Origin of the sequence: Hymenobacter artigasi (genome assembly GCF_012275535.1) — a bacterium.
GTDB classification, from domain to species: domain Bacteria; phylum Bacteroidota; class Bacteroidia; order Cytophagales; family Hymenobacteraceae; genus Hymenobacter; species Hymenobacter artigasi.
The window spans coordinates 1-57,671 of sequence record NZ_JAAVTK010000003.1 but is presented as its reverse complement, the minus strand read 5'-3'; the positions used below and the strand labels follow the sequence as shown (position 1 = coordinate 57,671).

At 62.4% G+C, this 57,671-nt stretch carries 46 protein-coding genes and 2 riboswitches (1 of these 48 running past the window's edge); of the genes, 20 read left to right on the top strand and 26 right to left on the bottom strand.

Translation table 11 applies throughout. The features are described from left to right. From metH to HBN54_RS06475, 3 genes are all read right to left on the bottom strand, one after another. Nucleotides 1–3,313, bottom strand: partial view of a methionine synthase gene (gene metH / locus HBN54_RS06485; RefSeq protein ID WP_168672348.1) — the 5' portion only. 479 nt of this gene lie to the left of the window's left edge; 3,313 of the gene's 3,792 nt are visible here — the first part of the coding sequence; it begins with the start codon at nucleotides 3,311–3,313; its stop codon lies beyond the left edge, outside the window. A gap of 71 nt (nucleotides 3,314–3,384) precedes the next feature. After that, nucleotides 3,385–3,493, bottom strand: a riboswitch (SAM riboswitch). A 96-nt stretch (nucleotides 3,494–3,589) separates the two neighbouring features. After that, nucleotides 3,590–4,816, bottom strand: coding sequence for a molybdopterin molybdotransferase MoeA (locus HBN54_RS06480; protein WP_168672347.1), 1,227 nt, complete (start codon nucleotides 4,814–4,816; stop codon nucleotides 3,590–3,592). A 158-nt stretch (nucleotides 4,817–4,974) separates the two neighbouring features. Beyond that, on the bottom strand, nucleotides 4,975–6,042 hold the full coding sequence (locus HBN54_RS06475; protein WP_168672346.1) for an SDR family oxidoreductase: 1,068 nt from the start codon (nucleotides 6,040–6,042) through the stop codon (nucleotides 4,975–4,977). Nucleotides 6,043–6,394: 352 nt separating this feature from the next. Between HBN54_RS06475 and HBN54_RS06470 the strand changes: the two genes are divergently transcribed. Then, nucleotides 6,395–7,690, top strand: coding sequence for a cation:dicarboxylate symporter family transporter (locus tag HBN54_RS06470; RefSeq protein WP_168672345.1), 1,296 nt, complete (start codon nucleotides 6,395–6,397; stop codon nucleotides 7,688–7,690). Between the two features lie 93 nt (nucleotides 7,691–7,783). Then, on the top strand, nucleotides 7,784–8,956 hold the full coding sequence (locus HBN54_RS06465) for a putative sulfate/molybdate transporter (RefSeq protein ID WP_168672344.1): 1,173 nt from the start codon (nucleotides 7,784–7,786) through the stop codon (nucleotides 8,954–8,956). An 81-nt stretch (nucleotides 8,957–9,037) separates the two neighbouring features. Here HBN54_RS06465 and HBN54_RS06460 read toward each other — a convergent pair whose 3' ends face one another. The 7 genes from HBN54_RS06460 to moaA form a co-directional block, all read right to left on the bottom strand. Then, the gene (locus tag HBN54_RS06460) at nucleotides 9,038–9,427 is read right to left on the bottom strand and encodes an acyl-CoA thioesterase (protein WP_168672343.1); all 390 of its coding nucleotides are present in this window, start codon (nucleotides 9,425–9,427) and stop codon (nucleotides 9,038–9,040) included. A gap of 145 nt (nucleotides 9,428–9,572) precedes the next feature. After that, nucleotides 9,573–9,799, bottom strand: a riboswitch (cobalamin riboswitch). A 133-nt stretch (nucleotides 9,800–9,932) separates the two neighbouring features. After that, nucleotides 9,933–11,498 (bottom strand): MDR family MFS transporter, encoded by a 1,566-nt coding sequence (locus HBN54_RS06455; protein ID WP_317170180.1) that lies wholly within the window; start codon nucleotides 11,496–11,498, stop codon nucleotides 9,933–9,935. A 150-nt stretch (nucleotides 11,499–11,648) separates the two neighbouring features. Further along, nucleotides 11,649–12,440: an SDR family oxidoreductase gene (locus HBN54_RS06450; RefSeq protein WP_168672342.1), complete on the bottom strand. Its 792-nt coding sequence runs from the start codon at nucleotides 12,438–12,440 to the stop codon at nucleotides 11,649–11,651. A 7-nt stretch (nucleotides 12,441–12,447) separates the two neighbouring features. Further along, nucleotides 12,448–12,825, bottom strand: coding sequence for a cupin domain-containing protein (locus tag HBN54_RS06445; RefSeq protein WP_168672341.1), 378 nt, complete (start codon nucleotides 12,823–12,825; stop codon nucleotides 12,448–12,450). 169 nt (nucleotides 12,826–12,994) lie between these two features. Continuing rightward, nucleotides 12,995–14,161, bottom strand: coding sequence for an MFS transporter (locus HBN54_RS06440; protein ID WP_235955412.1), 1,167 nt, complete (start codon nucleotides 14,159–14,161; stop codon nucleotides 12,995–12,997). Nucleotides 14,162–14,371: 210 nt separating this feature from the next. Beyond that, nucleotides 14,372–15,169, bottom strand: a complete 798-nt coding sequence (locus tag HBN54_RS06435; protein WP_168672340.1) for an alpha/beta hydrolase — start codon at nucleotides 15,167–15,169, stop codon at nucleotides 14,372–14,374. 72 nt (nucleotides 15,170–15,241) lie between these two features. Continuing rightward, nucleotides 15,242–16,279, bottom strand: a complete 1,038-nt coding sequence (moaA, locus tag HBN54_RS06430; RefSeq protein ID WP_317170179.1) for a GTP 3',8-cyclase MoaA — start codon at nucleotides 16,277–16,279, stop codon at nucleotides 15,242–15,244. Nucleotides 16,280–16,415: 136 nt separating this feature from the next. Here moaA and HBN54_RS06425 point away from each other — a divergent pair, with 136 nt between their 5' ends. Both HBN54_RS06425 and HBN54_RS06420 read left to right on the top strand, forming a co-directional pair. Further along, nucleotides 16,416–16,658, top strand: coding sequence for a MoaD/ThiS family protein (locus tag HBN54_RS06425; RefSeq protein WP_168672339.1), 243 nt, complete (start codon nucleotides 16,416–16,418; stop codon nucleotides 16,656–16,658). Between the two features lie 108 nt (nucleotides 16,659–16,766). Then, complete coding sequence (locus tag HBN54_RS06420; protein WP_168672338.1) at nucleotides 16,767–17,189, top strand: molybdenum cofactor biosynthesis protein MoaE; 423 nt, start codon at nucleotides 16,767–16,769, stop codon at nucleotides 17,187–17,189. 174 nt (nucleotides 17,190–17,363) lie between these two features. Here the strand turns inward: HBN54_RS06420 and HBN54_RS06415 are convergent, their stop codons facing one another. The 3 genes from HBN54_RS06415 to moaC form a co-directional block, all read right to left on the bottom strand. Continuing rightward, nucleotides 17,364–18,056, bottom strand: coding sequence for a porin family protein (locus tag HBN54_RS06415; protein WP_168672337.1), 693 nt, complete (start codon nucleotides 18,054–18,056; stop codon nucleotides 17,364–17,366). A 173-nt stretch (nucleotides 18,057–18,229) separates the two neighbouring features. Next, nucleotides 18,230–19,414: an NTP transferase domain-containing protein gene (locus HBN54_RS23405; protein WP_235955411.1), complete on the bottom strand. Its 1,185-nt coding sequence runs from the start codon at nucleotides 19,412–19,414 to the stop codon at nucleotides 18,230–18,232. Between the two features lie 8 nt (nucleotides 19,415–19,422). Further along, nucleotides 19,423–19,914: a cyclic pyranopterin monophosphate synthase MoaC gene (moaC, locus tag HBN54_RS06405; protein ID WP_168672336.1), complete on the bottom strand. Its 492-nt coding sequence runs from the start codon at nucleotides 19,912–19,914 to the stop codon at nucleotides 19,423–19,425. Nucleotides 19,915–20,180: 266 nt separating this feature from the next. On the opposite strand from moaC, the gene fdhD reads away from it, so the two are divergent. The 3 genes from fdhD (at nucleotide 20,181) to HBN54_RS06390 (ending at nucleotide 24,162) form a co-directional block, all read left to right on the top strand. Next, entirely contained in the window at nucleotides 20,181–21,059 is an 879-nt protein-coding gene (gene fdhD, locus HBN54_RS06400; RefSeq protein WP_168672335.1) for a formate dehydrogenase accessory sulfurtransferase FdhD, read from the top strand. An 86-nt stretch (nucleotides 21,060–21,145) separates the two neighbouring features. Then, the gene (locus tag HBN54_RS06395) at nucleotides 21,146–21,493 is read left to right on the top strand and encodes a DUF7009 family protein (RefSeq protein ID WP_168672334.1); all 348 of its coding nucleotides are present in this window, start codon (nucleotides 21,146–21,148) and stop codon (nucleotides 21,491–21,493) included. Between the two features lie 122 nt (nucleotides 21,494–21,615). Further along, nucleotides 21,616–24,162: an FdhF/YdeP family oxidoreductase gene (locus HBN54_RS06390; protein ID WP_168672333.1), complete on the top strand. Its 2,547-nt coding sequence runs from the start codon at nucleotides 21,616–21,618 to the stop codon at nucleotides 24,160–24,162. Nucleotides 24,163–24,930: 768 nt separating this feature from the next. On the opposite strand, the gene hemA is transcribed toward HBN54_RS06390, so the two are convergent. Continuing rightward, nucleotides 24,931–26,205: a glutamyl-tRNA reductase gene (gene hemA / locus HBN54_RS06385; protein WP_168672332.1), complete on the bottom strand. Its 1,275-nt coding sequence runs from the start codon at nucleotides 26,203–26,205 to the stop codon at nucleotides 24,931–24,933. Nucleotides 26,206–26,492: 287 nt separating this feature from the next. Here hemA and HBN54_RS06380 point away from each other — a divergent pair, with 287 nt between their 5' ends. Beyond that, on the top strand, nucleotides 26,493–27,500 hold the full coding sequence (locus HBN54_RS06380; RefSeq protein ID WP_235955410.1) for a DMT family transporter: 1,008 nt from the start codon (nucleotides 26,493–26,495) through the stop codon (nucleotides 27,498–27,500). Between the two features lie 201 nt (nucleotides 27,501–27,701). On the opposite strand, the gene HBN54_RS06375 is transcribed toward HBN54_RS06380, so the two are convergent. The 4 genes from HBN54_RS06375 to HBN54_RS06360 form a co-directional block, all read right to left on the bottom strand. Then, entirely contained in the window at nucleotides 27,702–28,679 is a 978-nt protein-coding gene (locus tag HBN54_RS06375) for a lipid A deacylase LpxR family protein (protein WP_168672331.1), read from the bottom strand. A gap of 166 nt (nucleotides 28,680–28,845) precedes the next feature. Further along, complete coding sequence (locus HBN54_RS06370) at nucleotides 28,846–29,394, bottom strand: transposase (protein WP_168672330.1); 549 nt, start codon at nucleotides 29,392–29,394, stop codon at nucleotides 28,846–28,848. Nucleotides 29,395–29,483: 89 nt separating this feature from the next. Further along, nucleotides 29,484–31,280 carry an amino acid permease gene (locus HBN54_RS06365; RefSeq protein WP_168672329.1) on the bottom strand — a complete coding sequence of 599 codons (1,797 nt, stop codon included), beginning with the start codon at nucleotides 31,278–31,280 and terminating at the stop codon, nucleotides 29,484–29,486. Between the two features lie 80 nt (nucleotides 31,281–31,360). Then, a complete protein-coding gene (locus tag HBN54_RS06360) occupies nucleotides 31,361–31,864 on the bottom strand; it encodes a hypothetical protein (protein ID WP_168672328.1) in 504 nt (167 codons plus the stop codon). 115 nt (nucleotides 31,865–31,979) lie between these two features. Between HBN54_RS06360 and HBN54_RS06355 the strand changes: the two genes are divergently transcribed. From HBN54_RS06355 to HBN54_RS06340, 4 genes are all read left to right on the top strand, one after another. Beyond that, nucleotides 31,980–32,888: a carboxypeptidase-like regulatory domain-containing protein gene (locus HBN54_RS06355; RefSeq protein WP_168672327.1), complete on the top strand. Its 909-nt coding sequence runs from the start codon at nucleotides 31,980–31,982 to the stop codon at nucleotides 32,886–32,888. Nucleotides 32,889–32,939: 51 nt separating this feature from the next. Continuing rightward, nucleotides 32,940–33,644, top strand: coding sequence for a carboxypeptidase-like regulatory domain-containing protein (locus tag HBN54_RS06350; RefSeq protein WP_168672326.1), 705 nt, complete (start codon nucleotides 32,940–32,942; stop codon nucleotides 33,642–33,644). 175 nt (nucleotides 33,645–33,819) lie between these two features. Then, entirely contained in the window at nucleotides 33,820–34,482 is a 663-nt protein-coding gene (locus tag HBN54_RS06345; protein ID WP_168672325.1) for a hypothetical protein, read from the top strand. A gap of 38 nt (nucleotides 34,483–34,520) precedes the next feature. Continuing rightward, entirely contained in the window at nucleotides 34,521–35,585 is a 1,065-nt protein-coding gene (locus HBN54_RS06340; RefSeq protein ID WP_168672324.1) for a lipocalin family protein, read from the top strand. Nucleotides 35,586–35,690: 105 nt separating this feature from the next. Here HBN54_RS06340 and HBN54_RS06335 read toward each other — a convergent pair whose 3' ends face one another. Continuing rightward, entirely contained in the window at nucleotides 35,691–36,896 is a 1,206-nt protein-coding gene (locus HBN54_RS06335) for an ATP-binding protein (RefSeq protein ID WP_168672323.1), read from the bottom strand. A gap of 164 nt (nucleotides 36,897–37,060) precedes the next feature. Further along, complete coding sequence (gene dusB / locus HBN54_RS06330; RefSeq protein ID WP_168672322.1) at nucleotides 37,061–38,050, bottom strand: tRNA dihydrouridine synthase DusB; 990 nt, start codon at nucleotides 38,048–38,050, stop codon at nucleotides 37,061–37,063. A gap of 199 nt (nucleotides 38,051–38,249) precedes the next feature. Between dusB and HBN54_RS06325 the strand changes: the two genes are divergently transcribed. From HBN54_RS06325 to HBN54_RS06310, 4 genes are all read left to right on the top strand, one after another. Next, nucleotides 38,250–39,230: a CPBP family intramembrane glutamic endopeptidase gene (locus tag HBN54_RS06325; RefSeq protein WP_168672321.1), complete on the top strand. Its 981-nt coding sequence runs from the start codon at nucleotides 38,250–38,252 to the stop codon at nucleotides 39,228–39,230. A 117-nt stretch (nucleotides 39,231–39,347) separates the two neighbouring features. Beyond that, nucleotides 39,348–40,298, top strand: coding sequence for a phosphatidate cytidylyltransferase (locus tag HBN54_RS06320; RefSeq protein ID WP_168672320.1), 951 nt, complete (start codon nucleotides 39,348–39,350; stop codon nucleotides 40,296–40,298). 161 nt (nucleotides 40,299–40,459) lie between these two features. Further along, a complete protein-coding gene (locus HBN54_RS06315) occupies nucleotides 40,460–41,749 on the top strand; it encodes a Glu/Leu/Phe/Val family dehydrogenase (RefSeq protein WP_168672319.1) in 1,290 nt (429 codons plus the stop codon). 192 nt (nucleotides 41,750–41,941) lie between these two features. After that, nucleotides 41,942–42,604 (top strand): phosphatidylserine decarboxylase family protein, encoded by a 663-nt coding sequence (locus HBN54_RS06310; protein ID WP_168672318.1) that lies wholly within the window; start codon nucleotides 41,942–41,944, stop codon nucleotides 42,602–42,604. 182 nt (nucleotides 42,605–42,786) lie between these two features. On the opposite strand, the gene HBN54_RS06305 is transcribed toward HBN54_RS06310, so the two are convergent. Beyond that, nucleotides 42,787–43,269, bottom strand: coding sequence for a GAF domain-containing protein (locus HBN54_RS06305; protein WP_168672317.1), 483 nt, complete (start codon nucleotides 43,267–43,269; stop codon nucleotides 42,787–42,789). Nucleotides 43,270–43,355: 86 nt separating this feature from the next. Next, entirely contained in the window at nucleotides 43,356–44,393 is a 1,038-nt protein-coding gene (gene ribD / locus HBN54_RS06300) for a bifunctional diaminohydroxyphosphoribosylaminopyrimidine deaminase/5-amino-6-(5-phosphoribosylamino)uracil reductase RibD (RefSeq protein WP_168672316.1), read from the bottom strand. Between the two features lie 55 nt (nucleotides 44,394–44,448). On the opposite strand from ribD, the gene prmC reads away from it, so the two are divergent. Further along, on the top strand, nucleotides 44,449–45,306 hold the full coding sequence (gene prmC, locus HBN54_RS06295; protein WP_168672315.1) for a peptide chain release factor N(5)-glutamine methyltransferase: 858 nt from the start codon (nucleotides 44,449–44,451) through the stop codon (nucleotides 45,304–45,306). A 56-nt stretch (nucleotides 45,307–45,362) separates the two neighbouring features. Here the strand turns inward: prmC and HBN54_RS06290 are convergent, their stop codons facing one another. Beyond that, complete coding sequence (locus tag HBN54_RS06290; RefSeq protein ID WP_168672314.1) at nucleotides 45,363–46,316, bottom strand: alpha/beta fold hydrolase; 954 nt, start codon at nucleotides 46,314–46,316, stop codon at nucleotides 45,363–45,365. Nucleotides 46,317–46,769: 453 nt separating this feature from the next. Between HBN54_RS06290 and HBN54_RS06285 the strand changes: the two genes are divergently transcribed. Continuing rightward, nucleotides 46,770–49,139, top strand: coding sequence for a T9SS type A sorting domain-containing protein (locus HBN54_RS06285; RefSeq protein ID WP_168672313.1), 2,370 nt, complete (start codon nucleotides 46,770–46,772; stop codon nucleotides 49,137–49,139). A gap of 86 nt (nucleotides 49,140–49,225) precedes the next feature. On the opposite strand, the gene HBN54_RS06280 is transcribed toward HBN54_RS06285, so the two are convergent. Next, nucleotides 49,226–51,460 carry a S9 family peptidase gene (locus HBN54_RS06280; RefSeq protein ID WP_168672312.1) on the bottom strand — a complete coding sequence of 745 codons (2,235 nt, stop codon included), beginning with the start codon at nucleotides 51,458–51,460 and terminating at the stop codon, nucleotides 49,226–49,228. Between the two features lie 102 nt (nucleotides 51,461–51,562). Here HBN54_RS06280 and HBN54_RS06275 point away from each other — a divergent pair, with 102 nt between their 5' ends. After that, complete coding sequence (locus HBN54_RS06275; RefSeq protein ID WP_168672311.1) at nucleotides 51,563–52,585, top strand: hypothetical protein; 1,023 nt, start codon at nucleotides 51,563–51,565, stop codon at nucleotides 52,583–52,585. A gap of 72 nt (nucleotides 52,586–52,657) precedes the next feature. Here the strand turns inward: HBN54_RS06275 and HBN54_RS06270 are convergent, their stop codons facing one another. Together HBN54_RS06270 and HBN54_RS06265 are read right to left on the bottom strand one after the other, a co-directional pair. Then, the gene (locus HBN54_RS06270; protein WP_168672310.1) at nucleotides 52,658–54,268 is read right to left on the bottom strand and encodes an OmpP1/FadL family transporter; all 1,611 of its coding nucleotides are present in this window, start codon (nucleotides 54,266–54,268) and stop codon (nucleotides 52,658–52,660) included. A 75-nt stretch (nucleotides 54,269–54,343) separates the two neighbouring features. Beyond that, entirely contained in the window at nucleotides 54,344–55,810 is a 1,467-nt protein-coding gene (locus HBN54_RS06265; protein ID WP_168672309.1) for a hypothetical protein, read from the bottom strand. Nucleotides 55,811–56,074: 264 nt separating this feature from the next. On the opposite strand from HBN54_RS06265, the gene proS reads away from it, so the two are divergent. Next, nucleotides 56,075–57,550 carry a proline--tRNA ligase gene (gene proS, locus HBN54_RS06260; protein ID WP_168672308.1) on the top strand — a complete coding sequence of 492 codons (1,476 nt, stop codon included), beginning with the start codon at nucleotides 56,075–56,077 and terminating at the stop codon, nucleotides 57,548–57,550. Nucleotides 57,551–57,671: the final 121 nt, after the last annotated feature.

Here is a 57,671-nt window from a genome sequence, read left to right as displayed (position 1 = left end):
TGCCGATACCGGCCGTCACGGCGAAACCGCCCATGTAGTCGGCGCGGCCCGATTCTTTCGGAGCCAGGAAATCGGAGAAGGCGATATTGGGAATTTTTGGCCCTTTCTCGCCCTGCTGGCGCAGGGTGAAAAACTCGGTGGCTACTGCCTCGCGCGAGTCGTCGGCGTAGATTTCGATGGTGTCGTAGTTCTTCGTGTTCGCCGGCCAGAAGCCCAGCACCGCGCGGGCTGTGAGCAGCTTGCCATCGATGATTTTGGTAAGCATGGCCTGCGCATCTTCGAACAGCTTGGTGGCTGCTTCGCCCAGGTTTTCATCGGTGAGGATGCGCGGGTAGCGCCCTTTCAGCTCCCAGGTGTGGAAAAAGGGCGTCCAGTCGATGTACTGGGCCAGCTCGGCGAGGTCGTAATCCTCGAGCACTTTGGTGCCGAGGAAGCTGGGCTTGGTGATGGGCACCGCGTTCCAGTCCGACTTCACGCCGTTGGCGCGGGCGGCTTCGATACTCAGGTAGCTTTTGTCGCGCTGGCGGCTGGCGTAGTCGGCGCGCAGGGTGGCATAGTCGTCGGCCACGGTCTGGGCGTAGGCGCGTTCGCCTGAGCCCAGCAGGCCGGCCGCCACGCCCACCGAGCGCGACGCGTCGTTCACATGCACCACCGGCCCGCTGTAGGCCGGCGCGATTTTCACGGCCGTGTGCAGGCGCGAAGTGGTGGCCCCGCCGATGAGCAGCGGGATTTTCAGGCCACGCTTTTCCATGGCCTGGGCCACGTACACCATCTCATCGAGGCTGGGGGTGATGAGGCCGGAGAGGCCAATTACGTCCACGTTTTGCTTTTGGGCTTCGTCGAGAATCTTCTCCAGCGGCACCATCACGCCGAGGTCGATGATGTCGAAGTTGTTGCAGGCCAGCACCACGCCCACGATGTTTTTGCCGATGTCGTGCACGTCGCCCTTCACGGTGGCCATCAGGATTTTGCCGGCCGTCTGGCGGTCGCCGCCCTGCTTGTCGGCCAGCAGGTAGGGCTCCAGATAGGCCACGGCCTTCTTCATCACGCGGGCCGACTTCACCACCTGCGGCAGGAACATTTTACCGGCCCCGAACAGGTCACCCACCACGTTCATGCCGGCCATCAGCGGGCCTTCAATCACGTTCAGGGGGCGGGCCAGCTCCAGGCGGGCGGCCTCGGTGTCCTCATCAATAAACTCGGTGATGCCCTTTACCAGCGCGTGCGCCAGGCGCTCCTGCACCGGCAGGCTGCGCCAGGCGTCGGCCACCACTTCCACCTTGCCCTTTTGCTTCACCGTATCGGCAAAATCGAGCAGGCGCTCGGTGGCGTCGGCACGGCGGTTCAGCAGCACGTCTTCGGCCAGCACCAGCAGGGTGGGCTCAATCTCGTCGTATACCCCGAGCTGGCCGGGGTTCACAATGCCCATGTCGAGCCCGGCTCGGATGGCGTGGTACAGGAAGGCCGTGTGCATGGCTTCGCGCACCACGTCGTTGCCGCGAAACGAGAACGAGATGTTGCTCACGCCGCCGCTGGTGAGGGCGCCGGGCAGCGTGGCCTTAATCCAGCGCACCGACTCGATGAAGTCGATGGCGTAGTTGCGGTGCTCCTCCATGCCGGTGCCGACAATGAGGATGTTGGGGTCGAAAATGATGTCGGTGGGCGGGAAATCGATGCCCATCAGCAGGTCGTAGCTGCGCTGGCAGATTTCCATGCGGCGCTCCAGCGAATCGGCCTGGCCGTCTTCGTCGAAGGCCATTACCACCATGGCGGCGCCGTACTGGCGCACGGTGCGGGCCCGCTGCAGGAACAATTCCTCGCCTTCTTTCAGCGAAATGGAGTTCACGATGCTCTTGCCCTGCACGCATTTCAGGCCGGCTTCGAGCACGCTCCACTTCGAGGAGTCAATCATGACGGGCACCCGCGCAATGTCGGGCTCGGAGGCGATGAGGTGCAGGAAGGTGGTCATGGCCTGCTCCGAATCGAGCATGCCTTCGTCCATGTTCACGTCGAGCACCTGGGCACCTTCCTCCACCTGCACGCGGGCCACGGCTAGCGCTTCTTCATACGCGCCGGTGCGGATTAGGCGGGCAAAGGCCCGTGAGCCGGTCACGTTGCAGCGCTCGCCCACGTTCACGAAAAGGCTGTCGGCGGTGATGTTGAAGGGTTCGAGGCCGGCGAGGCGGGTCACCTCACGAGACCCCTTTGGGGCCCGGCCCCCCTCTCCCGCGGAGAGGGGGGAGCCTGACGATTCTTTATCTGCATCGTCTGGCTCCCCTCTCCGCGGGAGAGGGGCTGGGGGTGAGGTGAGCCGTCTGGGCTGGTACCGCTCGGCCAGCCGGCTCAGCTCGGCAATGTGCTGGGGCGTGGTGCCGCAGCAGCCGCCCACCACCGTCACGATGCCTTCCTTCAGGTACTCCTCCACCAGCGCGGCAAATTCTTCCGCCGATTCGTCGTAGCCGCCAAATGCGTTGGGCAAACCGGCGTTCGGGTAAGCCGAGATGTGCACGTCGGAAATGCGGCTCAGCTCCTGCACGTACTGGCGGAGCTGGTCGGCGCCCAGGGCGCAGTTCAGGCCCACGCTCAGCAGCGGCAGGTGGCGGATGCTGTTCCAGAAGGCCTCCACCGTCTGCCCGCTCAGCGTGCGGCCCGAAGCGTCGGTGATGGTGCCCGAAATCATGATGGGCACCACGCGGCCGCCCTCGTCGAAGAACTTCTGCACGGCGTAGAGGGCCGCCTTGGCGTTTAGCGTATCGAAAATGGTTTCGATGAGCAGCGTATCCACGCCGCCGTCCACGAGGCCGCGCACCTGCTCTAGGTAAGCCGTGGCCAACTCATCGAAAGTCACGGCGCGGAAGCCGGGCCGGTTCACGTCGGGCGAGAGGGAGGCGGTACGGTTGGTGGGACCTACCGCGCCGGCCACAAAGCGCGGGCGCTCGGGGGTGCTGTACTCGTCGGCCGCCTCGCGGGCCAGGCGCGCCGACTCGTAGTTCAGTTCATACACCACATGCTCGAGGCCATAGTCGGCCTGCGCGATGGTAGTGCCAGAGAAGGTGTTGGTTTCCACCATATCGGCCCCGGCGGCAAAGTATTCGGCGTGAATGCCTTTGATGATGTCGGGCCGGGTCAGGCTCAGCAGGTCGTTGTTGCCACGCAGGGGCTTGGGGTGGTCGGCGAAGCGGGCACCCCGGAAATCCTCTTCCGTGAGGGGGTGGCGCTGAATCATGGTGCCCATGGCGCCGTCGAGAATCAGCAGGCGCTGGCGGAGCAATTCGGGAAGAGGGGAGGGGGCGGCGATGGTGGCAGTGGACATTTCTTTCGGGTCGATAGGGCTACATAAGCGCGTATCCAGAAAGAAACCCGTGCGCAGGCGCACGGTTCCGGCTGTCATCTTCTTTCACCAAAAAAAGCGGTGAAACGGGAGTTGGCACCTACTCGTGGTAGGTTGCCAAGACGTCATCGGGCCCGGTCCCTCGGTCTTTCTGGATAGCAGCGTAGTGCGAAGATACGAGTTGTGCGGTAAGCTTTAGCTTGCCGTAATTCGAATTGTCAGAACGATGGGTTAGAGCACGGCAAGCTAAAGCTTACCTCACAACTCCCACGCCGGCCACACGCTGCCGGCCGCAAACACGGCCGGCTCGGGCGGCAGCTCCAGGAACGCATCAGCGCCTACCAACCCCATCATATCGCCGGAACCGCCCACCCGCAACGGGGTGGCCAGTCGGCGGCCCTCCGCGTCCACGGTCAGGCGTACGGGCACAAAATGTGTCAGTGCGGGCTTGAAATTGATATCAACGGTGAGCATAGCCGGCTGCGGTGCTTCACCAGTTGCGTCCGCAGTTTCGGTTGGGCCTTGGGGCTGCTGCACGGCGCGCAGCCAGCGCCGCACGTAGCGGCAGGCGGTGAGGAACGTGGATACCGGGTTGCCCGGCAGCCCGAACACCACCGGCCCGCCATCCTTTGCTCCAAACCACATGGGCTTGCCGGGCCGCTGCTGCACTTCGTGGAATATTTCCTCGACGTGCAATTCGCGCAGCAGGCCGGGCAGGTGGTCGGCGCGGCCCTTGCTCACGGCCCCGCTCAGCACCACGGCATCGAAGCCGGCGGCCAGGATGTTGGTGAGGCCCACGCGCAGCTCCTCCACGTTATCGGAGAGGTGAAACAGGGAAACATCGGCCCCGGCCTGCGTGAATAAGGCTTGCAGGGCGTACACGTTGGAGCGTCGAATCTGGTGGGCCAGCGGCGTGGCGGATATGCCCACCAGCTCGTCGCCGGTGCTCACCACGGCCAGGCGCGGGGCACGAAGCACGGCTATTTCGGCCGCGCCCACGGTGGCGGCCACGGCCAGCTCGGCGGGGCCGAGGCGGGTGCCGGCCAGCAGCAGCGCGTCGCCGGCGCGGCGGTCGGCGGCCTGGCGGTGGATGTTGACGCCGGGCGCGGCGGGCGGCGCAATCTGGATGGTGGCGCGGTTGTCGTGGAGCAGAATATCCTCGTAGCGAATCACCGTATCGGCTCCCACTGGCAGCACCGAGCCGGTCATCACCTCCACGGCCTGCTGCGGGTTGGGCAGCGGGCGGGCGGGCTCGCCGGCGTACTGGGTGTGGGCGATTTCGAACGCTGTCTGGCCCCCGGCCCAGGCGGCGACGCTCACCGCGATGCCGTCCATCGCTACCCGGTTGAAAGGCGGAAAGTCGCGGTCGGCCGTTAGCGTTTCGGCCAGGATGCGGCCGGCGGCGTGGGGCAGGGCCACGGTTTCCGGGGGCAGGGGGCGGGCGGTGGCGAGGACGTGGGCGGTGGCTTCGGCGGGGGTGAGCATGGGGGGGGCAGTTAAAGTCGTTCTCACGAAACCTCACCCCCTGACCCCTACCGGGCACGGCCCCTCTCCAAAAGAGAGGGGGTGAGGTTACGAATCATCAGGCTCCCCTCTCTTTTGGAGAGGGGCGGGGGTGAGGTTTTGCGTCAGGTGGTCGAAAACTACGGAATCAGCCGGTCTTCGCGCAGCTTCGCAAATAAATCGAAGAACGAATCCTCCGTGCTTTGATACACGGTGAAGCCGCGCTTGCGGCTGTTCGCCATGTCCATCATCACTTCAATGGGCCGGCCCAGGTCCAAATCGGTGTGCCAGGGCGAAGCCAGGCGGCTCAAATCAGCTTCGGTAAGGCCATTTTTGGTGGCGATTTCGCGCCATAGCTCCGCATCGCCAGCCATCTCCTCTTCCAAAGGATGAATGGTACCGTCGAAGCCCACGGCCTCCACGCCGAACCACTCGGCCAGGCGGCCCCAGAGCTGGCTCCAGCGGAAAACGTCGCCGTTCACTACGTTGTAGGCCTCGTTGCGGGCGGCGTCGGTAGCGGCGGCCCACACCAGCTGCTTGGCGATAACGCGGGCATCGGTCACGTCCGAAAGGCCTTCCCACTGCGCCTGCGAGCCGGGCCAGCGAAACGGCCGCCCCGTGGCCTTGCAGATGCTGGCGTACACGGCCAGCGTGGTGCCCAGGTTCATGAGGTTGCCCACGGCCTTGCCGATGATGGTGTGCGGCCGGTGAATGCTCCAGGTGAAGCCGTCGCGCCTGGCGGCGGCGTATACCTCGTCTTCCTGGGCGTAGTAAAAATTGTCGAGCGCCAGCCGGGGCTGCGACTCGCGCAACGGCGTGGGCGGCGGTACGCCACCGCTCACATAGGCTTCAAATGGCCCCAGGTAATGCTTCAGGCCGGTTACCAGGGCTACGTGCTGCACCGAATGCTTCGGCCCGAGGACGGCCAGCAGGTTGCGCACCATGGCGCCGTTCACGCGGATGTTCTCGGCCTCGGTGTCGTTGCGCATCCAGCTGGTGATGAAGACGTGCGTGGGGGCGATATCGGCCAGCGCTTTTTCCAGGCTGGCGACGTCCATTAAATCGGCGGCCACGGGCTGCAGGCCGGCGATGGCGGTGTTGGGGCGGCGGGCCAGGCCGTACGTGGGCCAGTTGTTGGCGAGCAGCTCCTGGGCCAGGTTGCTGCCGATGATGCCGCTGGCACCAACTACTAATGCGGTATTGGTCATAATGAATAGGGGGGCAAAGCGCGCGGCCTGGATGGCGCGGCGCGGCGGTTGCCGAGACTTTTTTGGCTTGATGCTGGGTACAAAACGGCTCCCCGGCCCAATAGTTTGCGGCGAAACAATTCACCGCCGGGTTGGCGAATGAAGTTGCTGATAGTACGCAGCGCCCTCGGCGGCGGCTGGTTTCTCGTTGAATGCCTGTGCAGCGTTTTTGATGACGAGCAACCAGAAACCAATTAAAAATCCAGGCGCAGGAGTTGCCTGCGTAACAGTTGCTGCAGGAACGCCGGAGCGCCCTGCTCACCGGGCGTTCTTGTCGCTGTTTCCCATCTTTGCGGTCTATCCCGCGCTACCTATGAAACTCAAACGCCTCACCCGCAACCTCACGCTTTGGGTGCTGCTGGCCATTGTGGCCGGCGCGCTGCTGGGCCACTTCCGGCCCGCCACGGCCGTGCGGATGGAGCCACTGGGCAAGGGCTTCATCGACGTGGTGAAGGTGTTCATCAACCCAATCATCTTTCTCACCATCACGCTCGGCATCAGCACGATGGGCGACCTGAAAAAGGTGGGCCGCATTGGGGGTAAGGCCTTATTGTACTTCGAGATTGTGACCACGCTGGCCCTGCTCATTGGCGTGGGCGTGGCCGCGCTGGTGCGGCCGGGCGCGGGCGTGAGCACCGGCAAGCTCGATACCGGCGAGGTGGGCGAGTTCACCAAACGGGCTACGGATTTCTCCTGGGGCCACTTCCTGGCCGATAACCTGACGTTGCAGGTGCTCATCGTGGCCATTGTACTGGGCATCGTGCTCAGCAAATACGCCGGCCGCCGGCCCATCATCCACTTCCTGAAAGAAGCCTCGAAATATGTGTTTCGGGGCCTGCACCTGGTGATGCTGCTGGCGCCCATCGGGGCGTTTGGCGGCATGGCTTTCACCATTGGTAAATACGGCATCGCCACCCTGCTGCCGCTGGGCAAGCTGATGGTGACGGTGTACCTGACCATGGGCCTGTTTGTTTTTCTGGTGCTGGGGGCCATTCTGCGCTATTGCGGCATTGGGATGTGGTCGTTTCTGCGCTACATCAAGGCCGAACTGCTGATTGTGCTGGGCACTTCTTCGTCCGAGGCCGGCCTGCCGGGGCTCATGGAAAAGCTGGAGGGCATGGGCTGTGCGCAGCCGGTGGTGGGGCTGGTGGTGCCCACGGGCTACTCCTTCAACCTCGACGGCACCACCATTTACCTTTCGCTTTCGACCCTATTTCTGGCCCAGGTGTTCCACATCGACCTGTCCGGAGCCCAGATTCTGACCATGATGGGCATTCTGATGGTGACCAGCAAGGGGGCAGCCGGCGTGGCGGGCAGCGGCTTTGTGGTGCTGGCCAGTACGCTCACGGCCATGAAGGTGATTCCAGTAGAAGGCCTAGCCCTGCTGCTGGGCGTAGACCGGTTTATGTCGGAAGCCCGCAGCATCACCAACTTCATCGGCAACGGCGTGGCAACGGTTTTTCTGGCCCACACCGAAGGGGAGCTGGACCATGAAATGGCCGCCGAAGTGCTGGGCCAGCGGCTGCGGCCGCTACGCTTCCGCCGCCGCCGCAAGGGCCTGACCAGCGGCGAGTACCTGGGCGAGGTAGCCGAGGAAACCGCGCCGTAGCCCGAAGTAGCGCGAACTTTGTAGTTCGCGTTCCCGCGCCGGTGCAACAAATGCGAACGGTGCGGGGACGCGAACTACAAAGTTCGCGCTACTATGCAACCGCCCACCTTATCTGCCCCCACGCGCCCACCCATCCGCTTCGACCGCAACGAGGTAGCCGGCGCGTTTGGCGACCTCGGCACCGACCTGCCGCTGCTCATCGGCGTGATTGCCGCCTCGGGCATCGATAGCGCTTCGGTGCTGATACTCTTTGGCTTGATGCAGGTGTTCACCGGCTTGTGGTACCGCATGCCCATGCCCGTGCAGCCGCTCAAGGCCTTCGCGGCGCTGGTGATTGCCCAGAAGATTCCCGGCCGGGTCATTTTCGGCGGGGGCCTGGCCATTGGCATCAGCATGTTTTTCCTGTCGATAACCGGGCTGATTGACGTGCTGGCGCGGCTGGTGCCCAAGGCCGTGGTGCGCGGCATCCAGTTCGGGCTGGCCTTACAGCTGGCCACGCTGGCCCTCACCAAATATGTAGGCTCCGATGGCGCGGCGGGCTATGCGCTGGCGGCGGCGGCCTTTGCGGTCACGGTGGTGCTGTTTGGCAACCGGCGCTGGCCGGCGGCGCTTATTGTCATTGCGTTGGGGGTGGCGTATGCACTGGTGTTCAAGCTCGATTTTGCCACGGCGCAAAAGGCGGTGGGCCTGCACCTGCCCACCTGGCACCTGCCCCAGTCGGCCGATATCCTGACCGGCGCGCTGCTGCTCGCGCTGCCCCAGATTCCGCTGTCGCTCGGCAATTCCATTCTGGCCACCAAGCAGGTAGCGCAGGATTTATTCCCGGAGCGCCCGCCGCTCACCATCAAAAAAATCAGCTTCACTTATGCTTTGATGAACCTGGCGAACCCATTTTTCGGCGGCTTCCCGGTGTGCCACGGCTCGGGCGGCATGGTGGGGCACTATGCGTTTGGGGCGCGTACGGGCGGGTCGGTGGTCATCTACGGCAGCATTTTCCTGGTGATGGGCCTGTTTTTCAGCCAGGGCTTTGCCGATGTGGTGCAGATTTTCCCGTTGCCGGTGCTGGGCGTGCTGCTGCTGTTTGAGGCGCTGTCGCTGGCCACACTGCTGCGCGACATCAGCGCCAGCCGCGCCGATTTGCTGGTGGCGCTGCTGGTGGGGCTGCTCTGCGCCGGGCTGCCGTACGGCTACCTGGTGGGCCTGATTGTGGGCACGGCCATTTACTACGCCATGCAGCGCGGCTGGGTGGGCCTAGGGAAAGTGTAGTACACCCGTAGCACATGCTTCAGCTTGTGCCCATTGAACGATACCCGACGGACACAAGCTGAAGCATGTGCTACAAGGATGTTACACGCTCAGAATCGGTACGGGCTGCTTGTGTTCATCCACGGCCACGAAGGTGAACAGGCCCGTAACGGCCTTGTGGCGGTCTTCGGAATACATCTGCTCCACGAATAATTCGACGCGCACCTTGAGGCTGGTGCGGCCCACGTGCTCAATATTCGCTACCAATTCTACCAGCGAGCCGCCGGGAATGGGGTGCGTGAAATCGACCCGCTCGGACGAAACCGTCACCATTTTCAGGCGCGAAAAGCGGGTGGCGGCGATGAAGGCCACCTCGTCCATTAGCAGGAGTGTGGTGCCGCCGAACAGGGTGTCGTAATGGTTGGTGGTGTTGGGAAAAACGGCTTTGAAAATGCGCGTTTCGGCGCGGGCAATACGGTCGGCAAGAAGCATGCGGAGCAGGAAAAGAGGTGAGAAACGGCCTCCGTTTGCGTTCAAGCCCACTATGCCAAAGCCCGCCATCGGCCGCACGCCACCCCGGCCGCGCCCAGGGCGCGGCGGCACGGCACCGCCGATGCCAGCCCCAAAGCGCGAGGGCAGCATCACTCGGCGGCCGGCAGGTCTCCTGACTTATTTCGGGTGGGCCCCGCCCTTCTCAGCCCGCTTTCGGCGGGTCAATGGACTTGCAAATGGGGCTCACCGGCTCCGGCCCATCAGGGCCGGGAAACTCACAGTAGCGCGTCTGTTCGGGAGTTGCACCCGATTCCCTTTTAATCTTTACCCCGGCCAAAGCCCGGGTGAAAAACCGTCCGCTGATTGAAGGAAATCAAACCGAGAACCAACGGGGCAAAGGTATGTAAAAGGGTACTGAAACAAGTAGGGGCGGGGCCTGCCCCCGCCCATCGTTCGCACCGCAGGCCCGATTCCGTTCAACGGCGGGCGGGGGCAAGCCCCGCCCCTACGGCGCTGGCGGCCCTTCGTTGCTCTTGCGCAGCGGCAGCTCCGGCACAAACAGCGTGAGCACAAACCCGCCCACTACCAGAAAGATATTGAATACATAAACCCGCGAAATGGCTTTCGAAAATGCCGCCCGCACTGCCGGGCTGGCACTGGCCGTGGCAGCGGCCGAGGGTAGTGGGCCATCAGCCGCCGCCACGGGCGGGCGGGTGGCGGGGGCCTGCGCGGCAGCGGGCAGGCTATGCGTGAGGGTGAAGGTGAGCACCGCGCCCAGCGCCGAGGCGGCGATTGCCCCACCAATCTGCCGGAAAAACTGGCTGGCCGAGGTAGCCTGGCCCATCAGCTCGGGGGCGGTGGCGTTTTGCACGGCCAGGGTGTAGAGCGGCATGGTGGGCCCGAGACCCAGCCCGCAGATGGCCAGATACAGCAGCACCTGATGGTATTGCACGGTGGGCGGCATGGTGGCCAGCAGCGTGAGGCCCAGCAGCAGGACCGAAATGCCGCTCAGCATCCAGCGCTTGTAGTGGCCGAATCGCGATACCATCTGGCCGGCCAGCAGCGAGCCCGACACCACGCCCAGCGACAGCGGAATAAGGCTGGCCCCGGCCCGCGTGGCCGACTCGCCCAGCACGTTCACCATAAACAGCGGCTCGAAAATGATGATGCCCAGAAATGCCCCGCCCATGAGAAACAGCGCCGCATTGGCCGACCGGAACACCTTGTTTCTGAACAGGCCGAAGTTGAGAATCGGGTTTTCGTGCCGCAGGCTGCGCACCACAAACAGGCCCAGCGCCACCACCGCCCAGGCCAGCATGCCCAGCGTGAGCGGGGCCGTCCAGGGATAAACGGTGCGGTTGAGCTGCAGCGCGATGACCAGCGGCCCCAGCCCGGCCATCAGCAGCGCCGCCGAGAGGTAGTCGAACGGCTTGGGCGCGGTGCGGGGGCGCAGCGGCGGCATTTGCGTCATGATAAACCAGAGGGCTACCAGGCCCAGCGGCAGGTTCACGTAGAACACCAGCCGCCAGCCCGCCACCCCGGGAATCAGGCCGGTTCCCTTATCGGTGAGAAACCCGCCCAGCAGCGGCCCCAGCACCGACGACGTGCCGAACACCGCGCCCGTAAAACCCTGGTAGCGCCCCCGCTCGGCCGGCGCAAATAAGTCGGCAATAATGATGAAGGCCATGGCAAACAGCCCCGCCCCGCCAAACCCCTGAATGGCCCGGAACACCACCAGCTGCGTCATGCCATCGCCCAGCACCGGCAAGCTCCCAAACTCGCCCGCCAGCCCGCACAGCCCCGAGCCGACCAGGAAAATGCTCACTGCCACAATCTCAATCGTGCGCCGCGAGTACATATCGGCCAGCTTGCCATAAATGGGCACCAGCGCCGTGCTGGCCACCAGGTAGGCCGTGGCCACCCACGTAAAGCGGTCGAGTCCGTGCAAATCGGCCACGATGCGCGGTAGGGCGGTGCTCACAATGGTTTGGTCGAGCGCCCCCAAAAACATAGCCAGCAGAATGCCGGCCAAGGTGAGCATCTTCTGGCGGTGGGTGAGGTTTTCGGTCACGGGGAATGATGTTTAACGAAGCAGGCGGGGCACCTCACCCCCGACCCCTCTCCTTGGGGAGAGGGGGGCGACGGCGGCGTGACCGTCTATAACCGTCAGGCTCCCCTCTCCCCAAGGAGAGGGGCCGGGGGTGAGGTTTCGGCGTTGGGTTTACAGCAGCGAGCGAATCCACCCGCCATCCACCGGCACCGAAGTGCCGGTGATGTAGCTGGCCCGCTCCGAGCACAAAAACGCCGCCAACGCCGCAAACTCGCGGGGCTCGCCCAGCCGGCGCATGGGGATTTCGGCTTCCCAACGGGCCGTGGCCTCGGCAGCCGAAATACCCTCGCGGGTGGCTGTGGCCTCGGCCAGGCCCACCACGCGCTCGGTGCGGGTGTAGCCGGGCAGAATGTTGTTCACGGTGATGCCCTGGGCGGCTACTTCGGTGGCCAGTGTGCGAGCCATGCCCGTGACGGCCGCCCGCAAGCTGTTGGACAGCATAAGGTTGGCCACCGGCTGCTTCACCGAGATGGAGGTGATGTTGAGGATGCGGCCCCAGCCCCGCTCCCGCATGCCGGGCAGCACGGCGCGGGTCAGCTCCACCACGCTGGTGAGCAGCAGCTGCGTAGCGGCCTGCCACTGCTCGGCACTCAGCGTATCGAAGGTGCCGGCGGGCGGGCCGCCGGCGTTGGTCACCAGGATGTCGATGCGGCCGAAGCGGGCCTGGCCGGCGGCCACGAGGCGGGCCACGGCGGCGGGGTCGGCTACGTCGGTGGCCAGGCCCAGCACGGGCGTGCCGTGGGCGGCCGAGATGGCAGCGCAGGTTTCCTGCAGCGCCGCGTCGTGGCGGGCGCAGAGGATGAGTGACGCGCCTTCGGCGGCCAGCTCCTCGGCCACGGCGTGGCCCAGGCCCTGGCTGGCGGCGGCCACCAGGGCAACTTTTCCTTTCAGTCCGAGGTCCATAATCGGGCTATTTCAGGCGCAGGTAGTCGTCCGATTTGTCGAGCCAGTCCTGGCGGGGCGGACTGAAGATATCCACATCGAGCGTGTCTTCAATGGCTTCGGCCTTGTGCCATACGTTGGACGGAATGTGCAGTACCTCGCCCACACCCACCACAATGGGCTCGGCATCTTCGGAGCCAATCCAGAAGCGCAGCGCACCTTCCAGAATGTAGGTAATCTGCTCGTTGTGGTGCTGGTGCAGGGGCACGATGCAGCCTTTCTTGAGGTAAACGTGGGCCAGCATCATCTTATCGCCCGTGATGAGGCGGCGCGAAAGCTGGTCCGACAGCTGCTCTTTGGGCATGTCGTCCCAGGTGTATTTGGTGACGGATTGGGGGTTTTCCATTTGGTGGGTTTTGGAATGAGGTTTAGAATCCATTCAAAAGAACGTCATGCAGCGCGCAGCGAAGCATCTTTACCGTGTAACTAACTTAAATGTTAGAATTACTTGTGCGGGAAAGCTGCTTCGCTGCGCGCTGCATGACGGACACATCCCTTATCCCATTCCCCAAATCCTACACCCGCACCCGGCTCGCCACCGCCGACACGCACAGCCCCATCACCGCAATCAGGGCAAACGACACGCGCAGACTGGTAGCTCCGGCCACGAAGCCAATAACCGGCGGCCCCAATAAAAAACCGAAAAAGCCAATGGTGGACACCGCCGCCAGCGCCATGCCCGCCGACATATGCGTCGACTTCCCTGCCGCCGAGTACACCAGCGGCACCACCGCCGAGGTGCCAAAGCCCACCAGCAAAAAGCCCAGCAGCGCCGTGGGCAGCGTGGGCCAGGCCACGGCAATGCTCAAGCCGGTAGCAGTGAGCAGGCCGCTGAGCTGAATCACGCGCTTCGGCCCGAGGCGGTGGGCCAGCCAGTCGGCCCCGAAGCGGCCCAGCGCCATGGTGCTCATAAAGGCCGTGTAGCCCGCCCCCACCCAGGCCTTATCGGCGTGAATGACTTTCTTGAAATACACCCCGCTCCAGTCGAACATGGCCCCCTCGCAGATGAGCGCGCAGAAGGCAATGGCCCCCAGGCCCAGCAGTTCCCTGTCGGGCTTTACGAAGATGGGCTGGTCGGGGTCGACGCCCAAATCTTCGCGCACCGTGTAGCCAGCGCTCACCGCCAGCCCAGCCAGAATAAACAGGGCAATAAAAATGAAATGCACGCCCGGCGGCACCGCGTGCCCAATCATAAACGAGCCCACGGCCGCCGCCACAAACCCCGCCAGGCTCCACAACCCATGAAACGAGGCCATAATGGGCTTGTGCTTGTAAAGCCGCTCCACGCCCACGGCCTGGGTATTCACCGAAATATTGGTGAGGTTGCCGCCCACCCCAAACAGCACCAGGCACGGCAGCAGCTGCCACAGGCTGCCGGCCCAGCCCAGTCCCAGTAGCGCGGCAGCGTACAGCACCACGCCCCACAGCACCACCCGGCGGCTGCCCTGCCGGGCCACCAGCCAGCCCGCCAGCGGCAGCGACACCAGCTGCCCCAACGGAATGGCCAGCAGCACGCCGCCCAGCGCCGCCTCCGAAATGCCCATCGTTTGCTGCACGCTCGGAATGCGCGACGCCCAGCTGGCAAAGCACAGCCCCAACAGAAAAAATAGTGCCCCTACGGCCAGGCGGTGGGTTTTGCGGGAAATATAGCCGGTGGCCGGCGGCAGCGTAATCATACTCATAATCCAAAAGCGTAGCGGTAATCGGCCGGAACCGGGGCTCCGGTTCCGGCAAATTACAAGCTACGCCAACGCCGGCCAGCGCCGCGAAGTTGCTCGTTTTGCAAAAGCACAGCTTATGCGCCAGCAAACGTTCCCGTCGGCGATTTGCAGCAAAAATATTTGATAATCAGTTAATTATTGCTAATTTTTTGGCCTTGAAAACTACCTATGCTACTCCAAGAGCTGCGCCAGCTCCCGGCGGTACTGCGGGTTGTCGGTCATGCCGTTGTGGCGCGCGCCGGGCAGCACAATGAGCTTGTCGGTGGGCTTGAGCAGCGCTTTCAGCCGCAACGTCGAATTGTAATCAATCACCTCGTCGTGGTCGCCGTGAAACAGCACGATGGGCGCGCTCACCTGGCCAATTAATTCGTTGGTAGGCATAGGATACCGCAAAATGAGGCCCGGCACAAACGGATAAAGCCGCGCCGCCATGTCGCGCATGCTGTAGTACGGGGCCTGCAAAATCAGCAGCTTCGGGTGGTGACGGGCGGCCAGCCAGGTGGCCGGCCCGGTGCCAAGGGAGTAGCCCAGGATAACCGTGCGGTTTTCGGGATATTCGGGCCGCAGCTGCTGGTACACGGTATCCACATCGGCCAGCATCTGGGCCTGGTTTGTGATGGTGCCACCGCTTTTGCCATAGCCCCGGTAGTCGAGCAGGAATACATCATAGTGCAACGTAGTGTAGGTTGCCGCCGCGTTGCCCCAGCTGTCGAGCGCGCCGCCGTTGCCGTGCAGGTAGAATATCAGGCCTTTGGAATCGGGCGCTTTGAAAAGCAGGCCGTGCAGCCGGGTGCCGTCGGCGGCCGTGGTCCACCGCTCCTCAAACGGGCCGGGAAACCGAAACCGGTAGCTGGCCGGCAAGTGCGTGGGCGCAAACAGCAGCTTTTCCTGCTTGAAATACAGCACACCGCACAGGAGTAAGTACAGCGCCACCGCCACGCTCAGCACAACAAGCACAACTTTTATCATCAGCGGGCTGCTTTCTATGGAAGCACTTGCTTCCGGGGCCGCCAAGGTAAAACCCATTGGCCCAAAAGCCTTTTACCCCCCAATCGTAGCCATGCTCTCGAAGCTGAGCTGGTGCAGGGGCCGCTGGCTCTCGGCCTCGAAGCCATTGGCCGCCCGGTAGCGGAAGGCGTTGCTAAGGGCCGCCACAAGCTCGGCATCGGAAGCGCCGCCGCGCAGCAGGGCGCGGGTATCGAGCACGCCCTGGTCGTAGAGGCAGGTTTTGATGCCGCCTTCGGCTGTGAGGCGCAGGCGGTTGCAGGTGCCGCAGAAGGTGCGCGAGTAGGCCGCAATGATGCCCACCGTGCCCCGGTGCCCGGCAATGCGGTACTCCGAAGCCGTGGCCCCGGCCGGCATCGCCACGGGCGTCAGCTCCCCAAAATGGGCCTCCAGGTGCTGGCGAATGCGAATGTGGTTCCAGGGCAGCGAGGCGGGGCCGGCGGCGTGGCTGCCCCCGTTAAAGGGCATTTCCTCGATGAAGCGCACGTCCACGGGCAGGTCGCGGCTGAGGGCAGCCAGCGGAACAAGGTCGTCGATGTTCTGGCCGTCCATCACCACGGCGTTTATTTTCACCTGAATACCGGCCTCCAGCAGGGCGTGGAAGGTTTCCATCACCTTGGGCAGCTCGTCGCGCCGCGTTATTTGGAAGAATCGCTCGCGGTCCAGCGTATCGAGGCTGAGGTTCACGGCCTTCACGCCCAGGCGGGCCAGGGCGGGCACATGCGGCGCGGTGAGCACGCCATTGGTGGTCAGGCTGATGTCGTCGATGCCGGGCAGCTGGGCCAGCCGCTCCATGAATGGCACCAGGTCGCGCCGCACGAAGGGCTCGCCACCCGTGAGGCGCACTTTGCGCACGCCCAGGCCAGCCAGCAGGCCCGTGAGGCGCAACATTTCCTCGTAGCTCAGCAGCTCGTGCTTGGGCATGTACTTGATGCCTTCCTCGGGCATGCAGTAAAAGCAGCGCAGGTTGCAGCGGTCCGTCACGGCCAGGCGCAGGTATTCCAGCGGCCGGCCGTGCTGGTCGAAGAGGGGTGTGGGGGCCGGCGCGGCCGGCGAGAGCAGAGATGGAAGCACGTTTATCACCAATTTTGTCCGGCTGTACGTAAGACTGCCGGCTTGTGGTAAACCCCGGACGCAGGAAAGGTGTTCAGGCCACAGGCCGAATCACTGCCCACGGCCGGTTTTCACCCCAGAATTTACGTCGAAAGATATGTCATTAAAAGTCGCCCTCTTCGGCATTACCCGCGAGATTGTGGGTACGTCGGTAATCGAACTGCCCGCCCCCGCCCCCGCCACCGTGGGCGAGCTGCTGGCCGAAATGCGCCGCCAGTACCCCGCCCTGGGCGACCTGCGCAGCTGCGCCGTAGCCGTGAACAACGAGTATGCGCCCAACGACCAGGCCCTGCACACGGTGGACGAAATAGCCCTGATTCCGCCCGTAGCCGGCGGCTGATGCAGCGCGGCCTTTTAGCCAGCGTCCCGGAACAATAACTGAACGATTTTAATGGCGTGGGAACGCGAACTACAAAGTTCGCGCTACTGCCCGGCTGCTCACTCTCGCATGACCCCTCATCTCTCCATTACCGACCAGCCCATTGATATTGCCGCCGCCCTCGCGGCCGTGCAAACCGATGCCGCCGGCGCGGTCAATTCCTTTATCGGCACGGTGCGCAACCAGTCGGGCGGGCGGCCGGTGCGCCGGCTGCACTACGAGTCGTACGACAGTATGGCCCTCACGCAGCTGGGCCACGTAGTGGCGCAGGCCTACGAAAAGTGGCCCATGCTACAGGAAGTGGCCGTGGTGCATCGCAAAGGCACACTAGCACTGGGCGATGTGGCCGTGGTGGTAGCAGTGGCCACGCCGCACCGCGCCGAAAGCTTCGCCGCCTGCCAGTTCATCATCGACACGCTCAAGCAGGTGGTAACCATCTGGAAACGTGAGGAATATGAGGATGGTACCGAATGGGTGGCCGCGCATCCGTAGCCTGTTTTTAAGCATAAAAAAAAGCCCGGCTTCTTTCGCAGAAGCTGGGCTTTTTTTTTGTTGCGTTGTCCCGGTCTGACCGCCCTAGGCGGTCTGACCGGTTGTCGTGAGGACGAAATGGGGTGCTTCAACCGGTCAGACCGCCTAGGGCGGTCAGACCGGCGCACGCGGCTCTTACTTGCTCGGAATCAAGTAGCCCAGCGACAGCTGAAATGCCGAATGACGGGCGTTTTTCAGGTCGCCGTTGAAGTAGGTGTTGTTGTCGGATTTTACGAAGTCGCTGAAGGCGCCGGTGTAGCGCAGGCTTAGGCTCAGGCCGTTTTCGGCTTCGTAGCCCACACCGGCCAGGTAGCCCAGCTCGTTGCGGTTGAAGCCGCTGACGTCGGTTTTGTTCTGCGACTCGGCGGTGGTGGGCGTGCCGCCCAGCGCCGGCGTAGTCGTGGTTTTGGTCTGGTTGTTGGCGCTCAACAGGTAAGAATATTGCGGGCCAGCTTCGAAGATGAGGCCTGAGGCGCGCACTTTCAGCAGCACCGGCACGTCGAGGTAGTTGTAGTTCACCTGGCCTTCGCGCTTTTGCTTGGCCCCGAGCAGGCCGGTGTATTCGGTGGGCTTGTTTTCGAAGCCTTTCTGCGAGTACAGCACTTCGGGTTGCACCGAGAAAAACCCGTCGCTGGTGACGGGCACGTTGAGCATCACGCCACCCAGGAAGCCGATTTTGTTGTTGTAAGTATCCTGATTCTGAATATTGCCAGCCAGATTGGAGTAGTTGGCACCGGCACGCAGGCCGAGGCGCACGCTCTGGGCCTGAGCCGAAGAAACAGCGGCTGTGGCCAGAAGCGCAGCTCCTAGAATTGCAGTCTTTTTCATGATGCGATAAGGTTAATGGATAAGTTGGTTGACTGGCGCATCCATCAAAAACGTGCCAGTGTGCCCCCCAAACGTATCTGCAGGCCGAAAACGTCTGTGGCCAAGGCACAAAAAAACCGCCGGGACGCGGCGGCTTTTTAATTTCAGACTGGTTTTCGCCCTCGGCGGCAGCCCTAGCTCGTCAGTTCCTTTTGGGCGGCGGCGCGCTCTTCGGGCGTGTTCACGTTGCGCAGCTCCTCGGGCATGGGCGGGGTAAGTAGCTCGATGTCAGAATTGATGAGCGCCTTGCGGGGGCAGGCGTAGCCCAGGCTCAGAAACCGCAGCAGCTGCCCGTAGCTGCGCGGCTCCCAGATGCTCACCAGCGGCTCGGGAAATTCATCCCACGGGCTGCGGAAGGACGTGGCCATGCGGGCGGGCTGCCGGTTCGTAACCAAATGCTCCAGCGTTTCGCGGGTCAGAAAAGGCAGGTCGCAGGCCAGCACCAGCCATGCCGCGTTGGGGTCGGCCTGGAAGGCGGAGAGGATGCCGCCCAGTGGGCCGAGGTTCAGGAACGTATCGGGCAGGGCGGTGAGGCCGACGGGCAGTTCGGCGGCTTGGTCGGGGCGCACGGATACGCGCACGTCGGGGCAGAATTCGGCTAGCAGCGCGGCGGTGTGCTGGCGCTGGTCGAGGCCGTGGTAGTGCAGGGCGCCTTTGTCGGTTTGCATGCGCTCGCTGCGGCCGCCGGCCAGCACCAGGCCACGCAGCACCGGCATCGCCAGCAGGTACCATTGCCGGATGAAAGCCGCTATTTTGGCGGTATCGGCCAGTGGCAGCACGGGCGGCAGCGGCGCGGCGCTGAGGTGCGCCAGCAGCACGGCGGACAGCTCCGTCTGGCCTTCGGCCAGCAGAATCAGGCGCACGTCGGTGAGGCGGTCGAGCTTCTTGTCCAGCGGCTTGCGCGGGTCGACGATGACGACCTGCTGGCGGGCACGGAAGTGGTTGCCGTTCACCAGCACGATGCTTTCGTGGGCCAGCAGCTCGGGCTGCGAGAACTTGTCGAGCGCCCGCGTCAGGTTGAGCTGGCGATAGGTGATTTTATCGACCAGTTCGGCAGAGAGGGCATTGTCGGCTACGTGAGGAGCGCCTGACGGCAAGCTAACGCTTCCCGCGCTGTCGCCGGCGGCATGGTCGGCATCGACGTAGGCCACGCGCAGCTGCGGGGCCAGCAGCGGCAGGAGCCGGGCCACCAACGTTTGAATATCGCCGCAGGGCGCGCCCAGAATGGCCAACTCGTTCCTGCCAAATTCGCCCATGTCGGGCCGGGCGAGGGCGGTGTGCTTGCTGCGTTTTACGGTTGAGCTTGATAGACTGTCCATATCGAAATTTACGAATTTTCGGCGCGCTGAAAGTCTTTTTTGCCGCCGGTTTTCTCAATCAGCTGCACGCCTTCGATGCTGATATCGTGCGAAAAGGCCTTGCACATGTCGTAGATGGTGAGGGCGGCCACGGTGGCGCCAGTCAGGGCTTCCATCTCCACGCCGGTGCGGCCCGTGACCACGGCGGTGCACACCACGCGCAGGGCATCGGCCCCATCGGGCTCGATGGTGATGCTGCAATCATCCAGCCCCAGCGGGTGGCAGAGGGGGATGAGGTCGGCGGTTTTTTTGGCCCCCATGATGCCCGCTAGAATGGCCGTGTGAATGACCGGGCCTTTGTGCGAGGGCATTTCGCCGGCCTGCACGCGGCTCAGCAGCTCCTCGCCCAGCACCACCCGGCAGTGGGCGCGGGCCACGCGGCGGGTGGGCGTTTTCTGGCCCACATCAACCATCGTAGGCTGGTTGGCGGCATTGACGTGGGTGAAATTCTTGGTGAGCATAGGGCGTAGAGACGTAGTTTGGGGGCCGGCCGTTGGCGGGGCGCGTGCAAAATAACATCAGGGCATCTGCCCTCCGGCGTGCGAAACTGATAATGAAGCTGTTTTGGAAGTCAGGAAATTGAACCCTGCGTGCCCGGCTGAGTACTATGCCCGACCAGTGACGCCCTTCGGTGTGGCCTGATAAGGGCCACCACAAACCTATGAGGTGACGTTCAAAACCCGCGCCCTCCTTCAGTGCTTATACACGCTCCCCCCAAACCCGCTCCATGGACCCCGCCATCCTGCTCCCCGCCGCCAGCTACGAATTTGCCACCATCCAGAAAGTGAGTGGCAATGGCCCGCCCGTGCCTGCCTCCGACCAGCTCGCCGCCGAAGAACCCCTCGAAATCCGCGTGGGTTATGAAACCAATGGCCAGCGCGAGCACCGCACCTTGTCCGTAACCATGCGCACGCCCGGCCAGGATGAGGAGCTGGCCGCCGGTTTCCTGCTCACCGAAGGCATTATCCACGACAAAGCCGACCTACTGGGCATCATTCCCTGCCCCGATGTGAAGAAGGCCGAAGAGGCCGGCAACGTCGTGCGCGCCGAGTTGGCTGCCCACGTAAAGGTCGATTTTAAAGCCATGGAGCGGCATTTCTACACCAGCTCCAGCTGCGGGGTGTGCGGCAAAACCAGCATCGACGCCGTGCGCACCGCCTCCTGCCCCGTGCTGCCCACCGCCGGCCCGCACCTGCGCGCCGCCGTGGTGCACCAGCTGCCCGATAAGTTGCGGGCGGCCCAGGCCGGCTTCGAGCAAACCGGCGGCCAGCATGCCTCGGCCCTGTTTACGCCCGAGGGCGAATTGCTGCTGCTGCGCGAAGATGTGGGCCGCCACAACGCCCTCGACAAGGTGATTGGGGCGGCGCTGCTGGCCGGCTGGCTGCCGCTGCACCAGCACATTCTGCTGGTGAGCGGCCGCGTCAGCTTCGAGCTGGTGCAGAAGGCGGCGGCGGCCGGCATCGGGGTTTTGGCCGCCGTGGGCGCGCCGAGCAGCTTGGCCATTCAGGCCGCCGAAAGCTTTGGGATGACGGTGCTGGGCTTCGTGCGCAACGAGCGGTTCAACATCTACAGCCACGGCTGGCGGGTGGTGGGCTCCGAGGTATGATGCTGTACAAACTTGCTCAATAGCTATAGTTATGCAACGGGTTCGGCCACCAGCCGTTTAACTTTCTACCCGAAACGCTGCATTTTATGAAACTTCGCATCGAAGATGACACCCTGCGCCTGCGCCTCTCGGCCGCTGAACTCGAAGAATTTGCCCAAACCGGCCGGGTAGAGGGCGCGGTGCATTTCGGCCTAAGCCCCACCCAACGCCTCACTTACGCGCTGGAACGCGGCTCGGAGCTGCCCCAAACCCTGCCCGACGAAGAGCCGGTGCAGGTGCACTACGAGCCGGGGGCCCTTACCATCCTCGTTCCCTTTGCGCAGGCCAAAGCCTGGATTGAAACCGACCAGAACGGTTTTTCGCACAACCTGCCGCTGGCTGAAAACCAGCGCCTCCGCATTTTGGTTGAAAAAGACCTGGACTGCCGACATTAAAGAGGTTTTGAGTGTTGGATTTGCAGGGTTGAATGAGATTGGGGACTAATACCAACTTATTGCTGTTCGAAATCCAACGCTTCCTCTACTTACTATTAATACTCAAAAATTAAAATCCCACCATGGAAGACTCACCTAAAACCGACCCGAGCAAAGTAGGCGACCTCGGCGCGCAGCTTGCCAAAAACGCTCCTGAAAGCGGCCAGCGGGCCGGCCAGGGTGAGGCCCCCGCGCCCGACCATTATAAGAACAAGCCTGAGGACCGGCACATCAAGGAAGCCATTCCGGTGCCCGATGTGGCCGGGGCCAAGTACCACGAACCCATCCTGGCGCAGCCGCCCGAAGCCCTCACCGGCCTGCGGCTGGAAGGCCGGGAGAAAATTGCGGCCGGCGTCACGGCCGTGGTCAAGTCCATGCAGTTCAGCTGGAGCGAGGGGGGCATGGGGCGCGGCACCAAAGCCCTGCTGGGCCTAAACCAGAAGAACGGCTTCGACTGCTCGAGCTGTGCTTGGCCCGACCCCGATGAGCACCGCTCGGTGGCTGAGTTTTGCGAAAACGGCGCCAAAGCCACTGCTTCCGATGCCGACGACAAGGCCGCCGGCCCGGAGTTCTTCGCCAAGCACAGCCTGGCCGAGCTCTCGCGCATGACCGACCGCGACCAGAACAACGCCGGCCGCCTCACGCACCCCATGGTGAAATACCCCGGCGACAACCACTACAAGCCCATTGCCTGGCCCGATGTCTTCAATCTCATTGCCAAGGAGTTGAACGCGCTGGATTCGCCTGATGAGGCCGTGTTCTACACCTCGGGCAAGATTCCGAACGAGCCGGCCTTCCTGTTGCAGCTCTTCGCCCGGCAGTTTGGCACCAACAACCTGCCCGACTGCTCCAATATGTGCCACGAGAGCAGCGGCTCGGCCTTGAGTCCCACCTTGGGCCTGGGCAAAGGCTCCGTTACGCTCAACGACATTCACGATGCCGAGGTCATCCTCATCATTGGCCAGAACCCCGGCACCAACCACCCGCGCATGCTGTCGGCCCTGCAGGCGGCCAAACGCAATGGTGCTAAAATCATCAGCATCAACCCCCTGATTGAAGCCGGCCTAAACCACTTCAAGAACCCGCAGGACTTTATGAACCCGCTGCGGGCACTGGGCGCACTGCTGGGCGATGGCACCCAAATCACCGACCTGTACCTTCAGGTGCGCGTGGATGGCGACATGGCCTTGCTGCGCGGCATCATGAAGCACTTGTTTGAGGCGGAGGACCTGAACCCCGGCCTGGTGGTGGACCGGCCGTTCATTGCCGAATTCACGGAAGGTTTCGACTCGTTCGAGCAGAACATCCGCAACACGAGTTGGGAGGAGATTGAGGAAATCAGCGGCATCAGCCGCGCCCAGCTGCTGGAAGCAGCTAACATGCTGGCCCGCAAGCAAAAAATCATTACCTGCTGGGCCATGGGCGTCACGCAGCAGCGCCAGGGCGTGCAGACCATCCAGGAAATCGTTAACCTGCACCTGATGAAGGGCGCCATTGGCAAGCCTGGCGCGGGCACCTGCCCGGTGCGCGGCCACTCCAACGTGCAGGGCGACCGCACCATGGGCATCTGGGAGAAGATGCCCAAGGGCTTCCTGGAGTCGCTGGAAAAGGAATTTGGCTTCACGCCGCCAATTGAGCACGGCCTTGATGTGGTGGAAGCGCTGAAAGCCATGCGCCTGAAAAAGACCAAAGTGTACTTCAGCTTTGGCGGCAACCTGCTAGCCGCTGGCCCCGACACCGAGGTAATTGCCGAAGGCATGCGTAACCAGAACCTGACCGTGTTTGTGGCCACCAAGCTCAACCGGGGCCACCTCACCACCGGCAAAACCAGCCTGTTGCTGCCCACCTTCGCCCACGTCGACATCGACATGCAGAAGAGTGGCCACCAGATGACGAGCTGCGAAAACTCGATGGGCGTGGTGAGCCAGAATAAGGGCATTCTGGTGCCCCTGGCCGGCGACCAGCTCAGCGAAGTAGCCATTGTGTGCGGCATGGCCATTGCCACGCTGGGCGACAAAACCCGCATCGACTGGGTGGCCATGACCGAGAACTACGACGTGATTCGCGACCACATTGCCCGCGTCATCCCTGGCTTCGAAAACTTCAACGTGAAGCTGCGCTCGCCGGGCGGCTTCTACCTGCCCAACGGCCCGCGTGAGCGCAAGTTCACCACCGAGGACGGCAAAGCCCACTTCAGTACCACCACGCTGGAACGCTACGAAGTGGAGCCCGACCAGCTGATTATGATGACGGTGCGCTCGCACGACCAGTTCAACACCACCATATACGAATACAACGACCGGTACCGGGGCATCCACAACGAACGCCGCGTACTATTCATGAACCCGGCCGACATGGCCTCCCGTGGCATCAAGGCGAAGGACCTTATCGACATCACCAGCCACTTCAATGGCGAGGAGAGGCGTGTCGAGAAGTTCGTGGCCGTGCCCTACGACATCCCGAAAGGCAACGTGTCGGCCTACTTCCCCGAGGCCAACCCGCTGGTGCCCATCGGCAGTGTGGCCAAGGTGAGCAACACGCCTACCTCGAAGTACGTGGTGGTAACAGTGGTACCCACCGCCGTGAACAATGACGTGCGGATTAAGGAGCGCGAGAAGATGATGGCGTAGGCGGCACCTCACCCCCTGACCCCCTCTCCTCTGGGAGAGGGGGCACCGGTTCGGCGTGCATCTGTTCAGCGAAAACTATAAAGCCTCGGCACTGCTCAGTGCCGAGGCTTTATTTTCTAAAGAACTGGAAGATTACAGGGTTCAGTAAAACCAATCTGACAAAACAATTTGTTGATATGGAAGGTAACGAGCTGTTAAATAGCTTGATTTTGCGATTAAGAAGCAAAAGCTGTTGCACGAAACTCTTTAGATATCTAGAAACTTGCCGTAGATTTGCAGCGTAGAATACCTATAAACAAGGGGCTGAACCTCCCGGTCCAACCCCTTGCCGCCTCTTACAGGTAGTGGATGGCCGCCGATAGGGCGCCACCGCCTACTGCAAGTCCGATAAGCCACTTGACTAGCTCATCGGACAGCTGGAGGTCAAGTCGCAACTTGGCCCCCGGTTTTACACGCTTGTTTCTCATCTTCAGGGAGAATTAGGTGTCCAACCACCTTCTTCTTTTAAGCCCCGACCGTTCCACCGGCCGGGGCTTTGTCTTTTCTCAAAGACCGCCGAGGTGAGGTGGATTAACCGTGCTGTGTAAAGGTACCGAGAGCTGTTTGCATTTGGAAACCCGATACAGCAGTTGCTAAAATTATTGGAAATAGATTTTATAATAAAAGCCCCAAAACCTTGCGGTTGTGGGGCTTTTATTATAAAATTACTCTGGCTGATGAGAGCAACAGTTGTTCCGCTATGCTCATTGCAACAGAATTTTGGGACCCCTACGCGGCCGGCTCGCCCGCCTTCTCCAAATCGAACAACTCGCCCAGCAGCTCCACCAGTTGGCCGCCATCGTCGCGGCGGCAAGCCGATTTCAGTTGCAGCACGTGCTGCTTCAGAATCTTCTGCATCAGCGAGCGGGTGGCTTCGTCGAGGAGCTTGCTTTCGGCGGGGGTAGCGCGCTTCTGGTAGCGGTCCATCTCCTCCTGGCGCAGGGTTTCGAGGCTGGCCTTCATCTTTTGGATGAGGGGCGATACCATCATTTCCTTGGCCCAGTCGTTGAGGCTGGCAATGCTTTCGGCGATGATGGCGCGCACCTGCGGCACAGCGGCCAGGCGCGTTTGCAGAGCCGCTGAGGCCTTGCTCTGGATGGCGTCGATGTTGTAGACCAGCACGCCGGGCACCTGCTCCACATCGGCGGCAATGCTGCGGGGCACGCTCAGGTCGATAAGGAACTTAAAGCTGAGCACATCGAGATTTTCGGCCAGCTCGCGGGTGAAGAAGGGCTCGCTGCGGTTGATGGAGGAAATAACGACATCGGCATCTTTCAGCGCCGGCACGAGGTCTTCAAAATCAACGAGGCGCATGTTGCACTCGGCGGCCAGCTCTTCAGCCTTGGCACGGGTGCGATTGCAGATGGTGACTTCGCCGAAGGCCTTGCTGGCCGACAGGTGGCGGCACACATCGGCCCCGATTTCGCCCAGGCCCACCACCAATACTTTGGGGTTGGCCACATCGGCGGTCAGCTCTTCCACCAGCTCCAGCGCGGCGTAGCTTATCGAAGCGGCCCCGTCGCGGAAGCTGGTTTCGGTCTGCACGCGCTTGTTGGTGAAGAACACGGTATGCAGCAGGCGGTGCAGGAAGGGGCCGGCGGCATCGGCATCGGCGGCCCACTGGTAGGCCGTTTTCACCTGGTTGCTAATTTGCAGGTCGCCCACTACCTGGGCTTCGAGGCCCATGGCTACTTCGAAAAGGTGCCGCACGGCCGCGTCGGCGTCGGGCAGCAGGTCGAAGTAGGGCAGGAACTGGCCGATGTCGGCGCGGTCCTTCAGGTGGCCCAAGGCGAGGATAATCTCGCGGCTGCGGTCATCCTCGGCGGCGTAGTACACCTCGGTGCGGTTGCAGGTGCTTAGCACGAGCAGGTCATTAAGGCCCAGCTCATTGTGCAGCGTATTCAGGAAGCGGCGGCAGGCGGCCTCGTCCAAGGAAAGGAGCTCGCGAATGGCAAGCGGGGCTTTCTTGAAGGAGAGGCTAACAGCCTTGAACGGATGCGACATAGACGGAATCGACACGAAATCGGACTACAAAATTACGGCAGGATTTCGGTAGGATATAATAACAACCCAGGCATAAGTAGGGTTCGAAAGGAAAGTTGACGAATATCAGGCTCCTATGGGCCCTCAGCGGCAATCAGGCCACCGGAGCCCGGCCGGCATGACAAAAATCAGGTAGGCACTGGGTCACGGCGGCTGCAGGAGCAGCGCCGGCCGCCGTGCGGAGGGCCTTGTACCTTTGCGGGATGTTATCCAAACGCCCACCCGCTGCCCCTTCCTCACTCGTCCCGATGCCCGCTGGGGGGGCTTCACTGGCCGCGCCGGCCGCTGCCGAAACCACGCTGTCCGGGGCCGCCGACGAATCGGCTTCTCTCGAAGCCACCGAAGCACTGGCTGCGCCCGCTCCAGCCGTTACCTCACCCGTGGCGTGGATGCTGCTGATTATTCTGGCTTCCATCTGGGGCACGTCGTTTATTCTGATGAAGAAAGGGCTGGTCGTATTTTCGGCCACCGAGCTTGGGGCTACCCGCGTAAGCGTAGCGGCGCTGCTGCTGCTGCCGTTTGCCCTGCGTCATGTGGGTAAAGTCGAGCGCAGTCGGTTTAAGTGGTTGGCGCTGAGTGGGGTGGTGGGTACGCTGATTCCGGCTTTTCTGTTTGCCTATGCCGAAACCAAGCTGGCCTCGGGGCTGGCGGGCGTGCTCAATGCCCTCACGGTGGTATTCACGCTGCTGATGGGTGCCCTGCTGTTTGGGCAGCGCCTGACGGGCCTGCGGGTGCTGGGGATTTCGCTGGGCCTGGTGGGCACGGTGGTGATGCTGCTGCTCGGCGGCAGCGGCGGCACCGATACGCCCACGGGCGAAGGCAATGCCTGGTACGGCATATACATTCTAATTGCTACAGTCGGCTACGGCCTGAGCGTGAACGTGATTAAGCACAAGCTGGGCGGCCTGACGCCGGTGGCGGTAACGTCGGTATTGTTGCTGCTCATTGGCGGGCCGGCGCTGGCCTACCTGCTGCTGGGCACGGCTTTCCTGCACAAGCTGGCTACCGTGCCGGGGGCATGGGCAGCATTCGGCTACATCGCCCTGCTGGCCACCATGAGTACGGCCGTGGCTATGGTGCTGTTCAATAAGCTCATTCAGCAATCCACCGCGCTGTTTGCATCGTCCAGTACCTACCTCATTCCCATCGTGGCGCTGGCCTGGGGCGCGCTCGATGGCGAGGCGTTCAACCTCTGGCACTTCGCGGGCATGGTGGTTATTCTGGCCGGGGTGCTGATTATTCACCGGGCAAAGTAGGGATGCTTTGAGCCCTGACGTTCACCTCACCCCCTGACCCCCTCTCCAAAAAAGAGGGGGCACCGGAAATGCCGCAAGAACTGAAAGCCGTTACAATTGTCGCGGCTTTTTTTGGTGTAATCTATTTCGTTTTAACATCAGAGCATTTCCGGTGCCCCCTCTTTTTTGGAGAGGGGGTCAGGGGGTGAGGTTGACGTTCGCTCAGAACCCCACCGTCAGCCCCAACTGCCCCCAACGGTGCGAGCGGCCCCCAGCAAACTCCGGCGAAACCCAGGTGGCGGTGGCGGCGAAGCTCACGCCGCCGTGGGCCAGCACCACGCCGCCCGTGCTGCGCAGCACGGCCCGCCGCACGTCGCTGGCGGGCAGCGTGTACGGGTCGCGATTAGTAAAGGGGCTGCCCTGCAAAGTGGCATCGTAGCCGATGAGGCGGCCGGCCAGCGTGGCTTCGCCATAAAGCTGCCAGGGGCTTGATTCAGTGCGGTGGCCTGCCATTGCTGCGTCCGGATTAGCGAAAAAGGGCCTGAATTTTCCTGCTCGCAGCCGCAAACCTGTGCCGGCATACGTGTACAGTGTGCTCAGCGAAGCCTCCGCGTTGCCCAGCACTTCGGCGAAGCGGCCGGCAGCCATCAGCTGCTCAACTTCTACCCGGTAGCCGATAATGGGCGCATTGCGAATCTGATAGTCCCAGCCGCGCGGTTCGGCGTTGCCCGTGACGCGGTGAATGGCGGTTTGCAGCTCCTTGCCGCCCGCCGCCGGACCGATGAAGCCCAGCTCCAGCGCCGTAGTCAGGCGCTGGTGCCGCCTGGGCTGGTTGCTGATTCGGAAAAACGACCCGTATAAATACGCCGCGTAGGGCCGGTCGCCCACCCGAATAAAGGCATCCTGAATACGTAGGGGCGTAAAACCGTCGTAGCGCAGCGTGAGGCCGTATTGCTGCGTGCTGCCGCGCGGGCCGGCCGCCAGCAGGTGCCGCACCGGCAGCCGCGCCAGCGCCGGGTGCACCAGCGTGAGCGTCATGCCCTGCGTGAAGTAGTAGTCGGTGCGAAAGAACAGGTCGTTCGCGTAGGTGTAGGTAAGCAGCCGGTCGGGGCTGAGGGGCCGCAGGGTATCGACCGCGGCGGGCGCGGCGCGGCTTATGGAGCCGGATAAGCAGAGAATCAGCAGGAGCAACAGGCGCATAAGCAGCCGGAGTTACGGGCTAGCGCAGGGGTTGGGATTGGATAGGAAGTGGAAAAAGTATATGTCATCCTGAGCTTGCGAAGGACCTTATCACGCTCGCGCCGTTTGAATCACTAATACTGGTCAGACGTGATAAGGTCCTTCGCAGGCTCAGGATGACAGGCGTTTACTCACTCACATACGGCCACTCCTGAAACCGCGCGGGCAACCCGGCCTGCCGGGCGTTGCCGCGCACGTAGGCCAGCACCCGCGTCAACTCGGCTTCGTCCTGCACCTCGTAATTGAACCAGCCCACCTGCCAGAACTCGGCTTCGGGCGGGAGCTTGGGGCGCACCAGGCGGCGGCAGGCGGTGCCCGTGCGCAGGTGGAGCAAGTCAATTGCTTTGGCGAAGGACAGGTTGCTGCTGGCTGGCAAATGCAGTACGATGTGCGCGTGGTTGGGCAAAATGGCGAAGCCGTGGACGGTGAAGCCGGTTTCTTCCAGCATCATGATTTCGCCGGCCAGCACCTCGGCCATCTTCTCGTTTGCGAAATACCCCGCCCCGATGGGCGCCCGGTCCAGCACGGCATCAAATCGGGCAAAAAACTGCTTCTGGGCGCGCTGGTGGTCGGTGCCGGCTTCCCGGGCCTGGCGCAATTCGGCGGCCAGCTCGCGGCCGGTGGCGGCGGGAATGGTGCCGTGCAGGCGAAAAGTGAGGAAGGCGGCTGGAACCAAGAATTTGGCAGGAAAAACCCGGGATTAAAAAGTATTCCGGCAGTCGCTGCACATACGCGAAGAGGCTGATTTACCGGCCGGTGCGCTTACTACGCGGCGGTTGCTACGGCTACCTTTCCCAGCTTCGAATTCTTGTACCCGTAGCCGAAATACACGGCCAGCCCTATCAGCAGCCACACAAAAAACAGCGTCCAGTTGCTGATGCCCAGCTCGGTCATCAGGTACAGGTTGATGAGCAGGCCCAGCGTGGGCAGCAGCGAGAGCCGCTTGCGGAACGAGAGTACGCTCATGCCCACGCAAAAAAGCAGGAACACCAGCGCCGGAATCTGGTGGGCGAAGCCGCCCGTCACTTTGCCGCTGCTCGCATCGATTTGCAGCCAGCCGTGCTGCCCGGTGGCATCAAGCCAGAACTCGTGGTTGCCGGTGGCATTGAAGCGGAACACCAGGTAAGCGCCCAGCGCCAGAATGAGCGGCACCAGCCATTTCCCGTTGATGTAGGGCACCTTGAAACGGGCCTCAGACTTGCCATAGGGGTCGATGATGAGAATGCCGCCGCACACGAGCGCAAACGCGAACAGCGTGCCGATGCTGGTGAGGTCGACCACCAAATCCATGTTCAGAATAAGCGCCGGCACCGCCACGAAAAAGCCCGTGACGATGGTAGCGAACGACGGCGTGTGAAAGCGCGGGTGAATACGCGAAAATACCGATGGCAGCAAGCCGTCGCGGCTCATGGTGAGCCAGATACGCGGCTGGCCCAGCTGAAACACCAGCAGCACCGAGGCCATGGCAAACACTGCGCTCACCGCCACCAGCCCCGACAGACGCGGCAAGCCCACTTTGGCAAACACGAAGGAAAGCGGGTCGCCCACGCCCAGCTCTTTATACGACACCATGCCCGTAAGTACCATGGTGATAATGACATACAGCACCGTGCAGATGATGAGGGCATACATCATGGCCTTGGGCAGGTCACGCTGCGGGTTCTTGCACTCCTCGGCCGTAGTTGAGATGGCATCGAAGCCGATGTAGGCGAAGAATACCGCCGATACGCCCTTCAGCACGCCGCCCACGCCGTTGGGGGCGAAGGGGTGCCAGTTGGCCGGCTGCACGTAGAACGCGCCCACTGCAATCACGACAAAAACAATGATTAACTTCAATAGCACCAGCAGGTTGGAAACATTTTTGCTTTCCTTGATGCCGATGTATACCAGCGCCGTAATGGCCACGGTGATGGTGAAAGCGGGCAGGTCGATAACCAGATGCAGGCTGTCGGTGAGGGCCGGGGCCTGCATCCAGGCCTTGTAGCCGTCGAGCTGGGCCGGCGACACGGCCGCCGTGGCCTCGGCCAGCGACTTGCCGCTTTGCACCAGCATTTGCACGGCCTCGTAGCCCGCGTGGCCCGTCTGGGTGCCCATCGTGAGCCAGAGCGGGATGTGTAGCCCGATGCCGTCCATCAGGCCGGTGAAATAATCGGACCACGAAATAGCCACCACGATGTTACCTACCGCGTATTCCATTATCAGCGCCCAGCCAATAATCCAGGCCGCCAGCTCGCCAAACGAAGCGTAGGCATAGGTATAGGCCGAGCCGCTGACCGGAATAGTAGCCGCGAACTGCGCGTAGCACAGCGCCGAAAACGCGCAGGCAATGGCCGTGAACACGAACAGCAGCGACACCGCCGGGCCGCCATCGAGGCTGGCCTTGCCGATGGTGCTGAAGATGCCGGCCCCGATGATGGCCGCGATGCCCAGCGCCGTGAGGTCGCGCACGGTGAGGTGGCGCTCCAGGCCGCCGGGGCTGGCGTGGCCCTCGTGGTCGGCCGGGGGATTTTGTAGAATGGCCGCGATGGATTTGCGGCGAAACAATGATTTTTCAGAGCTCATGAACGAACGGGGGCGGGTTTGGGGGCGAAAAGATAATGCCCCGGCGCGGCTTGCGGCGCGGCCGGCCCCGTTCGTGGCCGCTAGCGCAGCAGCCCGCTCAGCAGGCTGCCGGCCACGTGTACCGTCATGGTGCCGCTGCCCACCCGCACCGGCATTCCCACCGACAAGCTGCCCAGGCCCCCGCCGTAGCCGTTGTAGATGAAGCTGTTGGGTACCGCTCCGCGCAGTGGCAGCGGCGCAAATGCCGGGTTGCCGCTGCGGCCATCGGCCCCGCCGAAGGGGGCGTAGCTGCCGTAGGGCTGCACCCAATAGGGCGAGAGGCTATATTGTACGAAGGGCCGCGCCCGCTCGCCCTTGCCCAGCACGTAGCGCAGGTAGGGCTGCACGCCGTAGCCGGCCAGGCCGGGTGCCAGCACCGGCGCGTAGCTGCCCGTGACGTACGCGCCGGCCAGCCAGTGCCCGGTGGCCGGCGCGGGCGAAGCCGGAATTTCGAGCCCCACCGTGCTGCCGTTGCGCTGCTGGGCGTGGCTGAACAAGGGAAGGGCAACCAGCGCCAGCGGCGCAAATCGGAGGAGCATTTTCATGTGGAAAGAGCTGTAGCGGCCGGATAGACACTCAAGATACGGGATTTTGCGAATTGGCCGTGTGCATTTGCGCGGCGGCTGGCATCGAAAGGCCAAAGCCGCTCACTGCCTGCCCATGCGCCCCACTACTGCCCTCCACGTTCCGCAGCCCTGCTCCGAAAGCTGGGCCGCCATGTTGCCCACCGCCACCGGCCGCCACTGCGCCGCCTGCGTCAAAACCGTGGTCGACTTCACCCTGAAAACCGATGCCGAAATCCTGGCCTACCTGGCCGGGGCTGCGAATGGCCGCACCTGCGGCCGTTTCGCGGCGGGGCAGCTGGAGCGGCCGTTGCAGCGCGCCGCCCCGGCTGCCCCAACGGCGCGGTGGCGGGCCTGGCTGGCGGCGGCTGTGGCGCTGTGGGCCGTGCGCGAAAGCAGCGGCCTTGTGGCCCACGCGCAAACTCCCGCCGAATGGCGCGCCCGCTACTGGGGTGGCCCGGTGCCATCCGCGCCGCTGGCCGAAACGCCGGAAGCTTCAGCTGCCGTAGCGCCCCTGGAAGTCCGGAAAACCATTGCCACCGCTGCCCCGCCGCCCATTGCGCAACATTTTGTGTTGGGCGGGGCGGTTGCTGCCATATCAACTGGGGCATGCCAAAGTGCGGCAGCGCTACCGCTTAAGCTGCGGGGCGTGGTGATAGATTCAATCTCGGGCGAGGGCCTCCCCGGCGTGACGGTGCTGCTGCCCGGCACGCAAATCGGAGTCAGCACTGGCCCGGCTGGCGAGTTTGCTTTGCTCGTGCCCACCGGGCAGGTGTTGCCGTTAGGGGTGTGGGTGCAGGTGTCGTCCATCGGCTACGTAACGCAGCGGCGGATGATAACGGCCGCTACGGCCGGTTCTCAAACCTTCCGCCTCCAGGGCGACGTGAAAGGCTTTATGGGCTTGGTGGTGATTCCTCCTCGCCGGCTGCCGCCCGCGCCCTGGCACCCGCGTCGCTTCTATTACTGGGGCAAGCACTGGCTCACCCGGCCCTTCCACCGCAGCTGACATTGGGAGCCAACTGCCCGTTGCTTTCTCCAAAACCGCTACTTTAGCCGCATGGACACTCTCCCCCGCATCTCCATTCCGCAGCCCTGCGCCCAGCCTTGGGCCGCCATGTCGCCCACAGCCGCCGGCCGCCACTGCGCCGCCTGCGCCACCGAAGTGGTGGATTTCACCCGCATGAGCGACGCCGAAATCCTGGCCTTCATGGCCCGGCAGGGCGGCCGGCCGGTGTGCGCCCTGGCCCATTCGGCGCAGCTGGCCCCGACGGCTCCGGCCACGCGCTGGCGGCGCTGGCTGCTGGCCGGCCTGGCGCTGCTGGGCTGGCAGTCGGCCACTTCGTGCGCCACCAAGCCGCCCCAGCAGCCGCCCGTGGCTACCGCCGCCCCGGCCACCGACCCGGCCATGGCCCCGGCGCGCCAGGTTATCATTCGCGGCCAGGTGCTGGACGGAGCCGGCGGCCCCGCCGTGCCCGGCGTGCGGGTGCTGATAAACGACACGCAGTACGGCACCACCACCGACGAGAAAGGCAACTTCGAGCTGATAATGGCCCGCGACTGGGCTCCCATTGCCGGGGGCAGCGTAAAGCTGCAGTTTCTGGGCAATCCGTTTGATTTTCAGCCAAAGGATGTGGCGCTCGACCTGAAGGCCACGCCCCAGCCCGCCGCGCTGGTTGTGCCCATGGAGTCGGTGCCGAACCGGGGCAAGGTGATGGGCAAGATTCGGATGCCCGAGCCGCCCGTAGCCCCGCCGAAGGGGTAAGGCGAAACAAAAAGGCGCAAAGCAATATCCGGCGTTACTTTCCTGTTTAGCTGAAACACAGTTTGCGGCTATGAAACCGACTTCGATTCTTATTCCCCAGCCATGCGCGGCAAGCTGGAGCGCAATGGTGCCGGACGGGGCGGGCCGGCATTGTGCCAGCTGCCAGAAGACAGTCGTGGACTTTAGCCAAAAAAGCACGGCGGAAGTGTTGGCTTATCTGGCGCAACCCGGCCGCGAGCATACCTGTGGCCGTTTCCGGGCCGGGCAGCTGCGCCCGCCTGGCCGCCTCCTTACCTGGCGGGCGGCACCAGGGCTGGCGCTGGCGGTAGTTGCCGTGCTAACCCTGACGCGCTGCTCGCCCAACCAGCCATCTGCCATTCCGCTCGAAAAGCCGGCTGTTGCTGTGCCGGATGGGCAGCTGGTGCGGGGCCGGGTGCTCGACCGGGAATCCCGCAAGCCTTTGGCAGGGGCAATCATTATTTGTGAAGCCGATACGCTGTGCCAGACCCGCACGGCGGCCGACGGTTCGTTTGCCTTTGTCGTTCCGCATCGTTTGGCCAGCAGTAAGTTGATTGCCGGCCTGGCCGAACCAACTGCTGCGCCGGGCCAGGACGAAGAATGGCAGATGCCTTACGTCCCGCATTTCTTCGCGGCCGGCCCCGATGTGACGGTGCTGCTCCGGCGACCTCCGATGATACTCGGGCAAACCCGCCTGGAACCCGACGAAACATTCAGCCCGGCAATCCGGCACTACCTGGGGCACGAAGGAGCTGCTCCGCCTCCGCCGAAAATCACGACCATAAAATTTACGCCACCAACTGGCAGCTCAAGGGGCTAAACCAAACCTTTCGTCCCTAAAATGCCTTTTAAGCGGGTATGAAAGTTTTGCGTTTTGCCCTTATCTGGCTGCTGGCTACTGCCTGCGCCGCGCCCCGCCCCACTACTCGCTTCAACCCCACTGCTACCCGTGCCGAACTGCCCCACGAGGAGGCCGTACACCCCAAAAACTCGCTGGAATGGTGGTACCTCACCGGCCACCTGCGCGACCAGGCCACCGGCGAGGACTTCGGTGTGGAGTACGTTTTCTTCCACTTCAACCTGAAAGACGGCCGCCAGGACTGGCAGATGGTGAACGTGGCCCTGACCGACCCGCAAGGTCAGAAATTCCACTTCGACTACAAGCTGGGCAAGCTGCCCGTGCTGCTCACCGACTCGCTGCCGCTGCGGCTGCGCGAGCACCAGCGCGGCGAAACCTGGAAATTTGACGGGCAGGAGGGGGCCTACCACCTGCAGGCCGCCCTCACCGGCAAGGCCAATGCCGGCTACGCCCTCGACCTCACCACCAAACCCACGCGCGATGTGGTGCTGCACAGCGGCACCGGCTACGAAAACTACGGTAACGGCATCATGGCCGGCTACTACTCCTTCCCGCGCCTGGCCACCACCGGCACGCTCACGGTGGCCGGTAAAACCCGCCAGGTAACCGGCGAGTTGTGGTACGACCGCCAGTGGAACTGCACCAGCATCGTGGACAAAAACGTGGGCTGGGACTGGCTTAGCATCCAGCTCGACCAGCCCCAGGAGGAGTTCATGCTGAACACCCTGCGCAACTCCGCCACCGGCAAAAACCTCAACAACGGCACCTTTAGCGCCGCCACTGGCCCCAGCGTACACCTCTCCGGCCCCGATTTCCAGCTCACGCCCCTCACGTACTGGACCAGCCCTACTTCCAAAAAGAAGTACCCCGCCACCTGGCGCGTGCAAGTGCCCGCCCAGGGCTACGACCTCACCGTAGAACCGCTGGTACCCCAGCAGGAGCTGGCGCTGCGGTTTTTCCACGCCTTCACCATGTATTACTGGGAAGGCATGTGCCGCGTGACGGGCACCCGCAACGGCCAGCCCGTAACAGGCAAGGCGTACGTGGAAATCACCAATCGGTGATTTCATTTAACATTTATCAATTAACATTTAACAGTCTTTCTGATGGCGCATGTTGCGCCGTTGGACGGACTGTTAAATGTTAATTGATAAATGTTAAATGAAAAATCACTGGTTCAGCACCACGCGGAAGGTGGTGCCGCGCCCCGGCTCGCTCCATTTCACAAAAAGCCGGCCTTCGTGGTAGTTTTCGATGATGCGCTTGGCCAGGGCCAGGCCTAGGCCCCAGCCGCGCTTTTTGGTGGTGAAGCCGGGCATAAATACGCTTTCGAGCTTATTTTTGGGGATGCCCTTGCCGGTGTCGGTGATGTCGATGGCCACCTGGCGGGGCGGGGTGCCGCGCCGGTACCAGGTGCGGCGGGTACGCACGCGCCGCAGGTGCAGCGTGATGGAGCCGCGCCCTTCCATGGCATCCACCGCGTTTTTGCAGATGTTTTCGATGACCCAGTCGAACAGCGGCACGTTGATGCGGGCGGGCGTATCCATCGGCAAGTCCGACTCAATCTTGAAGATGACCTTCTTCGATACCCGGCTTTGCAGGTATTCGATGGCGTTACGGGTGGTCTGGAACAGGTTTTCGTCCTTGAGCACCGGCACCGAGCCGATGTTGGAGAAGCGCTCCGTAATGATTTCGAGCCGCCGAATATCCTTGCCCAGCTCCTCCACAATGGGCTCGTCCTTGAAACGGTCGGAGTCGCGCAGGTAGTTCTGCCAGCCCACTAGGCTGCTGAGCGGCGTGCCCAGTTGGTGCGCCGTTTCCTTGGCCAGGCCCACCCACACGCGGTTTTGCTCGGCCCGGCGCGAGGAGCTGAACGCGAAATACGCGATGACGGCCAGGCAGCCAATCACCACCAGTTGCACCAGCGGGTAGGTACGCAGCTGCCGCAGCAGCTCCGAGTCGCGGTAAAAAATGTAGTTCACCTGCCCCGCCCCAAATTTCACGATGATGGGCGGGTGCTGCTGTTTCATCAGCAGCAGCTCGCTGCCGAGCAGCGTCACCGAATCGGCCGGGGAGAGGTGGGCCGGCATGGTGATGTTTTTGGCGTTGGTGATGTCCTTGCCGTCGCTGCTGAGAATGACCGGAATGGTCGTGTTGTTACTGATTATCTCGTTGAAAACGAACGTATTGGTTTCGGCTTCGGAATTGATAATGTATTGCAGCGCCTTGGCATACAGCTGAATCTGCTGCTGCTCCCGCTGCGACACGCGCTGCACCAGCCAATTGGTATAGATGACGGTGGCCGCCCCGATGAGCAGCGCCAGCACGGCCACCAGGATTTTGATGCGGGTTTTTTGGTCGTAAATCGGAAGCATGAACGGGAATACGGGGCGGGCAAAGGAACGGCAGTAAATCGACTGTCATCCTGAGCGCAGCGAAGGACCTTATCAGGTCAGAACGGTTTGCAGTAAAAATGATTACTGCGAACTTTTCTAACGTGATAAGGTCCTTCGCTGCGCTCAGGATGACAGTTGTCAAATTACCCCACCAGCACGGCGTCGCTGGCAGCAATTTCCTGCAAAATCTCCAGCACGTCGGCGGGGGTTTCGGCATTCACCAGGCTGGTGCGCCAGGCTTTGGCACCCTCCAGCCCCCGGAAGTAATGCGCGTAGTGGCGGCGCATCTCGAACACACCAACTTTGGGGCCCTTCCACTCCACGCTACGGTCGAAGTGCATCTGGCAGGCGGCTACGCGCTCTTCCAGCGTGGGCGGGGCCAGCAGCTGGCCGGTGGCCACGTAATGCTTCACCTCCCGGAAAATCCAGGGGTAGCCGATGCTGGCCCGGCCAATCATCACGCCATCCACGCCGTAACGGTTTTTATACTCCACGGCTTTTTCGGGCGAGGTAATGTCGCCGTTGCCGAAGATGGGGATTTTGATGCGCGGGTTGTTTTTGATGCTGGCGATGAGGCGCCAGTCGGCGTCGCCCTTGTAGAGCTGGGCGCGGGTGCGGCCGTGCACGGTGAGTGCGGCAATGCCGATGTCCTGAAGGCGCTCGGCCACTTCCTCCACGTTTTTGGTGCCTTCGTCCCAGCCCAGGCGGGTTTTCACGGTCACGGGCAGGTGGGTGTGGCGGATGACGGCGGCCGTCATGGCCACCATCTTAGGAATGTCCTGGAGCAGGGCCGCGCCCGCACCCCGGCAGGCCACCTGCTTCACCGGGCAGCCGTAGTTGATGTCAATCAAATCGGGCCCGGCCTCGGTGCTGATGGCCGCGCACTCGCCCATCGTCTCCACGTCGGAGCCGAAGAGCTGAATGCCGATGGGGCGCTCATAATCGAAGATGTCCAGCTTCTTGCGGCTCTTGGCCGCCGCCCGAATCAGGCCTTCCGAAGAGATAAATTCGGTGTACATGAGGTCGGCCCCGTTGGCCTTGCACACGGCGCGGAAGGGCGGGTCGCTCACGTCTTCCATGGGTGCGAGCAGGAGCGGGAAATCGGGAAGCTGGATGTTGCCTATGTTGACCACGGGAGATAGATTGATTTATTGGGGCGTTGTGCCTCGTTTGTCATCCTGAGCGGAGCGAAGGACCTTATCACGTTTACGCCGTTAGATTTACTGCGAACCGTTCGTGCGTGATAAGGTCCTTCGCTCCGCTCAGGATGACAAACGGGTCCTAAGTTAAAAACTGCGGTAAATTTACGCCCTTCCCAACTTGTACCCCGCTATGAAAGGTTTCCTGCCCCGCACGCTGCACCCTGGCCTACAGATACTGGTGCTACTGGCTATGCTGGTGGCGGGGGGCTGCGTGGGCTACGCCATCATCTTCGCCTGGGCGCAGTGGGGCTTCGGAATGTCGGTGCTCGAAATCCAGCAGGTGGCGCAGGCCCCGGCGGCCTCCCCGCAGGGCTGGAGCCTGCTGATGATGATGCAGGGCGTGCTGCTGTTTGTGGCCGGCACGGGCGGGGCGCTGGGGCTGGCCTCGGCGCTGGGCTACGGCTGGGCCGAGTATTTTAGTCCGCGCCGGCTGGGGGCGGCGGGGTGGCTGCTTGTGGTGGCAGTGCTCATCATCGTCACGTTGCCGTTTATGTCCACCATCATTGCCTGGAACGCGGGCGCGCATTTCCCGGCCGCCCTGAACGATTTTGAGGTGTGGGCGCGGACCAGTGAGGACAAAGCCGCCGTACTCACCAAGTTCCTGACGAATTTCAACTCGCCCGCGCGGTTCTGGGTGGGCGTGCTGGTGATTGGGCTGGTGCCGGCCGTGGCCGAGGAGCTGGTGTTTCGGGGCGTGATTCAGAAAAACCTGGTGCGCTGGTTTTCGCCGCACATCGGCGTGTGGCTGGGGGCGGCCATTTTTTCGGCCATTCACATGCAGTTTTTTGGGTTTGTGCCGCGCTTCGTACTGGGGCTGGTGCTGGGGTACCTGTACCTCTGGAGCGGCAATATTCTGGTGAGCATGGCCGCGCACTTCACCCAGAATGCCTTCCAGCTCGTCCTGCTTTACCTGGCCCAGCGCGGCCAGTTCGGCTGGGGCTTCGACCCCGATTCTTCCGATGCCCTGCCCTGGGCGCTGGCCATTCCGTCGGTGCTGCTCTCGGCCGGGCTGCTTTATGTCCTGCACCGGCACTTTACGGCCCCGGCTGCGCCCACTGCCATGCTCACCCTCAGCAGCGAGGGCGTGGCCGTGCGCGGTGGCGACGCGTGATTGCGTTTCGGCGTTAAACGGCTTGCGTTGAACGACCGGAACCGTGCTACCTCGCTCAAAATAAACAACATCAGCAACGACGAGACGCAAAGATGCGTCTCTACATCCTTCCCCATTTTGCCCGACTCTACGCCTCCTATTGTTTCTGTTTCTCCCGAAACTGTCGCCGCGCCCGCCGGCCCCAGCAACCTGCGCCTGCGCGTCATTTGGGGCGTCATCGGGGCCGTGCTGCTGCTGGGCAGCGTCTGGTTCAGCCCCTGGACGTTCGGGTTGTTTTTTGCCGCCGTGCAGGCCATCATGCTGTGGGAGTTTTACCGCATGATGCGGGCGGGCGGCTACGCACCGGCTACGTGGATTGGGGTGGGGGTGAGCCTTGCGCTATTTTGTGGTACATCGTGGGTGATTTTTCATGATATTGTTAGTGCTTCCAATGAACCCAACGGCTTTTCTGCCTTTTTTGGAGCAATTGGAGCAGTTGTTAATATCGAATTCCTGTGGCGTAGTATAGCCATCTTGCTACCCGTAATATTGTTAGTTCGTGAGATGGTTGTGTGGCCTCGTTATTCACAACCATTTGGTAATGCGGCTACAGCCGTTTTTGGCTTAATGTACATCAGCGTACCAATGACTCTTCTGAACGTCATTGCATACAGTGCTGGGCAGTACGATTACCGCCGCGTCTTCGCCCTGCTCTTCCTCATCTGGGCTTCCGATATCGGCGCATACGCCGTGGGCCGCGCTATCGGCAAGCACAAGCTGGCTCCCCAAATCTCGCCCGGCAAAACCTGGGAAGGCTGGGCCGGCGGCTTCGTGCTGACACTGGTAGTGGGCTGGGCCATCGGCTACATGCTACCCGATATGCCCCTCACGCACCGCCTCGTGGCGGCGGGCGTGGTAGCGGTGTTCGCGCCGCTGGGCGATTTGGCCGAGTCCATGCTCAAGCGCAGCGTGGGGGTGAAGGACTCGGGCAGCATCATGCCCGGCCACGGCGGGCTGCTCGATAGGTTTGATGCGTTTCTGCTGGTGCTGCCGGTGCTGGCGTTGCTGCAGCTGCTGGTAGGGTTGTAGTGCGAAGCGCCGCTTCGCATCTTCCCACCTTCCCCGTGCCGTTGGGCAAAATGCGCGGAGACGCGAAACATCACTTCGCGCTACTGACAAAAGCAATACCTTTGCGGCCCTAAACCGTACCTGTTATCCCACCCAACCCCATCCCTAAATCCCCTTCCCGAATGGCAGCCCACACTGTGTACAAGGAGCCGGCTCCGATAATGGACCGCGAAAATCCGCTCGAATCCATGATGTCGCGTTTCAACATCGCGGCCGAAATCCTCGGCCTCGACGACGAAACCTACAACGTTCTCAAAGCGCCCGATAAGCAGGTCATCGTGAACCTGCCCGTGACGATGGACAATGGTAAGCTGCGCGTGTTCGAAGGCTACCGCGTGATTCACAACACCATCCTCGGCCCCAGCAAGGGTGGCATTCGCTACGATAAGCACGTGCACCTCGACGAGGTGAAGGCCCTCGCAGCCTGGATGACCTGGAAGTGCGCCGTGGTTGATATTCCCTACGGCGGGGCCAAGGGCGGCATCATTTGTGACCCTACCACCATGAGCGCCGGCGAGCTGGAGCGCCTCACCCGCGCCTACACGCTGGCCCTGAAAGACGTGTTCGGCCCCGACCGCGACATTCCGGCCCCCGACATGGGCACCGGCCCGCGCGAAATGGCCTGGCTGATGGACGAATTCTCGAAAACGGTAGGTGCAACCTCGCCCGCCGTAGTAACCGGCAAGCCGCTGGTAATGGGCGGCTCGCTGGGCCGCACCGAGGCCACCGGCCGTGGCGTAATGGTATCCGCGCTGGCCGCCCTGGCCAAGCTGGGCCTGGAACCCACCGAAGTATCGGCCGCCGTGCAGGGCTTTGGCAACGTAGGCTCGTGGGCCGCCAAGCTGCTGAGCGAGAAAGGGGTAAAGATTAAGGCCGTGAGCGACGTATCGGGCGCTTACTGGAACGCCGATGGCATCAACATCGACGAAGCCATTGCCTACAAAAACGTGCACAACGGCCGCCTCGATGGCTACGCCGGTGCCACGCTGATGGAGAATGCCGACGACCTGCTGACCGCCGACGTAGACGTGCTGGTACCCGCCGCCGTGGAGGATGTCATCACCGAGCACAACGCCCGCGACATCAAGGCCAAGCTCATCGTGGAGGGTGCCAACGGCCCCACTTCGGCCTCGGCCGACTCGATTATCAACGAAAAGGGCATCCTCGTGGTGCCGGATATTCTGGCTAACTCGGGCGGCGTCACGGTGTCGTACTTCGAGTGGGTGCAGAACCGCCAGGGCTTTAAGTGGACCGAGGAAATGGTGACCGAGCGCGCCGACCGCATCATGTCCGACGCCTTCGAGAAGGTGTACCAGACCAGTGTGAAATATAAAATCCCGATGCGCATCGCGGCCTACGTCGTGAGCATCGACAAAGTGGCCCAGACCTACAAGTTCCGCGGCGGCTTCTAAAATAGAAAGGTAAATCCGGCAGTAAATTCGCCGGGCCGGTTGTTATTTTGTTGTGTGTAAGAAAGGGCATGGGCCGCTTGGTCCGTGCCGTTTCTGTTTCTGGCCGTAATTTGCCCGGCCGGGCGGCTTGTTGCGCCGATTGACTATGCTGAAATCAGCGAAATCACGGTTAATCAGCGAAAATCAGTGATTATGAAGATTCATAAAGAAGGACGACGCATTCTGTTTGTTACGCTGCTGATTCTGCTGGCGCTCAATTTGCTCATGTTCCAGTTCAATCGGGGCCAGGATTTGGTGAACCGCCTCTTTGCCGGGGCCACGGTCATCATCTTTTTGCTGATTCTCCAGTTCTTCCGGAGTCCGTTCCGGCACCTGTTCACCCACGAAGACCTGCTGCTGGCTCCGGCCGATGGCAAGGTGGTGGTGATTGAGAACGTGTTTGAGCCCGAGTATTTTGAGGATGAGCGCAAGCAAATCAGCATCTTCATGTCGCCCATCAACGTGCACGTTACCCGCAACCCCATTTCGGGCCTGGTGAAGTACTTTAAGTACCATCCCGGCAACTACCTAGTGGCCTGGCATCCCAAAAGCAGCACCCAAAACGAGCGTACCACCGTGGTGGTAGAGTCCGATGCCGGCCCGCTCGTGCTCTTCCGGCAGATTGCCGGGGCAATGGCCCGCCGCATTGTGTGGTACGTGAACGAGGGCGACGAAGTGAGCCAGGGCGAAGAGTTCGGCTTCATCAAGTTCGGCTCACGCGTCGATGTGTTCGTGCCGCTGGATACCGAAGTGAAAGTGGAGCTGGGCCAGAAGGTGAAAGGCGGCGAAACCGTCATTTGCCAGCTGAAAGTCTGACCACTGATTAGCGCGGATTTTAGCGGATTTCACGGATTTTGTGGACGATTATTGCCAGTCATCCAGAGACTCATAAAGGTGTCAGGAGAACAAAAAAGGCTTGCCAATTGGCAAGCCTTTTTTGTTGATTTTAATCGTTCACAAAATCCGTGAAATCCGCTAAAATCCGCGCTAATCAGTGGTTAGAACCAGGTGGCGGCTAGCTGCATTAGCTGCTCCAGCGCGGTTTGGTCGTCCTGGTCGAAATCGTTGAGCTGGTCGCTGTCGACATCGAGCACGGCCACGACCAGGCCATTTTTGAGAATGGGCACCACGATTTCGGATTTCGAATCGGAGCTGCAGGCGATGTGGCCGGGGAAAGCCTCCACGTCGGGCACGAGGATGGTATGGGCGCGGGCCCAGCTGGCCCCGCACACCCCCTTGCCCTGGCGGATGCGCGTGCAGGCGATGGGACCCTGGAATGGGCCCAGCACCAGCTCTTCGCCCTTCACGAGGTAGAAGCCGACCCAGAAAAAGCCGAACGCCTGCCGCAGCGCGGCGGCCGTGTTGGCCAGGTTGGCAACGAGGTCGGGCTCGCCGGTAGTGAGGGCTTCGATTTGGGGCAGGAGCTGCCGGTACTGCTCGGCTTTGGTGAGCGTGGTGTCGAGGGCAAGGGTTTCGGCCATAATTGCTTGTAGTGCGGGCTTTTAGTCCGCGAATGAATTTTAGATAGACGTATTTTAAAGGTGCGTTCGCGGACTAGAAGCCCGCGTTACTTATCGTTCACGTACCAAAACAGCTCATCGGCCCCAACGTTTGTGCGCTCGCGCAGGCCGCCGTGGCCCAGGCACGGCGCGGCAATGCCCTGGCCCAGCTTCATGGGCGAGCGGAACACGCGGATTTCATCCCAAAGTCCGGCGTTCAGCAGCGCGTTGAGCACCGTGGGGCCGCCTTCGACCAGCACCGACTGCACCTGGCGCTGGTAGAGGTCGGCCAGCACCTGGGGCAGCAGGTCGTCGGCCTCGGAGAGCATGACGTGGTCGAGGTTGGTGGCGTGGCGCGGCTGGCGGTAGGTGTAGATGATGGTGGGCTGCGAGCCGTCGAGCAGGTTGTGGGTGGGCGGCAGGCTCAGGTTTTTGTCGATGACGAGGCGCGTAGGTTGGGCGCCGGGCCAGTCGCGGGCACTCAGGCGCGGGTTGTCGTGCAGGGCCGTGCGCGTGCCCACCAGAATGCCCTGCTCCTCGGTGCGCCACTTGTGCGTGAGCAGCCCCGCCTGCGGCCCGCTGATTTGCACTTGCTGGAAATAACGGCCGGCCAGGAAGCCGTCGGCTGTTTCGGCCCATTTCAGCACCAGATAAGGCCGTTTTTTCTCGTGGAAGGTGAAGAAGCGCCGGTTCAGCCAGCGGCCTTCTTCGGCCAGCAAGCCGGTTTCGACGTGCACGCCGGCGGCGCGCAGCTTCTCGATGCCGCGCCCGGCCACCAGCGGGAAGGGGTCCTCGTTGCAAATCACCACTTCGGGCACTCCCTTGGCAATGAGCAAATCGGCGCAGGGCGGCGTTTTGCCGTGGTGGGCACAGGGCTCCAGCGTCACGTACACGCGGCTTTTTTTCAGCAGCTCCTGGTTTTCTACCGCCGCCAGGGCGTTTACTTCGGCGTGGGGGCCGCCGTGCTTTTTGTGCCAGCCCTCGCCAATGATGCGGCCTTCGTGGGTTACTACGCAGCCTACCAGGGGGTTGGGCCGGGCGTAGCCAGTGCCAAGCAGTGCCAAATCGAGGGCGCGGCGCATGAACAGGGCATCATCGTTTTCCATGGGGGCGAAGGTAAGGGCCGGGCCGCCGCTGGGGCGCGGCGCTACCTTTGTCGTAATGAACGTTCGCCAATTCACCACCTCGGTTACTACTGCGCTACTCCCCATCTACCCCCAGCCCGAAGCGCAAGCCGTTGCCGCGCTCGTCGCCGAGCACCTGCTGCAACTCGATGCCCTGGAGCGCATGATGGAGGCCCAGCAGCCCATCGCCGACGGCGCGGAAGCCGCACTGCAGCCGCTACTGGCCCGCCTGCTGGCCCACGAGCCGGTGCAGTACGTGCTGGGCATCGCCTACTTTGCCGACATGGAGCTGGAGGTGACGCCCGCCACCCTCATCCCGCGCCCCGAAACCGAAGAGCTGGTGCACCTCATCCGGCAGGAGCAGGCGGGCCGGCCGGGCCTGCGCGTGCTCGACGTGGGCACGGGCTCGGGCTGCCTGGCGCTGGCACTGGCCCGCGCACTGCCCGCCGCCGAGGTGCTGGCCGTGGATATTTCGGCCGAAGCGCTGGCCGTGGCCCGGCGCAATGCCGCCCGTTTCGCGCCCGGGGTGGCGTTTGAGCAAGTTGATATTTTGAAGGGATTACCGGAGGAAATTGCCCCTGGCTCGCTGGATATTCTGGTGAGCAACCCGCCCTACGTGCGCGAAAGCGAGCGCCCCGCAATGCGCGACAACGTGCTGGCCTGGGAGCCCGCCACCGCGCTGTTTGTGCCCGATGCCGACCCGCTGCTTTTCTACCGCCGCCTAGCCGAGGTGGGCCGAGCGCTGCTGTGCACTGGCGGAAATATTTATCTGGAAATCAACGAAGCACTAGGCGCTGAAACAGCGGCCCTGCTCACGCCAGATGATTTTGAGGATGTACGCGTGCTGTCCGATATGTTCGGGAAGGCGCGCGTGGTGCGCGGCACCCGCCGGTAGCCGCATCCCAACGGGCGGGCTGCTGGGCGGGACAGCTTCTGGGCCGACGGGCGACGCTACTTTGGCAGCTGGCGCACGAAGGCGGCCAGCGCCCGGCTTACTTCCTGCGGGCTTTCGAGCAGGGCATTGTGCTTGCCCGGCATGGGCACCACGCGCTGATTGGGGAAGTGGAAGGACTGGTGCTGGGGACCGGTCACGGCATCGGCCTGGCCGGGCAGTACCAGCACGGGCATCCGCAGGGTGGGGGTGGCCGCCGTGAAATCCTCCAGGTAGCCGTCGATAACGCCGGGCTGGTAGAGGGAGGCCGCAAAGTCGTGGTTGGCCGGCTGGGCCGGCCTGATGCGGGCCACGCGGGCGGCCGTAGAGTCGGTGGCGTACATGAGCTGGTCCATGAGGTGCTGCTGGTTGAGCAGGCCCATCACCATGCCGAAGCGCTGGGGCAGCGGCGCGGTGGCATTGACGGCTGCGCGGGCGGCGGGCGGCAGCAGGGCGTAGCCGTTGGTGGCCAGGCTTTCCATAGAAGCCGGCAGGTTCAGAATGCTGTTGCTGAGCACTAGCCCCAGTATGTGCCCGGGGTATTGCCGGGCGTAGGCCGTGGCAATGAGGCCGCCGAAAGAGTGTGACAGCAACACCCATTTATCGAGGTGCAGCTGCTGGCGCAGCTCCTCCAAATCCTGCACCTGGCGGGCCAGGCCGTAGCTTTTGGTTGTTGAGCTGGCCGAGCGGCCGCTGCCGCGCTGGTCGAGGTAAATCATCTGAAACTGCTGCTCCAGCAGGGGGCCGGCCAGGGTTTCCTGCAATTCGGAGCCCGCGCCGGGGCCGCCGTGCACAAACACGCAGGGGCGGCCCTGGCCCGCCACCCGCACATACAGGCGCACCCCATCGGAGGTGGTGACGGTAGGCGTGCCGTTTGCTAAAGCCACGGGCGCAGCGTGGGCGCTGGTAGCCGCGAACAGCAGCAGGAAGATGAGGCGGAACAGGGCCGGGCAGGTAAGGGAGGGCGTTTTCATATTCCAAAGGTGGCAACGGACCCGCCGCTGGGCAAAGCCGCAGTTGCCGAACTATCGCCTGGGCCAGACGAACCGTCGTACCGGCGTGAAGAAGCTGCACCAGCGCGCTGAACGGTTGAAGCCTGGACAACCAGGTTGGCTTCAACTTGCGACAAGCCTCAACGGGGTAGCCGGCCCTCGCCGCCCATCCTATAAGCCGGTGCAGTCAGCAATTCGAAAAAAATGCGCGGTAGCCCAAAAAAGATGGGGAATTGTTGGTCGGCCAAAAACAGAGTTTCATTGGGTGATAGAAGGCGTTGGTCGTAGAGCGAAGCCATCTGTAATCAGTACGGGCCCCTTTGTTCGTGGGCTGGACTTAGCTAATATATTGGTGTACAGTACCTAAATTATATATTTGTGCTGCTTAAAATTTTATATATGATTTTTTTAAAAAATACTCCCTTTTTCTGCGTTTTGTCCGATACTGACCGTTGCTGCCGCATTCTCCTGTTGTTGTTGCTGATGGTGGTAGGGCCAGTTGCCTTCGCCCAGGTTTCCCTCACGGGTGGCAGTGTGGCATACACCACCAGCTTATCCGGGACTACCATCAACGTAAGTGGTGGCTATTCAGGCAGTATTACCGTGGCCAATAGCAACTGCACGGTCAATTTTAATAGCATCAGCTATGGCGGCGCATTGAGTGTGAACGCAACGGGCTGCACCGTCAACAATAATTCCGGCAGCACCATCAGTGGCAGCGGCAACAGTATTAGCGCCGCCACCACCATTAATAACAACGCCGGGGCCACCTGGACGGGCAATTTTTACAGTGGCATAGCTGTGGGCAGCACCGTGAATAACGCCGGGAGTTGGGGGCCAGGTGGGACGCAGTTTTCGCCGCTCAATGGCGTGACCATCAACAACACCGGCACCTGGAATGCCATCAGCTATGGGGTGCAAACCAACCCGGTGACCATCATCAACTCTGGTGCCTGGACGAATACGCTGGGGGGAATCAGTACCAACTTCACGCTCACCAACAATGCCGGGGCAACGTGGTCGCAGCCGGTGCAGAGCTTCGGGGCGGGAAATTTTGCCCTGACCAATGACGGTACCTGGACCGCAGCCATTACGTTTCCTTCGGGCACCAATACTTTCAGCAACCGCGCCGGGGCCACGGCCACGATTGGCTCGCTGGCTTTTGGCGGCACCACCACCATCAGCAACGCCAGCAACGGCGGCACGCCCACGCTCACCTTCAGCAGCAGCATTTCGCCCTCTGCCGGCACCTCCATTATCAATTACGCGGGCACGGTGAATACCAACGCGGGCATCAGCAGCGCGGGCAGCATTGATAACCGCGCTGCCTGGAATGCCAGCAGCTTTTCGACCAGTGGCACCCTTGCTAATACCGGTACCATTACCCCTACTGCCAGCTATACCACCAGCGGGACTACCACCAATAGCGGTATTATTAGCCTGACTGCCAGTGGGGCTACCTATACCAACAGCGGCACCACCACCAACAGCGGCGCAATAAACGTGGCGGCCGCGTACACCAATTCCGGCACCATTACCAACAGTGCGAGCGGAACCATCGCGGCGGCAACTTACACCCAGAGTGGCGGCACCACCACCAATGCCAACAGCATCACGGCCACGACTTCGGTGACGGTGACCGGCGGCACGCTTACCAACAATGCGGGGGCTACCATTGCCACGGCTGCTTATACCAACAACGGCGGCACCACCACCAACGACGGCACCCTGAACCCCACCGGCAATTTCACCACCGGCTCGAGCACCGGCACCGTGGTGGTGAACAGCGCCATCAACCCCGGCGGAAACTACGTGAACGGCGGCACCACTACCAACAACGGCCGCATTGCGCCCGGCGGCTACTACGACAACCAAAACTCCGGGGCTACCACCACCAACAACGGCACCATCAGCCCGGGCACTTACTACAGCAACAAGGCCACCACCGTCAACAACGGCACCATCACGCTGAGCGCCGCCGCCGGGTATTTTGAGAATGTGAGCAGCGGCGCCTTCACTAATGCCGGGCGTCTGAACGTCACCGGCAACTTTACCAACAGCGGCACCTTCAACGGCTCGCCGACGGCAACCAGCGGCAGCGTGCGCGTGGCGGGCGTGAGCACTAATTCCTTCTTCGGCTTTGGGGCCTCGGGCCTGCTGGATTTCTGCGATAGTACGCCGGGCACCGGACCCGTTACCAACAAAGGTTTCAATGTGCAAACGGGCTCGGTGGCGGCTACCGTGACGGCTTGCGTCATCGTACCGTTGCCCGTGGAGCTCACCCGCTTTGCTGCCACGCCTGCCAATGGCCGCGTGGTGCTAAGCTGGGCCACCGCTTCGGAGAAAAACAGCGCGTACTTCGCCATTGAGCGCAGCGCCGATGGCCAGGAATTTACCAAATTGCTGACCATCAAAGGTCAGGGCAATTCCACGGCCATTGCTGAATACCTGGCCACCGATACCCAGCCCCTGGCCGGCCTGAGCTACTACCGCCTGCGGCAGGTGGATGCCGATGGCACGGTCAGTTACTCGCCGGTTGCTTCCGTGAACCTCGAAGCCCGTTTTACCACGCTCACCCTCAGCCCAAACCCGATGGCCGATAAGGTGATGGTGGACCTTACGGCCTGGCCCGCGCAGCCTGGTACCGTGGAGGTGCTCAGCCTCAGCGGCCAGCTGCTGTTGACGCAACCCATAAATGGCGGCCAAGTCGTGGGGCTGGATGTGCGGGCCGTGCCGGCCGGTGTGTACCTGCTACGGGTGCGCAACCCCAGCCAGCAAGCTGCGCGCCGGCTGCTGAAGCTGTAGCCTGCAACCCATCGAAAAGTAGTGGCCCGGTGCCGCCCGCAACTCTGCGAGGCGGCACCGGGCCACTACTTTTCGGGATGGTTCGACTACAGATTCTGCAGCACGAAATTCGTCATCTGGCGGTAGAGGTGCAGACGCGTATTGCCACCCGAAATGCCGTGGTTACGGTTGGGGTAGTATAGCGTCTGGTAGTCCTTGTTGGCCTTGATGAGGGCATCGACGAAGGCGATGGAGTTCTGAAAATGCACGTTGTCGTCGCCGGTGCCGTGCACGAGCAGGAACTTGCCGCGCATGTTCTGGGCAAACTGCACGGGCGAGTTGTCGTCGTAGCCGCCGGGGTTTTCCTGGGGCGTTTTCAGGTAGCGCTCCGTGTACACGGTGTCGTAGTAGCGCCAGTTTGTGACCGGGGCCACGGCAATGCCCATCTTGAAGAGGTCGGCGTTTTTGGTCATGGCCAGCGAGGTCATGTAGCCGCCGTAGCTCCAGCCCCAGATGCCGATGCGGGATTTATCGACGTAGGGCAGCGTGGCCAGGTACTTGGCGCCTTCGCCCTGGTCGATGGTTTCGAGCTTGCCCAAATTGGCATACGTGGCCTTGCGGAAGGCCGAGCCCCGGCCCGAGGTGCCCCGGTTTTCCACCGAAACCACAATGTAGCCCTTCTCGGCCAGCATCTGGTGCCAGAGGTAGTTGGTGAGGGCCGTGCCGCCGCCGGTGTTATCCAGCACCGTTTGGGTGCTGCTGCTACCGAAGCTGGGGCCGCCGTACACGTGCATCAGCACGGGGTATTTTTTGGCGGGGTCGAAGTTGCTGGGCTTTATCATCCAGGCGTTCAGCTCCACGCCTTCGGTGGTTTTGAAGGTGATGAATTCGAGTTTGCCCAGGTCGTACTGCGTCAGGGTTTGCTTTAGCTTGGCGTTGTCCTCCAGGGTTTTCACCAGCTTGCCGGTGCCGCCTTCGCGCAGGCTGGTCACGGCCGGCACGCCCGCCGCCGAGTGCACGTTCAGGAAATACTTCGTGTCGGGGCTCATATTCACCACGTCGGTGCCCGGGCCGTTTTCGCTGATGCGCTCTTTGCCTTTGCCACTCAGGTTCACGCGATAGAGGTGGCGCTGCAGGGCCGAGCCTTCGGTGCTGGTGTAGTACACGAAGCCGGTTTTGGCATCGAAGCCGTTGATGGCCGAAATCTCCCAGTTGCCCTTCGTGAGCTGGCGCACGGGCTTGCCGTCCATGTCGTGCAGGTAGAGGTGCTGGTAACCGTCCTTTTCGCTGGTGAACAGGAACTGCTTGCCGCCTTCGAGGTAGTTCAAATCGTCGTTTATCTCGACGTAGGCGGGGTTGGTGTCCGTGAGCACCACCTTGGTCTTGCCGGTGGTGGCATCGCCGTGCAGAATTTCGAGCTTGTTCTGCAAGCGGTTGAGGCGCTGAATGCTGAGCGTGTTGGGCACCCGCGTCCACTGCACGCGCGGGATGTACTGGTCGGCCACGGGGCCCACGTCCATTTTGGTGGTGCGGGCGCTGGCCACGTCGTAGCTGCTCACCAGTACCACCGAGTTTTTCTCGCCGGCCTTGGGGTATTTGAAGCGGTATTCCTTGGGATAAAGCCCGCCCCATTCCTGCATGTCGTACTCGGGCACCTGGCTTTCGTCGAAGGTGTAAAAAGCAATTTGCTTGCTGTCCGGCGACCAGAAAAAGCCTTGCGCGAAGCCAAACTCCTCTTCGTACACCCAGTCGGCCGAGCCGTTGATGATGTTGTTTTTCAGGCCATTCGTGGTCACGGCGGTTTCCTGCATCGTGGCCAGGTCGGTCACGTACACGTTGTTGTCGCGGGTGAAGGCCACGCGCTGGCCGTCGGGCGAGAACGTGGCGTAGCCCTGCTTGCCGCCGGCGCTCAGCGGCGTCAGCTTCTTGGTGCCGCGGTCGAACACGTAGTAGCTGGCGCGGGCGCTGCGCCGGTAAATGGGCTCAGTGCCCGTGGTGAACAGGATTTTCTGCTCGTTGGCATTGAAGGAGTAGCCATCGACTTTGAGCGCCGCGCCGGCCAGCTCCAGCTCGGCGGCGGTTACTAGGGTTTGCACGGCTTTGCCGGTGGTCACTTCGTACTGCACCAGGCTGCCGTTGTCCAGCGCCGAGTAGTAGCGGCCGTCGTTCATCCAGTTGAAACCCGGCACCGAGGCCGAGCGAAACGTGGGCTTGGCCCAGATGTCTTCTAAGGTCAGGGGCAGCTTCTGCTGCGCGTGGGCGAGGGTAGGGGTGAGGCCGGGCACCAGGGCCGGGCCATTGGCGGCCAGCAGGGCCGCCAGGGCTAAAAAGCGTAAACGCATAGGAAATAAGGACAAAATCGAAATAAGGATGGGAACTGAGCGTTAAAGGTAACATTCGGCGGCAGCACTGTTGCAGGCCGTAGCCCCCGTTACCTTTGCATTATGCGTGTTCGCCTCCTGTTGCTTTGCCTGCCCGTGCTGCTGGCCTCCTGCTCCAAAACCGCTCGCCCGGTCCAGCTTGATTTTGTTGGTATTTCCACGCTGACTTCCAGCAACAAGACCGTGCAGCCGAACGATACGCTCACTACCCGGGCCTATGCCGTGGGCAACGACAATATGCTCAAGCGCCTGACCATCAAGGTGACGTATGACCCCGGCCTTCAGCCCATCACCTACCCGGTGCCCCTGTCGTCCTTCGAACCCAAAAACGCGCCTGCTAAGCAGGAAATCACCTACCTCGACTCGCTGATTGCGCCGCAGGTAGGCAATACCAACGGCCACTCCATCAGCGAAACGCTTTTCGTTAATCAGTTTTCGGCCCGCGCCACTTCCGGCACCGAGCTGTGGCAGTACACTGCTACCGATGTGGCCCAGGCCTCGGCCACCCGCGCCTACCGCCTCACGGTGCGCAAAGCCGATTCGGCGGCCCTGTTTCATAGCTACACCATGGTGCTGCGGCCGGTGCCGCGCCGGGCGGTGGTAGCCAAGGGCGTGCGCGACCGCAGCCGTGTATTCCTCAACCTGCAATACGGCCTGCAGCTGCCCAAGTACGCGGTGCTGAATCAGGAGCGCTCCGTGGCGGCCAACCAGAATCTGGTGGACCTGATTTGCGTGTCGGGCGGCACGGGTACCACGGTGGGCCTGGTAGCGCCCGCCAACACCGCCGATACCGTGTGCACGCTGCCCGCCGCCTGGGCCACCCGCCGCGCCACCGGCCTGCGCCTCACCACAATCAGCAGCGACCAGTTCAGCAAGACCGTCGCCACCGATTTCACCACCAGCTACACCACCAACAGCACTGCCTACTCGCCCAACTCCTTCTACACCGGTGCGCTGAGCAAAGGCCAGGTGCTGGCCTTCAAAATCACCGAGGGCACCACCGTGCGCTACGGCCTGCTGCTCATCTCCGACCTCGTGCCGGGTTCGGCCCCGGTGATGATTTGCTCCGTGCGGGTGCAGAAGTAGCGTAGCCGCAGGCCAATAAAAAGGGCTGCTCCGATATGGAGCAGCCCTTTTTTGGCGTGTTTGGCAGCTTGCTTAGAACGTGATGCCGGCCGTGACACTGGTGGTGAAGCGGGTGTTGTTCACTTTCACCAGCGGCTCGTAGCCGCCCAGGTCGTAGGGGGTGTGGTACTGGTTGAGCTGGGTGTAGACGCCGGCCAGGTCCAGGAAGAAATTGCCCTGCCGCAGCCCGGCCCCCAGGGTGTAGAAGTTCTGCGCCCGCTCGTTGTTGCTGTCAATTTTGTACGGGTCGCCGTAGCGGGCATAGCCGGCGCGCACCCGGAATACATCGAAGCGGCCCTCGGCCCCAACGCGGATATTGACCGTATTCTTGTAGCTGGCCTGAATGTCGCTGTTTTCGGCGGCGAAGGAATAGTTGTCGCCGTTGCCGTCCTGCGAGTCGTTGTGCAGCCGCGCCTGGCCGTAGCCCACGTACTCCACATCGCCCGAAATAAACCCGAGCTTGCCCAGGGTGTAGGCCACGCCGCCATTGGCCCGGAAAGGGGTGGTGATGGTGTAGGCATAGAGCGGAAACGCCTGGTCGAGCACTTTCACGCCCACCGGGCCCGTGGGGAGCGAAGTCGCCACCACATCGTTGCCCTGCGCCGTAAACGTCGTGGTAAAGGCCGCGCTGTAATTGTCGGTGAGGCGCATGAACGTGGGCGTTTGGATAGAAGCCCCGAAGCGCAGCGCGTCCGTAGCCCGGTAAATGGCCCCGATGCGGGCGTTGAGGCCGGTGCCGGTGGTTCTCAGCTCATCGTGCAGCGTGTAGTCGCTGAGGTGAGTGGTGGCATCGGTTTCGGTTTCGGTATAATTGCGGGTCTGGGTAAAGTTCGAGCTCACAATGCCCACGCCCAGGCCCAGGTAAAGCCGGTCGCGGTAGTTGGCACCGTAGCCCAGGTCGAACTGCGACACCGAGCCCCGCGAAATCACACTGCCCGCCTGCCCGATTGGCCCCTTGCGCGTAGTAGAGGCCACGCCGAGGTCGTTGCCGTTACGGTCTTTGGCAATGTCAGTAAGGTAGGCTCCATCTGCAAGACGATTGAGGGAGGAGTATTGGCCGGTCTTCCTGTCGGCCCGTATTTTGTCGATATCAGCCTGCGTGTAGCCATCGAAACCCACCGTGCGGCGCAGCGAAGCCAGGTACGACTGGTCGTCGCCGGTCAGGTTGTAGCCGTTCACCGTGCGGTTGCTGAGGGTATTGCCGTAGCGGAAGCCCGTGTTGAAGTCGGCCAGCCGAGTGAAGCCCAGGGCAAAAGCCCCGCCCCGCCAGTTGCTGGTCTGGTCATTATCGGGCCGGCGGGTGGCAAACACCGCGCCGGCGCTGCCAATGTGGAAGCTGTTCCTTGCTTCGTTCTGGGCTGCTCCCGTGCCGCCATCAACGCGGCTGTCGCTCTGCCCAATGCCAATGCCAGGCGTTAGGTGCACCTCCGATTTCTGAAACAGGCCCAGCCCGGCCGGGTTGCTGGTGAGGTTACCAAAGTCGGCTCCCAGGGCCACATTGGCCCCCCCAATGGCCTGCGTGCGGGCCGTGCCGCCAAACTGCAGGCGGGAATAGCGCAGGGCATCGCTGGCATCCTGGGCAAAGGCGTGGCCTGCCTGCCCTGCTACGAGGGCCAGGCTAAGCCAGATAATCCGTTTTTTCATAGTGTAGGAAGAAAAGGAGCCGGCCGTTCGGCCGGCTCACTGGAAATTCTTTATGCAGAAACCACAGGCGGAAAATTACTCGCCACGACCACGGCCGCCGCCACCACCTCCGCCACCACCGCCACCGCTCTGCGATGGGGATGAATAGGAAGGCTGGCTGTAAGAGCGCTGCTGAGGCTGCTCGTAGGAGCGTTGCTGGGGTTGTTCGTAGGAGCGTTGCTGAGGCTGTTCGTAGGTGCGCTGCTGAGGTTGCTCATACGCCCGCTGCTGCCGGGGCTGCTCATAGCGTTGGCGGGGCTGCTCGGCCGCCTGGCCGTTGCTGTTGTTATTGGTGGGCTCGCCAAATACGTTCTGGAAGAAGCCCCCGCGCCGGCGCTGGCCTTCCTGTGGCACTGCGGCGGGCTGCATCTGGCCGCTATTCTGCGGCTGGGCCTCCATGTTGCGCGCCCGGCCCCGGCCGTCGTCACGCATTATCCGGCCCTGCCCCGAAGCATCGCCAATTGCCGGCTGCATGTTCGTGGCCGGGTCCATGTTGCGGTAGCGCGGCTGGCCGTCCATGTTGCGGGGCTGGTTGTAGGAGTCGTTGGCCCGCATGGGTTGCGAAGCGGCTTCGCTCCGGGTGCGGCCCACAGCATCGGCCGTGCCCATGGGCATCGACTCGGGTGTGTTCGACGTAACCCGCTCACTGCGAACGCGGCCGCCGCCATTCGGCGCGCCGGGGTTGGGGTTGCCCGGCGTGCTGCCCACGATGCCCGACGAATGCCGGCCATCCGAAGCCCGGTCGGTGCGGTGGCTGCCGTAGTTGCGGGTGCCCCGGTCGCCGCCGTTGCTATAATAGCCGCTGTTGTAGTTGTTGCCGTAGTAGCCCCCGCCGCCATAATAGCCACCGCCGCCATAGTAGTTCCGGCCATAGTAGCCGCCATAAAGGGGGCTGCTGTAGTAGAAGGGGTCATAGCCGCCAAAGCCGCCGTAGCCGTAGCCAAATGGGCTATAGCCGCCATATCCACCGTAGCCAAACGGGCTGTAACCATAGCCGCCGTAGCCGCCATATCCAAACGAGCGGCCAAAGCCAAAGCTGATGCTCAGACCCGAGCCATAGCCGTAAGGACTGTAGCCAAATGGGCTGCCGAAGGAACTATAAAAAGGGTCGTAGCCGCCGTAGCCATAGGCCCCGCCGCCATAGCTCAGGCTGGTGTAGGGGCTATAGGGAGAATAGGAGTTCAGGCCCGGGCCATAGTAGCTCGTTGAGCCCCCGTAGCCGGGCGCGCCACGCATGTAGGTATAGGTGTTGTCGTAATACTGGTCGGAGCCGGAACCCTGCCGGGCCGACGGCGAATTGCTGGAGCCGCCGTTGTAGTCCGGGTTCGCCTCCTCACTGTTGGCGGCCTGGGCCGGAGCAGTGCTGACGACGGCCGTAGTACGGTCTTTCGACGAATAATAGACCCCGTCGTCTTCCGACGACGTGAGGGCCGAAGTACCCGCACAGCCGCCCAGCGCAAACAGGGCCAAAGCGGGCAAACAGGCGGTGAGCAGGTTTCTCATGATTGAAAAAAGATAAGGATGGGAAGGCTTTATGTAAAGTAACGACCTATACGATGGAAGCAGGATGAAGCGACTAGAAATCAGGACCCAGCCGGCTAAAATAAGGGAGATTTAAGCTGACTGCTGCCCCTGCCCGCGCAAAGAGCTTCCGCAAGGAGGTCCGCACTTTAATAACGTAATTTGACCCCGAAACGGTGCCCCAAGGTCAACTCAAATCCTGTACCAAAACCGGGAACTTTTTCAATTACCCCTAAGATGCCTCCCATGAGCAAAAAGTTGCCTACCCGCCAGGAAGATTATTCACTCTGGTACAACGAGTTAGTGAAGCGCGCCGGCCTGGCCGAAAACTCTGCCGTGCGCGGCTGCATGGTCATTAAACCCTACGGCTACGCCATCTGGGAAAAAATGCAGCGCCAATTGGACGATATGTTCAAGCGCACCGGCCACGAAAATGCTTACTTCCCGCTCTTCGTACCCAAAAGCCTTTTTGAGGCCGAAGAAAAAAACGCCGAAGGCTTCGCCAAAGAGTGCGCCGTGGTAACCCACTACCGCCTCCAGACCGACCCCGACCGCCCCGGCAAGCTGCGCGTCGACCCCAACGCCAAGCTCGAAGAAGAGTTGGTGGTGCGCCCCACTTCGGAGGCCATCATCTGGAGCACGTATAAGAACTGGGTGCAGAGCTACCGCGACCTGCCGCTGCTCATCAACCAGTGGGCCAACGTGGTGCGCTGGGAAATGCGCACCCGCCTGTTTCTGCGCACCGCCGAGTTCCTGTGGCAGGAGGGCCACACGGCCCACGCCACCGCCGAGGAAGCCGTGGCCGAGACCCGCCAGATGCTCGACGTGTACGCCGAGTTTGCCGAGGAACACATGGCCCTGCCCGTGGTGAAGGGCGTGAAAACTCCCAACGAGCGATTCGCCGGCGCCGAGGATACCTATTGTATTGAGGCGCTGATGCAGGACGGCAAAGCCCTGCAGGCCGGCACCAGCCACTTCCTGGGCCAGAATTTTGCCAAGGCGTTCGATGTGCAGTTTGCTAATAAGGAAGGCGTGCGCGAATACGTATGGGGCACCAGCTGGGGCGTGAGCACACGCCTGATGGGTGCCCTCGTGATGGCCCACTCCGACGACGAAGGCCTGGTGCTGCCACCCAAGCTGGCCCCCATCCAGGTGGTCATCATTCCCATCTACAAAACCGGTGAGCTCGATGCCCTGCTAGAGCGCATCAAACCCATCCAGATGGGCCTGATTGCCCGGGGCATTTCGGTGAAGCTGGACGCCCGCGACACCGAGCGCCCGGGCTTCAAGTTTGCCGAGTGGGAGCTGAAGGGCGTGCCCGTGCGCCTGGCCATCGGCGCACGCGACCTCGACGCCGGCATGGTGGAAGTGGTGCGCCGCGATACCAAAGAGAAAATGAGCCTGCCCCTGGCCGATATCGTGGCCAGCGTGGACCAGCTGCTCACCGACATCCAGACTAACATCTACGAGCGCGCCAAAAATTTCCGCGCCACCCACACCACCCGCGTGGATAGCTACGACGAGTTCAAGCGGATGCTGGACGAGGAGCCCGGCTTCCTGCTGGCCCACTACGACGGTACTTCCGAAACCGAAGAGCGCATTAAGGAGGAAACCAAAGCCACCGTGCGCTGCCTGCCCCTGAACGAGGCCGATGAAGAGGGCATATGCATGGTCACGGGCAAGCCTAGCCCGCGCCGCGCCTACTTCGCCCGCGCCTACTAGGTCACCCGCGCCAGCAAAAAGCCCGGCCGGGCGGGGGGGGGGGGGGGCCCCAACAAAAAGGGAATCACAAATAAAACCAAAAGCGACCGCGCCCGCCCCCGGCGGGTAAACCCCCGGGCCC

Coding starts and splice junctions, on each gene's coding strand:
- HBN54_RS06435 (WP_168672340.1), bottom strand. CDS start 15,169: ATGATAAAAGTTGTGCTTGTTGTGCTGAGCGTGGCGGTGGCGCTGTAC.
- HBN54_RS06325 (WP_168672321.1), top strand. CDS start 38,250: ATGAAAGGTTTCCTGCCCCGCACGCTGCACCCTGGCCTACAGATACTG.
- HBN54_RS06380 (WP_235955410.1), top strand. CDS start 26,493: ATGCCCGCTGGGGGGGCTTCACTGGCCGCGCCGGCCGCTGCCGAAACC.
- HBN54_RS06425 (WP_168672339.1), top strand. CDS start 16,416: ATGTCATTAAAAGTCGCCCTCTTCGGCATTACCCGCGAGATTGTGGGT.
- HBN54_RS23405 (WP_235955411.1), bottom strand. CDS start 19,414: ATGGACAGTCTATCAAGCTCAACCGTAAAACGCAGCAAGCACACCGCC.
- HBN54_RS06375 (WP_168672331.1), bottom strand. CDS start 28,679: ATGCGCCTGTTGCTCCTGCTGATTCTCTGCTTATCCGGCTCCATAAGC.
- HBN54_RS06310 (WP_168672318.1), top strand. CDS start 41,942: ATGAAGATTCATAAAGAAGGACGACGCATTCTGTTTGTTACGCTGCTG.
- HBN54_RS06290 (WP_168672314.1), bottom strand. CDS start 46,316: ATGAAAACGCCCTCCCTTACCTGCCCGGCCCTGTTCCGCCTCATCTTC.
- HBN54_RS06420 (WP_168672338.1), top strand. CDS start 16,767: ATGACCCCTCATCTCTCCATTACCGACCAGCCCATTGATATTGCCGCC.
- HBN54_RS06340 (WP_168672324.1), top strand. CDS start 34,521: ATGAAAGTTTTGCGTTTTGCCCTTATCTGGCTGCTGGCTACTGCCTGC.
- HBN54_RS06335 (WP_168672323.1), bottom strand. CDS start 36,896: ATGCTTCCGATTTACGACCAAAAAACCCGCATCAAAATCCTGGTGGCC.
- ribD (WP_168672316.1), bottom strand. CDS start 44,393: ATGGAAAACGATGATGCCCTGTTCATGCGCCGCGCCCTCGATTTGGCA.
- HBN54_RS06360 (WP_168672328.1), bottom strand. CDS start 31,864: ATGAAAATGCTCCTCCGATTTGCGCCGCTGGCGCTGGTTGCCCTTCCC.
- HBN54_RS06265 (WP_168672309.1), bottom strand. CDS start 55,810: ATGAGAAACCTGCTCACCGCCTGTTTGCCCGCTTTGGCCCTGTTTGCG.
- fdhD (WP_168672335.1), top strand. CDS start 20,181: ATGGACCCCGCCATCCTGCTCCCCGCCGCCAGCTACGAATTTGCCACC.
- HBN54_RS06470 (WP_168672345.1), top strand. CDS start 6,395: ATGAAACTCAAACGCCTCACCCGCAACCTCACGCTTTGGGTGCTGCTG.
- HBN54_RS06280 (WP_168672312.1), bottom strand. CDS start 51,460: ATGCGTTTACGCTTTTTAGCCCTGGCGGCCCTGCTGGCCGCCAATGGC.
- HBN54_RS06315 (WP_168672319.1), top strand. CDS start 40,460: ATGGCAGCCCACACTGTGTACAAGGAGCCGGCTCCGATAATGGACCGC.
- HBN54_RS06415 (WP_168672337.1), bottom strand. CDS start 18,056: ATGAAAAAGACTGCAATTCTAGGAGCTGCGCTTCTGGCCACAGCCGCT.
- HBN54_RS06275 (WP_168672311.1), top strand. CDS start 51,563: ATGCGTGTTCGCCTCCTGTTGCTTTGCCTGCCCGTGCTGCTGGCCTCC.
- HBN54_RS06475 (WP_168672346.1), bottom strand. CDS start 6,042: ATGACCAATACCGCATTAGTAGTTGGTGCCAGCGGCATCATCGGCAGC.
- HBN54_RS06270 (WP_168672310.1), bottom strand. CDS start 54,268: ATGAAAAAACGGATTATCTGGCTTAGCCTGGCCCTCGTAGCAGGGCAG.
- proS (WP_168672308.1), top strand. CDS start 56,075: ATGAGCAAAAAGTTGCCTACCCGCCAGGAAGATTATTCACTCTGGTAC.
- HBN54_RS06350 (WP_168672326.1), top strand. CDS start 32,940: ATGGACACTCTCCCCCGCATCTCCATTCCGCAGCCCTGCGCCCAGCCT.
- HBN54_RS06365 (WP_168672329.1), bottom strand. CDS start 31,280: ATGAGCTCTGAAAAATCATTGTTTCGCCGCAAATCCATCGCGGCCATT.
- HBN54_RS06450 (WP_168672342.1), bottom strand. CDS start 12,440: ATGGACCTCGGACTGAAAGGAAAAGTTGCCCTGGTGGCCGCCGCCAGC.
- HBN54_RS06480 (WP_168672347.1), bottom strand. CDS start 4,816: ATGCTCACCCCCGCCGAAGCCACCGCCCACGTCCTCGCCACCGCCCGC.
- hemA (WP_168672332.1), bottom strand. CDS start 26,205: ATGTCGCATCCGTTCAAGGCTGTTAGCCTCTCCTTCAAGAAAGCCCCG.
- HBN54_RS06460 (WP_168672343.1), bottom strand. CDS start 9,427: ATGCTTCTTGCCGACCGTATTGCCCGCGCCGAAACGCGCATTTTCAAA.
- HBN54_RS06395 (WP_168672334.1), top strand. CDS start 21,146: ATGAAACTTCGCATCGAAGATGACACCCTGCGCCTGCGCCTCTCGGCC.
- moaC (WP_168672336.1), bottom strand. CDS start 19,914: ATGCTCACCAAGAATTTCACCCACGTCAATGCCGCCAACCAGCCTACG.
- HBN54_RS06390 (WP_168672333.1), top strand. CDS start 21,616: ATGGAAGACTCACCTAAAACCGACCCGAGCAAAGTAGGCGACCTCGGC.
- HBN54_RS06355 (WP_168672327.1), top strand. CDS start 31,980: ATGCGCCCCACTACTGCCCTCCACGTTCCGCAGCCCTGCTCCGAAAGC.
- HBN54_RS06465 (WP_168672344.1), top strand. CDS start 7,784: ATGCAACCGCCCACCTTATCTGCCCCCACGCGCCCACCCATCCGCTTC.
- HBN54_RS06305 (WP_168672317.1), bottom strand. CDS start 43,269: ATGGCCGAAACCCTTGCCCTCGACACCACGCTCACCAAAGCCGAGCAG.
- prmC (WP_168672315.1), top strand. CDS start 44,449: ATGAACGTTCGCCAATTCACCACCTCGGTTACTACTGCGCTACTCCCC.
- HBN54_RS06445 (WP_168672341.1), bottom strand. CDS start 12,825: ATGGAAAACCCCCAATCCGTCACCAAATACACCTGGGACGACATGCCC.
- HBN54_RS06440 (WP_235955412.1), bottom strand. CDS start 14,161: ATGAGTATGATTACGCTGCCGCCGGCCACCGGCTATATTTCCCGCAAA.